Genomic DNA, 57,671 nt, shown 5'->3' with positions numbered 1-57,671 from the left:
TCCGACAACGGGGACAACAACGAACCCCACAACGGGCACATTGCCGACACAGGTTCCGGGTACGAGTCCGAGTCCGACTGCGGGCGCGACAACTCCGAGTCCGAGTCCTTCCATAGTTCCGACTCCCACTGCGGCGCCCCCTCCGCCTTTGGGCGGGGGGCCGAGTCCGCCGAGTTTTACATCTCCGACTCCTAACCAGCCGCCGCTGGTGGAAGCGGGCAAGACGGTGACTGGTTTGCAGAATTTGCCTCTGTCTCTGAGCATTTCGGCGCCCAGCGACCCGGAGGGCCAGCCGCTGTCGATCGCGGTAGTCGGACTTCCCAATCCTACTTTTGGTCAGGTAATTACGGGTACGAACCCGGTCGCCGTGAACCAAAAGTTAACCGTTCAGGATTTACTCGGGCTGAAATTCCAACCTGGAACAAACGCGATCGGGCAAGCCGGTTCTTTCAGCTACAGCGTAGCTGACGACCAAGGCGGCACCGCAGCAGCGTCAGTGGCCATTAACATCAATTCTTTCGATACCTCCGTAACTGTTCCAACTCTCCTGCCGCCGATTGCTGTCAATGACGGCATCGTATTTACCAATACGAATAATTTGCTGCCCACTTTCATCGACGTGCTGGCCAACGATTCCAGCCCGCAAAAAGGGACGCTCAGCATTATCAATGTCAGCACACCACAACTGGGGGTAGCTGTAAATCTTGTCTCTCAAGTGCAATTCATCCCCGGCAACGTAGCGGGTACAACTGCTTTCACCTACAGCGTCAGCGACGGATTCGGGACAATTCCGGGCGTAGGTACTGTCACCGTTCAAATCTTGCCGGCTGATAGCGGGCCTAACAATTTGGTTGGGGGTTCTTTGCCGGACAATTTGGACGGTTTGGCGGGCAGCGATACTATTGATGGTCAAGGCGGCAACGATACGATTAATGGCGGTGTGGATAACGACGTGATCGTAGGAGGCCTCGGCGCAGATACCATGACGGGGGGCGGCGGCAGCAATCAATACCGCTATACCAGCCCTGCACAAGGTGGGCCTGGCTTTGATGCGGCTTCTTCGGCGGCGATCGAGGCTGCGATCGCGGCGGGCGGATACGATGCGATTACTGATTTTAGCGGTCTCGGTGTGCCGATCGCCGATCAGTTTAATTTTGCCCCCGGATTTGCGAATCTGGGCGGTAACAGCCAAGTTCTGCTGAATGTGCAGACAACTGTTTCTGCAAATATTCTGGGAGGAAGTGCTTTCTTGTTTGCCTACGATTCCGGGGGCAATACTTACATCATTTATGACGGCAATGGCAATAACCTCACCGGCAGCGATTCTCGCATTTTGGCGAAGTTAAATGGTGTAACTGGGGTTTCTTCTCTTTCGGAATTTGATTTCACTTTTATCTAGGAAGATAAGAGATTTGAAACCGCAGATAAACGCAGATAAACGCCGATTTTGTTGGCAGTTTATCTGCGTTTATTTGCGTTCATCTGCGGTGAAAAATTAAATCTGATTATCTTCAGAAAAAAGTCCCAACAAAGGGCCGAGAATAGCGCCGAAAACAAAGCCACCGGCGTGGGCCCAGTAGGCAACTCCCCCGGATTCCATGCCGACACTTGCCGGGGCATTCAAGGAAGCTAGGCCGCTCAATGCTTGCTGTGCAAACCAAAATCCTAGAAAGAAGAAAGCGGGGACTCTGACGGTGGTAATAAAGATTCCCAAGGGTAGCAGTGTCAGAACTTTGGCTTGGGGATATCTGAGAATGTAAGCTCCCATCACGCCTGCGATCGCGCCGCTAGCACCTAGGGACGGAATGGCAGATGCTGAGGAAAAAAACCACTGAGTTAGTGATGCTAAAACGCCGCAAGTAAGGTAAAATATTATAAATTTGACGTGTCCTAAACGCTCTTCTACGTTGTTGCCAAAAATCCACAAAAATAACATATTTCCGGCAATGTGAAGAAAGCCTGCGTGCAGGAATTGGGAGCTAATTAGTGTTGTCCATTCGGGAAATGGCGAAACTGGCAGAGCAACCCGACACATATTGCTTAACTGGCAAGGAATTACTGCCCAAGAGTAGAAGAATTGGGTTAATTCTCGATCGCCCAAACTGAGTTCGTACAAAAATACTAATATGTTTGCGGCAACCAGCCCGTAGGTGACATAGGGAGTGATAGTAATGGGATTTTCATCGCGTAAGGGAACCACGGCCTTTTTTCCTCATCAAAATATTGGCAACACAGTAGCGCATTTATAGCCCAGGTGTCTCCTGTCTAAAGGAAGAGGGAACAAGCCAATCGATTTTAGATTTTAGATTTTAGATTTTAGATTTAAAGAATTGAAGGATTGAAGAATTGAAGAAAGCGACCTCATATCATTTCCGGTCGAGGGATCGCGATTGTTGTAGGGGCGGGTTCACCAACAATACCTGCCAATAATTGACAATCTCAAAAACCCGCCCCGACCGGGATATTATGGTTAATCCATCGGACATGATATTACGGATATATCCGAGGGCTGGTTAATCGATTTGAGATTTGAGATTTGAGATTTGAGATTTGAGATTTGAAGCATTGAAGAAAGCGACTTTACGGATATATCCGGGCGCTGGTTATCGGATACTATATTTTTTATTTCTGCACGGATGAATCCGGGGGCTTGTAACGCCCCCGGATTCCGCAAGCTTCCTTCAAACCCCCCGTGTCCCGGTGAAACAAAAATAAAACCCATTAAATAAAACCCTCCACCTTGCAGTTAGTTGAATATCTGCTTTTTAGTGTTGGGTTTTATTTTACCGCAAAGGCGTATATTGTAGGATTGCAGAGCAAGTTTGTAGTTGCGATATTGGTGGGGCTTTAACAAGTCAACACAACTACAAACTTATTTATCGCCTTGCTGATTACATTTTTACAGCGGGGCTAGTTGAAGGTTTAGGCGACTTAATTTCCTGGGAAGCTGCACGGGCGCGGAAGAGTTTAGCAACGACTTGCTCACACTTGGACAAATCCGATTCTATCTCTGTCAAAATGGCAGTTGATACGGGATCTGTGAACTTCACCCGCAGGTTGTTGACATCGACAACACCGGTTTGCAACTCACCTAGAGTGATCCGCAGCAAAAACGTTTCATCCGTTCCTTGCATCGAAGCTTTTAATTTAGCGTATTTGTCAGCAATTTGGGCAGGAATTGAGGGTTTTTCACCAAAATCGTTGAGGCGACTTTCGAGAGCGATGATGTGGTGCTGTTTGTTTTGAATCATTTCTTTCAAGAGCGATCGCAAATCGCTGTCTTGGGTTTTTTCCGCATAATTTTGAAACGCTTCGCAAGCATAGCGTTCCCCTGCGAGGGCGGTATTCAAACCTTTAACAATGTCGCCTTGTGTCGAACCTCCCCAACCATTAGCTAATTTCCACCATTCTGCATTTGTGTCAGTTTCTTCTGGCAAACCGACTTCTTTTCCGCCGTAACCGAGGCGAGCCAGAATTGCGGTGGTAAATATTGCTAAATCTCCCGGTTGGCGGGAAGTAATCAAGTTGCCGTCAACGACTAAAGCTTCGTTAATGTAGTTAGCTCCGGCATTGATCATGTCTTTTTTAATTGCCAAGAAACCTGTGGCATTTTTGCCTTTGAGCAAGTCGGCTTCAATCAAAACTTGCGGGCCGTGGCAAACAGCAGCGACAATTTTTCCTTGCTCAAATGCTTCTTGTACAAAACGTACTGTATTGGGATTAGTCCGCATCATATCAGGAGCCATCCCGCCGGGAATTATCACTGCATCGAATTCTGCGGGCAATGCTTCTGTGGTAGTTCCGTCAGCCTGCTGGGCAACTTTTCCTTGTTTCCCCGCATACTTTTCGTTTGTCCGCGAACCGAGGACAACTACTTCAAATCCTGCTTGTTTTAAGGCGTTGTAAGGAACTAGAAATTCGGAATCTTCAACTCCATTTTCAATGAGTATGGCAACTCGTTTGGTGTTGGTGCCGTTATTTGTTGTCATAATCAACTTTCCTCAGACTATCTTTTCATCTAACGCTAAGTGATTGAGGGAGTTTTTAGCGTCTTGCTAAAGTGATAAATTAGTTGGTTTTAAAAGGTGTCAGCGTGAGCCTTGAGAGGTATTTTAGAGTAATTGTCTCAATGCACGTAAGAGGCTCCATTAATGTCGATCGTAGTCCCGGTAGCGTGCGTAGCCAAACCGGATGCTAAAAACGCGATAACATTAGCAACATCTTGAGGAGGAGCGATTTTGCCGATCGGGATATCGCGAATAATATCAGCTTCACCGAACTCCTGAATAAACTGATTAGACATTTCTGTACTGACAAATCCCGGCGCAACTGTAAAAGCCAAAATATTATCAGTCGCAAACCCTCTAGCAATGCTGCGAGTTAAAGCAACAATAGCACCTTTAGAAGCCGCGTAGTGCAGATAATTCGGGTCATCGCCGCGAAAAGCAGCGCGACTTGCTATATTAATAATTGTACCGACCCTGCGAGTTTTAAAATGCAGAATAGATTCCCGGCACAAATCGGCAACGGCCACTAAATTAACTTGTAGAGTTTGCTGCCAAGCTGACGACCAAATATCGAACTCGTCCTCTATACCCGCTGACTGCATAATCCCCGCATTATTAACTAAAATATCAATATGGCCCCGCCATTTTAAAGCATCTCGCCACAAAGTCGAGGCCGCGTTTTCCACCCTCAAATCTGCTGCCAATAAATAACAGCGATCGCGCGCAACACTTGCTGCTACCGCTTCCGCTTCTTTCTGACTGCGAAAGTAATGCAAAATCACCTCGGCCCCAGCATTAACCAGAGTCCGCACCGTCACTGCACCAATCCCTTTCGAGCCACCAGTTACTAAAATTACCTTTCCGGTTAAATCAATCATTTATGTCTCTCTTTTCTCTTTCTCTGTGACCTCTGCGCCCTCTGCGGTTAATAAAAAAAATAAATCCCCTTCACACACGAAATAGAATTGCTATATGATACAGCACATTCCATCCAATGTATATGCCATTTCCTCATGCTGATGGATATCTGCAATAGACATTTCCCATAAAAATCAAATCCTTTCCCAAGTTGATTTTTATGGGAAATATAGCCACTGCTTACAGCACTATGGATCGCGAATTAAATAACTTACAATTTTAATTGTTATTGTGGGATGGGCGTCCCGCCCGTCATGAGTGGACGGGCGGGACGCCCATCCCACAATCTTGTGGAAGTTATTTAATTCTCATTCCTATGATTCTTTGTCCTTAAACTCGATAACTACAGCGGCTTCGGCAGCAAAGGTCGAATCAGCTCCATAATTCGATCCGAATTAAAATTATTGATATAATCGGTTAGTGCTTGGGACAAACTTGCTTTGGATTCGGGAATTTGTACGAGTAATTCGTTCATGACTTCGGTATCGAGATAGTAAGCGGCTTGATACATTTGTTCTAACCACTGAGGGGGCATCATGGATATATCTTCTACAGACACCGTTTCAACTAATTGTTTTTGTGGAGTTTGTTCTACGACTTCGTAGATATATTGTACTCCCAAATATTTAGCGAGTTTGTCAAAAAGTTCTCTCTGCTGAAATGGCTTGCTCATAAAGTCGTTACAGCCAGCCATAAGAACTTTCTCTCGCTCTTCTTCCAGAACACTGGCAGTTAAAGCAATAATGACGGTTTCTTGGCTTTGAGGGCGTTCTCTAATATATTTAGTAGCTGTGTAGCCATCCACGATCGGCATTCGCAGATCCATCAGAATCAGGTGCGGCCGCCAACTCTCCCACAGTGAGACTGCCTCCACTCCCTGTTTGGCTTCTCTCACCTCAAAACCAACCGAGGTAAGGATCTCGACTAACAAGCGGCGATTTTCTTCTAAATCTTCAACAATAAGAATGCGGTAAGTCGGTTGTCCGGGAGCTAAACCAATTACTCTTTGATTAATTGATTCTGGGGGTAAGGACTCTGCTTGAGGTAACTGTACACCAATCTCAAAGGAAAAAGTGCTACCTCGGTGCAAAGTGCTTTTAACCCGAATCATACCGCCCATAAGTTTGACGAGTTTTTGACTAATTGCTAAACCAAGCCCCGTACCTTGACTCAAATTATTCCCAGCTTGGGCTTGCACGAATACCTTAAATAATTTATCAATTTCTGTGGGCGCAATTCCCACGCCTGTATCCTCAACTTCAAAATATAGGTGACAGGATGTTTTGTCTCTTTGTGCTGCTCTTGCCCGTAGGGTGACGCTTCCTTGGTTGGTAAACTTAATCGCATTACCGAGGAGATTGACCAAAACTTGATATAGTTTTTTCTCGTCGCTATGCACAAATTGAGGAAGGTCTGGCTCTAGCTCGAAAATGAGTTGCAATTCTTTAGATTGGACTTTAACTTGGAACATTTCTTCAATAGAAGTCAGCAAACTGGTCAAATCAAACTCAGAAGGATTGAGGGTCATCCGTCCGCTCTCTATTTTGGATAAATCTAAAATATCGTTAATCAAGTCCAATAAATGTCTACCGCTACGATTGACAATCTGTAAACGTTCTTGGAGAGAAGGAGTCAGATTTCTATCATAGCTCATCAATTGCGTGAATCCCAAAATTGAGTTGAGGGGGGTGCGGAGTTCGTGGCTCATATTGGCGAGGAAGACAGTCTTGGCTTGGTTTGCTTCATTTGCCTGATGAAATTCCAACTCAGCTTGTTTGCGATCGCTAATGTCAATTAAATATCCCAAAATTTCTACTGGTGTACCTGAATTATCTCGAATTAGCCTAAGTTGACCGAGCATCCAGCGATAAACCCCATCCGATCGACGCAAACGGTATTCGTGGAAATAAAAATCATTAGCGAATACATTTGCTAAGCCATTAAGCACTGGTTCTACATCATCTGGGTGTAAGTGATTCACCCAAAATTTAGAATCTTCTAAAAACTCGCGGCTTTCGTAGCCCAATATATCTTGGATATTTTCGCTCATGAACGTTGCTCCATAATCGCCAGCAGGTTTACTGCTAAAAATGAGTGCGGGGCTGTAGTTTAGAAGAAAGTGGAGGCGATTTGTGGTAGCTTGTAAGGCTTGCTCAGCCAGTTTTAGCTCTGTTGCGTCTTCCTGAACGGCAACATAGACAGTTCCGTATTCAGGATGCTCAAACCTGGATGTATGAACTCTGCACCAAAAGAGAGTTCCATCTTTCTTTCTATTGTGGACTTCATACTTCGCTTCTCCAGTCTGTTCAATTTGAGTTACGATATCTAGAACGGTTACATCTGGTGTAAAATTTGTATCGACATAATTCAAGACACCAAGGGCTTGACCTGCGAGTTCGCCCTCTTTGTAGCCAAACATAGCGTCAAAGGTAGGATTGGTGTAGACGAGCAGGAGGTCTGAGGCTTTGATCAGACACACTCCTCCTGCCATGTTATTCATGATAACGCTTTGAATCTCTAGCGTTTTTTGAGCTTCTTTTCGAGCAGTAATTTCTTGGATTTGAGAGATAAAATGCAGTGGATTTCCCTGTTCATCTTGTACTAGCGACCCATTAAGAATAATCCAAATAATATGTCCTTGTTTATGGAAATACCGTTTTTCTAGTTGGTATGTTGAAATAGTTCCTCCTAATAGTTGATTTGCATAACTAAGATCCCGGTCTAAATCGTCAGGATGGGTAAGGTCTTGGAAAGTTAACGCTAACAACTCTTCTGAGGAGTAGCCAAGAATCTGACATAAGGCAGGATTGACTTTAATCCAGTGCCCATCAAGTGAAACGATCGCCATCCCGATAGAGGCATCTTCAAACGCATGGCGAAACTGCTCTTCACTGTTTCGTAAAGCCATCTCAATTTGTTTGCGATCGCTAATATCGCGCAGAATAACAGTAAATACCGTTTCGTCTCTCATTTCCAGCTTAGAAATAGAGGCTTCAGCCGAAAACTGCGTTCCATCTTGACGACGACCCAAAATCTCGCCTCGTTCTCCCATCCTTCGCGCTCTGGTAGAAGACTGTGCAAATTGTTTGATATGCTGCGGATGTGCATCTCTAAACTGTTCTGGCAGCAGTAAATTCAGTGGCTTCCCTAAAATATCCTCAATTTTATAGCCAAACATCTTTTCGGCCCCTTTATTAAACAGGGTAATGCGTTGAGTGCGATCGACTGAAATAATTGCATCATTGGCGATTTCTAGAATTCCCGCAAAACGAGCCTGCGATTTTTGTAAAGCATCTGTTCGTTCAGCCACAAGAATTTCTAAACTTTCGTTAAATTTTTTAATTTCTTTTTCCGCTTGTTGGCGCTTGTAATCTATCTGGTTTAAAAAGCGAGCCGTCGCCAAGATGAGAATTGAGAACGTGACAACCAGAACAGTTGAACGCAATGTATAGGCAAAATTAACGTTATACCAGCCTAACTTTTGTCCCTGAAGAGTGAACCAGTTCACTGTCACTGGAAAGATAGTCCCCCAAGGCAGCAACCACCGAACCATTACTCCGCCAACTAGGGGACTGGTTACTACTTGCATTAATCCTTCCTTGGGGCGGAGGCATAAAATTCCTCCATAGAGGATGAAAAAGGTGGCGATCGTGTTTAGGGGTTGAGTCGTCGTAATTGTGGCCAAACGTTCAAGAATATCGACATTGAATAGGTGTGCAAATAAAGCTAGTAGAGAAATTAAAGCTGCAAGACTACTAAAAATCTGAGCCCACCAAGTAATTCGTTGGGAATTCTGCCCTAACAGTAACAGTGCTAGTCCCATCAGCACAAAATTTAGGGCGGTATTTACTCCCATTCTTCCCGGATAAGGAGTCGCTGAAGACACAAAATCTGGGAAAAGCCACTGATCAATACCCAGCTTCCAACCAAAAATATACTGGCTCAGCGTCAGCAGACCGATGATGATTATCAATCCTGCCATCCCTTGAGCGATGCGATTGTGCAGTCGGGTTCTTTGGTACTGCAACAATCTCAAAGACACTCCAGCCAGCAAAAAGCAAATTGCTGTGTTTGCTTTCATGGTCGAAGTCATACCGGGAAAACCACTTTTGAGTAGGGAGATGTCAAATTGCCAACCCAGCAGGACTAGACATCCAATTGCAATGACGAGTAGACTTGCCATGTGAGAAATGCGCTTGTTCATAAATCGCCTGCTTGGGTTAAAACCATGTTCTTCTGATGTTACGCGAAGCGAAGAAGGGCAACCGCGAGGGGACTGCCCCTAGCCGAACAATGCAGATTTTGTAGGGCTGCGCCCCGTTGCCAGCGCCCTATCTCGGCTCGCAGAACTTCTTTCTGCCTAAAGTGACCTTTATAACCTAATAATTCAACTATACTATTGGTGCATAGGCTTATATTCCTCTAGCAGGAAACTAGGGAAATCAGTATGATTGTCGATATAACGAGCGATAGGGTGAGCGATCGAGCTACAAACTACCGAGGCAATATTTTAATTGTTGACGATCTGCCTGATAACCTGCGTCTGCTCAGGGATACTTTGAGGGCAGAGGGTTATAAAGTTCGCAGTGCTATCACAGGGGCAATGGCGCTCAGAGCCGCCCAATCGCCATCGACGGAGTTAATCTTACTAGACATTAAATTGCCTGATATTGATGGTTATGAAGTTTGCCGAAAATTAAAATCTGACGAGCGCACAGCCGACATTCCAATAATTTTTTTGAGTGCGCTAAATGAAACTTTTAATAAGGTGCAAGGGCTGGCTGCGGGAGGGGTAGATTATATTGCTAAGCCATTTCAAGTCGAAGAAGTATTAGCTCGTGTCGAAACCCACCTAACGATCCGAAGGCTGCAACAAAGCCTCCAAAAGCAGAATTTACGTCTCTTGAGAGAAATTGAAGAACGGCAACGTCTCGAAGAGTCTCTCTTTGCCGAAAAGGAATTGGCTCAAGTGACACTGCAATCCATTGGCGATGCCGTCATTACTACTGATGCCCAAGGTAATGTGAGATATTTCAATCCGATAGCGGAGCGACTGACAGGCTGGAAAACTCATGAGGTTCAAGGAGTTCCTTTCTCTACAGTCTTCCTAATTGTCGATCAAGTAACGCGAGAGCCCGTAGAGAATCCTATAAACAAGGCTCTATTAGAGGAGCGAATTGTGACCTTAGCTCACAATACTATTCTGATTGGCCCTGATGGAACCGAGTATCCCATTGCTGACTCGGCAGCACCGATTCGAGACCGCCAAGGTCAAATTATCGGGGCAGTCATGGTCTTTCATGATGTTACGGAATCGCGCTATCTCACCCATAAACTCTCTTGGGAAGCCAATCACGACGCCCTGACGGGGTTAATCAACCGTCGCAGATTTGAGCAGCAGTTAGTTGATGCGATCGCCTCTGTTAAAGATAGCAATCAGCAGCACGCTCTCTGTTATTTAGATTTAGATCAGTTCAAAGTCGTTAACGATACCGTAGGTCATATTGCTGGCGATGAGCTCCTTCGCCAAATCACCGCACTTATTCAAAATGGAGTCCGTGCTAATGATATGCTGGCTCGCTTGGGAGGTGATGAATTTGGTGTTTTGCTCACTCAATGTTCGCTCTCTCAAGCAACTCAGATTGCGGAAAACCTCAAAGACCTAGTGCATAAGTTTCGGTTTATTTGGAATGGCCAAACCTTTATCATCGGAGTCAGCATTGGAGTTGTTGCTATTGACCAAACCAGCCAAGATTTGAGGGAGCTTTTGGGAGCGGCTGATGCAGCTTGTTATGCCGCCAAAGCCAGAGGCCGCAACTGTGTTCATATTTATAGTCTAGATGATGGCGAACTAATTAAACAACGTGGTGAGAGGCAGTTGATTTCCAAAATCAGCCGAGCGCTGGAAACCAATCATTTTTGTCTCTACTCCCAAAAGATTGTCTCTATTACCTCTAAACCATTAGTAGAGCATTATGAGATTTTGCTCAGAATGCTGGACGAAAATGGAAAAATAGTATCTCCCGCTCAGTTTATTCCCGCCGCCGAGCGTTACGGCTTGATAACAGAAATCGATTGTTGGGTCATCGAAAAATTTTTTTCTAACTATCACAAAATACCGGAGAAAGATGTTGTTAGTCAAGGCTTGTATACGCTCAATCTTTCTGGGGCTAGCATTAGTAACAATCAGTTTATGAGATTTTTAATCGACCAATTTTATCGCTACAAAATCCCCCCACAAACCATTGGTTTTGAAATCACGGAAACGGCAGCGATCGCGAATTTTGAGCAAGCCAGATATTTCATGACCGAACTCAAAAAGATTGGCTGTTGCTTTGCTTTAGATGATTTTGGCAGTGGATTGAGTTCCTTTGCTTATCTGATGAATTTACCAGTTGATTATCTAAAAATAGATGGTGCTTTTGTCAAGAACATTAGTCATAATTTGATTTCTCAAGCGCTCGTTGAAGGGTTTAATCGTATTGCCCATGCGATGAATCTTGAAACTATAGCTGAGTTTGTCGAAGACGAGACTATCTTAGAAAAATTGCGGGAGATTGGAGTAGATTATGCTCAGGGTTATGGGATCGCCCGCCCTGTTCCTATTAACTTTAATCCCTAGTCGATCGCACGCTCGCCAGCGGGCCCATTGCCTCACGCCTGCCCCCTGTCAATCGATTTTAGATTTTAGATTTTAGATTTTAGATTGAAGCATTGACCCCACGGATAAATTCGGGGGGCAAGTTTCTCGGATACAGGTTTTTTATTTCTGGGTCCTGAGTCTGCGAAGGAATGAATCCGGGGGCTTGTATCCTGGATGCTTTCGGTCAGGAGGCCTCCAAGAGTCGATCGCCCGCTGCTACAAGGCTAGCTCAATTTGCTGTGTCACATTTAGATCGAATGTGCTGTAATTGTAAAGGATTGAGTGTTCTATTGGAAATAAACCGGAAAATTTGCCATGAAAGCAGTTGCGTTCGATCGCTACGGTTCCGCCGAGGAATTGCAGTACCGAGAATTGTCCAAGCCGATCGCCAAATCCAACGAATTGTTAGTGCGAGTTCGCGCTAGCAGCGTCAATCCCGTAGACTGGAAAATCCGGCAAGGACACCTGCAACTATTAACAGGATATAACTTTCCTCGAATAGTCGGTTCTGACATCTCTGGAGTTGTCGTGGAAGTCGGCCGGGAAGTCACCAAATTTCAACCCGGAGATGAAGTTTATACTTTCTTAAATCCCCTAACTGGCGGTGCTTGTGCCGAATACGCCACCGTGCCAGAATCGAGTGCCGCAATTAAACCTAAAAACATCACTCATGCAGAAGCAGCAGGAGTACCGATCGCAGGTTTAACTGCTTTGCAATCGCTCAGGGATTTGGGTCAAATCCAAGCAGGAAACAAAGTATTAATTAACGGCGCTTCCGGCGGAGTCGGCACTTTTGCCGTGCAAGTTGCGAAAGCAATGAACACGGAAGTAACGGGAGTTTGCAGTGCTAAAAATAGAGAATTTGTCAAGAGTTTGGGAGCCGATTTTGTTCTGGATTACGCAGAAATTGACTTTACTCAACAGCCAGAAAAATATGATATAATCTTGGATGCTGTCGGGACAAGAACATTTGCTGAATGCGAAAAAGTGCTGCAACCAGAGGGAGTTTATATCTCGACTTTGCCGAGTTTAGACAACCTCGCACCGATGTTAACAAGCTGGTTTATATCGGGTAAAAACGCTAAATTCATTCTAGCCAATGCCAACCCCAGCGATTTAGGGGCTTTGCGGGAGTTAATAGAATCCGATAAAGTTGAGCCGATCGTCGATCGCACTTACAGCTTACAAGAAGTAGCAGCAGCCCACGCTTACAGCGAAACGGGCCGCGCGATCGGCAAAATTGCGATCGTGATTGATGGCTAAAAAAAATTATGGCTAACCAATGGGCTTAAAGTAAAAAGAGCGATCGCCCTTAATCCAGAAACTGATTTCTGCTACCACCTGCACCCAAGACTAATAAACGTAAAACCTAAATAAAATCAACAATACCTATGACTGTGCCCTCAGACTTGGAGACATCCGAACAAGGTTCCGACAACAACCTAGAACAAGTTAGCCGGGAAAATAGCATTGAACCCATCGCCGATGATTTAGTGGATGTCAGTAACTTAGAAGACGAAGAAGTTAGCGATGGAAATAGCATTGCACCCATCGCCGATGATTTAGAGGCTGTCAGTAACTTAGAAGACGAAGCAGTTAGCGAGGAAAATAGCATTGCACCCATCGCCGATGATTTAGTGGATGTCAGTAACTTAGAAGACGAAGCAGTTAGCGAGGAAAATAGCATTGCACCAATCGCCGATGATTTAGTGGATGTCAGTAACTTAGAAGACGAAGCAGTTAGCGAGGAAAATAGCATTGCACCAATCGCCGATGATTTAGTGGATGTCAGTAACTTAGAAGACGAAGCAGTTAGCGAGGAAAATAGCATTGCCCCAATCGCCGAGGATTTAGAGGCTGTCAGTAACTTAGAAGATAAAAAAGTTAGAGCTAAAAATAGCATTGCATCCATCGCCGATGATTTCGAGGGTGTCAGTAACTTAGAAGACAAAGCAGTTATCCCGGAAAATAACATTGCACTAATCGCCGACAGTTTTCTGGGTTCCCGCAACTTAGAAAACGAATTTCTAGACGAACTTCCCGACGAAGTTGAAATGTCTTTATTCGACCATTTAGAAGAATTGCGGCAGCGACTTTTCTACTCGCTAATTGCAGTAGTAATCGCTGTAATCGGTTGCTTTTTAACAGTAAAACCCATCGTGCAACTGCTAGAAGTACCGGCCGGGCCCGTCAAATTTCTGCAACTAGCTCCCGGCGAGTATTTCTTTGTTTCTATCGAAGTAGCCGGATACAGCGGTTTGCTCATCGCCACTCCGTTTATTTTTTACCAGATAGCGCTGTTTGTTCTCCCCGGTTTGACTCGCAAAGAACGCAGGTTGCTCGGGCCGGTGTTTTTCGGATCGAGTTTCCTATTTTTGGGCGGGTTAGTCTTTGCTTACATCGCTCTGATTCCGGCGGCGCTCAACTTCTTTGTTAGCTATGGGGCGGATGTTGTAGAGCAGTTGTGGTCGATCGACAAATACTTTAAATTTGTGCTGCTGTTAATGTTCAGCACCGGCTTAGCTTTTCAAATCCCGATCGTCCAAGTATTGCTCGGTGTTTTGGGCATAGTTTCTTCTAACAAAATGCTCTCCGGCTGGCGGTATGTAGTCTTGGGAGCGGCAGTTTTGGGAGCGGTTTTAACGCCTTCTACTGACCCTTTAACGCAAAGTCTTTTAGGAGGTGCGGTGCTAAGCTTGTATTTTGGCGGGGTTGGTTTGGTAAAGCTTTTAGGGCGATGAGAATTAAGAATAGCAGACAATGTAAAAGTTACCGAACATCTGAATTTGCTAACATTGTCTGCTATTTTTAGCCGAGATTGGGATTGTTGTCCACTTATCTTAAAAATATTGCTTCAGCTATTTTGAGGGCGAATTCCCTATTTACTTAAGTAAGCTTATAAACATTGTGTAAAGCTAAGCTTCTCAGCTAGTTGAGTAAGTTTATTGTTTTATCTGATAATCTTTGCTGATTTAATGGCTGTTTGATAAGTATTTAAAATAAAATATAAAATTCACATTAGCAAAGTTTAGTGTTAGGTGTCTGAAGTCAAGGTTTTGAGCCTTAATTCACACTATTTTTTAGGCGATCGGGCTGGCAATCATAAGTTATTTTAATAAGTGGGTTTTTAAGGTTTTCATGAAGATTTGACACGAGCTGATCCTTAGTATTCGAGTTAGAGATAACATACCGACACAGTGAAATTACTGAACAAGAACGTAAAAATTCAGCAAGAGAGTCAACCTGGCTCACTGAAGTCTAGCTATATCTTTTGAGTTTCCGGGCTGCCTAAGATAGGAGACTTGTTGGTTTTTTGGGTGGATTTTTTACTAAATTCACTTGAAAAATCCACACTGTAGATTTTTACCTTTTTGACGGTTTCAGTTTATTAATATCCATAGGAAATTAAATATATGGCAACTGGCACTTCGGGCTCTGACTACTTATACGGCTCTGCTATGGATGACACTATCTATGGCCTGGCTGGTAATGACACTTTATTGGGCGTGACCGGCAATGATCGGCTCTATGGCGAAGATGGCAATGACTTTCTCTATGGCGAGGTTGACAAGGAGTTTCTCTATGGCGAGGTTGACAATGACTCTCTCTATGGCGGGGTTGGCGTTGACTATCTCATTGGCGGGGATGACAATGACTATCTCTATGGCGGGGTTGACCTTGACAATCTCTTTGGCGAGGAGGGCAATGACTATCTCTATGGCGAGGCTGGCAATGACTTGCTCGATGGCGACGCTGGCAATGACTTGCTCGATGGCGGGGTTGATGATGACTATCTCTATGGCGGGGATGACAATGACTTGCTCAATGGCGGGGTTGATGATGACTATCTTAATGGTGCCAGTGGCATCGACACAGTATTGTACACGAGTGCGGCAACGGGCGTCTATCTCCAGTTGGAGACAGTCGGCGGGTCTGGGTTAGGTCGGGCTTCCGACGGGCTAGGTGACATAGACACGCTCTCCAGCATCGAAGTAGCGATAGGTTCTTACTTCGACGACACCTTAGTTGGCGGGAGCCCCAATGAAACGCTATTGGGCGAGCGCGGTAATGACTCTTTGTCGGGTCTTGCTGGCAATGACTTGCTCAATGGTGGGGATGGCATCGACACAGTATATTACTGGAATGCGAGAACAGGTATCAATCTTCAGTTAGGCGAAGTCGGCGACCGTTCTGGGTTAGGCAGGACTACCGATGGGTTGGGCGGTGTAGACTCGCTTTCGGGCTTTGAAGTCGTTATCGGTTCTGACTTCAACGACACCTTAGTTGGCGGCGGGAGCCAGAATGAAACGCTCTGGGGCGGACGCGGTAATGACTCTTTGTGGGGTGGTGCTGGCAATGGCTCGCTCAATGGCGGGGCTGGCAATGACTTGCTCAATGGCTGGGCTGGCAATGACTTGCTCAACGGAGGAAATGGCATCGACACAGTATCTTACAGTTTTGGAAGAACGGGCGTCTATCTCAACTTGGGGTCACTCGGCGACCAGTCTCGTTTAGGTCGGGCTTCCGACGGGCTAGGTGGCATAGACTCGCTCTCGGGCATCGAAGTAGCTTATGGTTCTCTGTTTTTTAACGATACTCTCCTTGGCGGAGACGGCAGCGAAACGTTGATTGGCGGGGGGGGCGACGACTTATTGTTTGGCTTCAGCGGTGATGACTATCTGGTTGGTGGCAGGGGAGCTGACAAGTTTAGGCTTTGGAGGAGTTATGGAATAGATACTATTGCTGACTTCAAACAAGGGGAAGATAAACTTTTGGTACGTTCTCGCCCTCCGTATCCCGCTCCGTTGGAACAAATTCCGTTTGCAGACATAATTTTTGAGTCTGTGATTAATGGTTCAGATACCGAGATTCGTCAGAGTGGCCAAATCATCGGAATTCTGAAGGGAGTTCAGATCCAACAACTCACTGCCAGTGATTTGAGTACTGTGTGATTGTATTATCTGCGTTGATCTGCGTTAATCTGCGGTTAAGAATTCCAAATTATTCTGCCTCCTGCTTCGGCAAAATATACCGCAGATAAACAAAGCACAAAAATATATCGACTCACAGCCCAAAAAATATAGAGACGCGATCGCCCGCGCCTCTATAATTACTAAAAGTTAAAATTCCACACCAAAGTTTTGTCAAAACTTTGACTACATTCGGAACTGTTCTACTTCGGGAGTATAGCCGATCGGCAAAACGTAATCCAGATTCTCGTGGGGACGAGCAATTATGTGATACGATAGCAACTTTCCGCCATCGACCTTTTTAACTGATTCAATTCCAGCAGCAACGGCTGCTTGCACTTCAGAAACATCTCCTCGCACTATAATTGTCCAGTAGGCGCGGGTTATTTTCTCATAGCGAACTAAAGTAACACGGGCTGCTTTCACCATTGAGTCCGCAACTTCTACTGCAGCGGGAAATCCTAAGACTTCAACCATTCCCAGTGCAACACCCATTACAACATTCTCCTAAGTTTCACAAGATATCTGACCTTCATTGTATGTGAAATTGTTGACAGAAATTGGTTCCGATGATTTTGGTAAGAATGAAGGACGATCGCCCAAAATTAAAAAAGCCCCTAAAAAAGCCCCAGAAACTGTTGCGGCATTTAAATCCCACAGCAGGGCGCGCGCAGCAAAGCCCGCCACACAAGACTTTGAATCAAAACACCCGTGCAAATTAGATGCGCCACAGCTTAGTTTCTCACCAGCGGCAAGTCGTATGACAAGCTCGCCGATCGATTTTCGGGACTTTGGGCTCAACTAATCCAGCCGCGGCGCGACACAAAACTTTAGGGAACTCCCCCAGATCCCGGCTGTGGAGTCAATCGATTTTAGATTTTAGATTTTAGATTTTAGATTGAAGCATTGACTTGCGCGAGATAAATACGTTCGGCAAGTTTCATCGGATACAGGTTTTTTATTTCTCGGTCCTGAGTTTGCGCGTTGGAATGAATCACGTGGCGGGTATCCTGGATGATGAAGGTCAATCTAAAATCTAAAATCTAAAATCTAAAATCGACTGAGTGAATCAAAACTCGTCTAGCAACCACTCCGAGGCTCTTTCACCCAAATCTAGGGGAACGCTGACAGCTTTACCCAAGCGCGGGCGATCGCGAGTAGTTACGATGTATTCTCTCACCTGTTCTGTGCTCCCCCAGCCGTTGAGGTAATTGGCCACCGCATCCAAATGCTCGAAATAATCAGCCTCCGTCATCGGAAAAGATGCCTGTTCTAGATATTTCCACATAACTTGCACAAAAATCTTGCCCCGCGTCCGCCGCAATCTGATATCGTAAGACTTTCCCCATTTTTCTAGCAGTAGCTGGTGTAAATCCTTGCCCGTCATGGTTGCTCCTGAGTTAATCCATTAAACAATAAAAGACAAAGTTCAAAAAATGTAATAATACTCTAATAAAGGCTGGAAGGCGCATTCTTAAAAGGAATTTTCGCGGCCTAAAATTTGTGCGAGCAGATTAACGGCAATTATCCCAGTTGTCTGCACGTACAGGTTCGCTAACAGCTAACAAACAAACGTAACTTAAAACCGTAAAGGCAGGTCATGGCTCAATCTTCTGCTGGAAATCCCGATGTTCCCGATATGGGGCGTCGCCAATTTATGAATTTGCTGACGTTCGGTACAGTCACAGGTGTGGCACTGGGCGCACTCTATCCCGTTGTCCAATATTTTGTTCCTCCGGCGAGTGGGGCAGTTGGCGGCGGAGTGACAGCGAAAGATGCTTTGGGTAACGACATCATCGTTAGCGAATATTTGACTTCGCACCCTGCGGGCGATCGCACCTTAGCCCAAGGTCTCAAAGGCGACCCCACCTATGTTGTGGTGAAAGAAGACTTATCTATCGCCGACTACGGTATCAACGCAGTCTGCACTCACTTGGGTTGCGTCGTGCCTTGGAATGTTAGCGAAAACAAGTTTATCTGTCCTTGCCACGGTTCTCAATACAACAATGAGGGCAAAGTGGTGCGCGGCCCCGCGCCTTTGTCTCTGGCCCTGGCCCACGCCACTGTCGCAGATGACAAGATCGCTTTTACAACTTGGAAAGAAACTGATTTCCGCACCGGCGAAGCACCTTGGTGGTCTTAAACTATTTTGGATTTTAGATTTGAGATTTTAGATAGGGGGTGAATGGTGAAAACCACAGATAATTGCATCCCTAAACCAGTCTAATAATCCAAAATCCAAAATCCAAAATCCAAAATCCAAAATCCAAAATCCAAAATCCAAAATTGTCTGACCTTTGAGATTGAATACTCTAATGCCACAAACTAATTTATCTGCGATATTTCGCCGCAGTGCCAGGACGATCGCGAAAACAGCCTTAATTGCGATCGCAGCCGCAGGATTTTTCCTCACCAGCGATATCGCACTTCCCCAAGCAGCATTTGCTTACCCTTTCTGGGCACAGCAAACAGCACCCGCTACTCCCCGCGAAGCAACAGGCCGCATTGTTTGCGCTAACTGTCACCTCGGTGCAAAACCGACTGAAGTTGAAGTACCGCAATCTGTTTTGCCTGACACAGTGTTTGAAGCTATTGTCAAAGTTCCCTACGATACTAGCGTGCAACAAGTTGTCGGCGACGGCAGCAAAGGTGGCTTGAATGTCGGCGCAGTTGTGATGTTGCCCGAAGGTTTCAAGATTGCTCCCGCTGACAGAATTCCCGAAGAAATGAAGGAAAAAGTCGGCGATCTTTACTTCCAACCTTACAGCGAAACCCAAGAAAATATTGTTTTAGTGGGCCCCGTACCGGGAGAACAGTACAAAGAATTGGTATTCCCAGTTTTGTCGCCGAATCCAGAAACTGACAAGTCGGTTCACTACGGCAAATACCAAATTTATGTCGGAGGCAACCGCGGTCGCGGTCAGGTTTATCCTACTGGCGAAAAGAGCAATAATAGTGTTTACAATGCTTCGGTAGCTGGCAGCATTTCTAAGATTGCTCAACCGGAAGGTGGCGGTTATGAAGTGACAATTCAACCTGCAGAAGGTGCAGCCGTTGTTGATACGATTCCCGCAGGCCCGGAACTGATTGTTACCGAAGGACAAACAGTTGCAGCAGGCGAACTTTTGACGAACAATCCTAATGTGGGCGGCTTCGGTCAAAAAGACGTGGAGATTGTGCTGCAAAGTGCCGATCGCGTTAAAGGATTGATGGCTTTCGTGGCTTTGACCATGCTGGCTCAAATTCTGCTGGTTCTCAAGAAGAAACAGGTCGAAAAAGTTCAAGCTGCTGAAATGAATTTCTAAGTGCGGCTGTATTTAGTTGGGGGAGGTGCTCTGTGCACACCCAACTATTAGGTAAGTAGGGCGGGGAATACCCGCCTTATTGTTTGATAAATAACCAGTAAAATAATGTCAATTGATGAGAAAATAGTTGAAGTAGGCCCGCTGCAATGGTTTTATCGGGAAACAAATCCGGTTAACGAAACTGGTAAACCGCCCGTACTGCTGCTGCACGGTTTGCCATCCCAGAGTTTTACCTGGACTGTAATGATGCCGGATTTGGCGGCAAGCGGATTTAGATCGATCGCCCCCGATTGGGTGGGTTACGGGCGATCGACAAAACCCGACAAGCGCGACTTTGCCTACACACCCGATGCTTTTGTTGACGCCCTCGCTGGCTTTATTCAAGCTATAGAATTAGACAGATTTTACCTCGTTGTCCAAGGATTTTTAGCTTCAGCCGGCATTCAATACGCTTTACGCAATCCCGATAAAATTGAGCGTCTAGCCGTCATCAATACACCAGTTTCAGCAGATATAAAATTGCCTTGGAAAATGCAGCAGTTGGGGCTGCCTTTTATTGGCGACATGATGACGCAAGACCCGCTTTTGGTTGACAGAACTCTCGAAGGTGGCAGCGGCCAGACAATATCAGACAAAGATTTAGATGTTTACCGCCGCCCGTTTTTGAAGAGTTCGGATGCAGGGCGATCGCTGATGAATACAGTCCGCAATATTCAATTGCCGCAATCAATGGCCGAAATTGAATCCGGCTTGAAAGGATGGACTCGACCAACTTTATTTGTGTGGGGTTTGACAGATCCTTGGCTGAGTGTTGAACCTGCTAAAAAGCTAGTCGGTTCCCTGCAAAATGCAGAGTTAGTCACACTGGAACAAGCGGGACATTATCCTCAAGAACATTGGTCAGAAAAAGTTGGCGATGCGGTGATAACTTTTCTGCGCCGCCAGGAGGTAAAATAATATTTTGTACATAACTCTCGGTGCTAGGTCAGTGAAGCAGAGCCAAAGCATCTGCGTTTCCAGGCAGAGCCTTGGAACGAACACGAGCAACCCCGTACCCGCCCTGTGCCCGCTCGCAACGAGCAATCTAAAATCTAAAATCTAAAATCTAAAATCGACATGACTCGTACCCGTTCAATTTTTGCCTTGATGATGGCGTTTTTGATGGCATTTCTGGTTAGTTGCAGCAGTGTCGAAGCAAAAGTTCCAACCACTTACACAGCAGCCCAGATCCAGCAAATTCAGCGTTATGTTCCTACTCTGACCGATTTCCGATCGCGCATGGACAACCTGGGAACCCTAATTCAAAAACGGAATTGGATTGATACCAGAACTTACATTCACGGGCCTCTAGGCGACTTGCGGAACACCATGAAAACCGTCTCTGCGAGTTTGTTGCCTAGTTCTCAACAACAAGCTGTTGATTTGACCAAGAGTTTGTTTGCCGATTTGGTTAACATCGATCTTGCTGCTAAAGACCTTGACTATGCAAAAGTCACGGCCAGCTATCAAAAAGCTGTCAATGATTTCGATGCCTTCTTGCAGCTAATTCCTAAAGCTTAATTAGCTTTAACTCACATCTGGCATCCAGAACAGGCTTTCCGGCCTGTTCCACAAAGAAAGAATTAGTTTTCTTGTGGGGCGTATCATTGTCAAGAACAGGCTTTCCGGCCTGTTCCACAAAGAAAGAATCAGTTTTCTTGTGGGGCGTATCATTGTCAAGAACAGGCTTTCCGGCCTGTTCCACAAAGAAAGAATTAGTTTTCTTGTGGGGCGGGCATCTTGCCCGCCCAAAAAAGGTTTATATGGACAAAACCTAGGAAGCAGTTAATCTAAAATCTAAAATCTAAAATCTAAAATTGAATGGTTCGTGTTGCAATTATTGGTTGCGGTATTGTTGGGGCTTCGATCGCCTTTGAACTAAGTCAATTTCCCGAACTGAAAGTTACGGTGTTCGACAAACAGCCGCCGGCACAAGGTTCGACGGGCGCTGCACTCGGTGTTTTGATGGGAGTTATCAGCCACAAAACTAAGGGCAGAAATTGGCAGTTGAGGGAAACCAGCCTTCAGCGCTACGAGACTTTGATTCCTGAATTGGAAGCAGTTACGGGGCGAAAAATTCCTTTTAACAAACAAGGAATTTTAATGCTGTGTTCGGAGGGAGAGGATTTAAGTAAGTGGGAAAAGTTGATAGCCACTCGCGAGTCTCAAGGTTGGCAATTGGAACTTTGGGATGTGGAACGAGTGCGCGATCGCTGCCCTCATCTCTATTTAAATGATAAGATTATTGCTGCGATTTATTCCCCTCAAGACCGGCAAGTCGATCCGACGGCGCTAACTTTGGCTTTGGTTGATGCTGCTAAACTCAAAGGAGTTAATTTTGAGTTTGGAGTGGAAGTTCAAGGCATTACTGAGTTGGATTCTCAGGTGTCTGAGATTCAACTCCCATCTTCCATTACTGTGAATAAGTCTTGTGGAACAGGCATCTTGCCTGTTGCTGAAAATTTCGATCGACTAATTGTGTGCGCTGGTTTGGGTTCTGCTGCTGTGACTGCATCGTTAAATCAGTTGGTTGACATTCGCCCGGTGTTGGGACAAGCGCTGCATTTGCGATCGGCCAATCCTTTAGGAAACCCAGATTTTAGCCCGGTAATTACTTGCGATGACGTTCACATTGTGCCTTTGGGAAATCAGGAATTTTGGGTGGGGGCGACGGTGGAGTTTTCAGAAAATGGCGGGGAAATTCAGGCGAATGCTGATATGTTGGCGCAAGTGATGGCGAGGGCGATCGTCCTTTGTCCGGCCTTAGCATTCGCCTCAATCATCAGGAAATGGTCAGGATTGCGCCCGCGGCCGGAAGGGCGACCGGCCCCAATTATCGAGATGCTTCCCGGTAACGATCGCGTTCTCATCGCCAGCGGCCACTATCGCAACGGTGTTCTGCTGGCCCCTGCAACAGCGCGATCGATTCGAGAAATGATTTTGCAATAATTAACAAATGTTAATATAATCAAGATAGCAATTCATATCTTACATCTAAATATGTCCGACAAACCTTTAGGTAAACCCCGCTCTTTGTGGCGAGTAATTTTGCTGTCGGCAGTCAGCTTGCTGCTATATTACGGATGGTACAAATGGATTATTCAAGAAGAATTGCGTCGCTATAACGGCAGCGGTTGGTCGGGAACCCTTTGCTTGCTTCCTTTTGTTTTAGGAGTAGCCGTCCCCCAAGCTTTGCGGATATTCGACCCTGACGTTCCCGGATGGTTTGGTTGGTTTTCCCTCCTCGGTATTGCTTGGATTTACATCGTGCAGTTCAAACTTTACAACACAGTTAACGAATTGTACCGCCAAGAAGGAATCAAAGAACCGCTAACAGTTTGGTGGATTTTTGTACCCGGTTTAAATTTAGTTGTCGGCTTGCGGCAAATTCACTTTTTGAGCCAGTTTTGGGCGAGAAAACAGGGAATTGAAGTTAAGGATAACTTAGCCGAAAGCATTCCTTTCCTCTCAGTTAACGCTTAATCTGTATTAAGGCATCTGGACTTTTTGCTGCAATTTCCCTTGAATTTGCAGCGATCGCCAGTCTATGGATTTATCGCCCCTTTGCCAAGTCAGCGTAGACGATGATTTCCCAACCCAATATCAGCAGGAGGAGTAGCTCAACCCCGCCCAAAATATGGATAGCTAAAGGCGCACCAGGTACTAATACCCAGAAGGAAATCAGGGCAATGATTCCTGATATAACGAAGGTAATTTCATCAACAATAAGTTGTTCGATCTTGCGGCGCGATCGGCGGGAATCGCTGCGGTGGGCAATTTCCCAACCAAATAGAGATTCTACGTCTGCGTGTCCGGTCTTTTCTTTGACCTTTTCGACCAAGGTAAGCCGAATGTAGCGCCCGATCGCACTGATCTTTTCATCGTTTACTAGGTAAGTCCAGCCGAGAATCAAGGAAGCCCAGGGGAGGATTAGAAAGGCGTGGTAGTTGGCGGAGTTGGAAGCTGCAAAGGACACGATTGTACCGAACAAACCCAAGGTGACGTAGAGGAGGTTGTCTCGGAAACCAATCCGCTGGGTTTGCTCAGCTTTGAGTTTGTCGTATTCTAGCAGCCAGACTTTCAGGATAGCGTCTTCTGTCATTTTGTCTTTGGTTAAGGTCAATGATTCGTGCTTTGACGGAAACCGGGCTAGGCAACAATTTGTTGCTGGTGGAGTTGTTCCATCCAGGTTTTAGTGCCGTAAATGCCTCGGAGGAGAGATGGGACAGTTAAATCGACATCGAGGGTTTCCCAATGTAAGCCTATACCGGACGGGGTTACTTCTACGGCGGCGAGGTCATCTGGGGTGGCGTTGGCTAGCCCTTGTCCCAGGTGATGGGGGAACATGAAGGTGGAACCATCTTTGAGATGAATGACGATATTGCCGGAGGTGCGATCGTAGCAGGCCCAACGGGCGCGGGGTTCGGTGGCATTGGCAAGGATGGCGGCAACTTCGGCGCGATCGAGTTGTTCTTTAAGTGCTGCTTCTGTGAATTCAAGTTTCTCCATGAATTTGTCTCCATGCTTCTAATAGCTCGTTTTGATGAGCAGTCACCAGTTCTAGTGCTTTGACAGCATCGCCTCGCTTACCGTTGAATTGAATAATTTGCGCGGGATTTGCTGAACTGCCTAGATCGATTTTAACTTCACTGTCGGCATTCATGACATGAACGTGAGCTGGAAGATGGTCGTCAAAGTAAATCACGACTCTGAAGCCATTTTTTCTAAGGATGGTGGGCATTCGTTATCGGAAATGCGGGTTTCCAGACATTATGGCTGAAAGGGGAGAACTTTGATTGGCTTGGAGAATTTCGATTGTTGGTGAATGAAACCGGATTTTATATAACTTTTTCAAATAGGATGAGATAGATTAAGCTCCAATCGCTTGGCGCTGGGAGTAAATTTCTTCTATTAGCAAGTCACGCAGTTCATCGGCTATTTCAGCGGGAGGGTTTCCGGCGAGAGCACGTCCAATTAGCCGTTCTGCTTCCCGAAGTTGGCAACACTCAATGGCAAGTACGGCGGCGCTCCGATGTAGTACAGAACGAGTCGGCTCAAAATCCCATTCGTTGGCGACTAAATCCGCTGCGGCGCGTTCTTTGGCAAAAGCGGCTCTGGTGAGTGCAGTCACTTGGTCGATATCGCCACGCTGACGGGCGAGAAGGGCTCGATCGACCAGTTCCATTGCTTCGTGATGAAGGGCTTCTACTGTCTGCATTTTTTGACGATCCGTGCTTTGGGAGTGCCGAACTCAACGACAGATACATAGCCAGGAGCTACGTCATCGGAAGGGCGGATTTGTTCTAATTTTATGTTAACTCTGGTTTGGATCAGGCTGTCAGAACCTTGACGAATCCCGGAGACTTCTAAACGGGCTTTGCGCTGAAATAGCGTGCCTGGATCTTCGAGGGCTCCCAGCCAAAAGTCGAAACCCAAGCCTTTGCCTTTGACAGAGCGTTCGATGATGGTGAGTCCAGTGAGGTAAGGCATAATGAGCGCCGCGATCCCGTAGGCTCCATATTCAGTGGCAACTTCTCGATCGGCGTTGAATCGACGGATGGTATCGTCGATCGCATCCCATTGAATTTGGATTTCACAGGGTTGAATCCCGTCGATTGTCAGCGTCACAGGGCTAGAGTGTCCTCCATCGTCGAGGCAAACGGCGGCTGCATCTGCACAGATGGCTCCGAAGGTGAGTGACCAACCTGGACGTTCCGGCTTGTCCGTGCGAAGGTCGTTGAGGGAGAGGGTTTTAATCGGGTTAATCTGGGTCATCAGAGGAGATGGCTCCGGGCGATCGCATCCCCAGAATCTTACAGTATATAGTCTTCAGTGATTTTGTTCTCCGACCATAAAAAATTGCCAAAAGTCAGAAATTTAGATTAAGAAACTCGAAATAACATTTGTATGAACTCCTTTAATTATCCTCACTACTCTGCGTGTGAAGTAACCTTTGGTGTGCAGTCACCTTGTGTATCTTCAAAGCAAGAGGCATCGTTCATGGAAAATATTTAGGGGAATCCCGAAACCTGGAAGAATCGCCAGTAAAGAAATATATGTGAGGAGAACTTTTATCAAATGCCAAAGGATATGAGCCAGGACAATGTAGCTGATGTCGTAATTGTGACGGCACTTGAAAAGGAGCGTGATGCTGTTCTCCGTTATCTTGACTCGCCTGAAAAAGTATCAAGCAAGAATCGCACAGTTCATAAAGCTTATCTTCAGCACGAAAACTCTGAAACTGGATATCAGGTTGTTGTCCTTTGTTTGGGGGCGATGGGAAATGTTCAATCCGCAATTGCTGTAACACAAGCAATTGATATCTGGAATCCTGCTGCGATCGTCCTTACCGGAATCATGGGAGGTGTTGAACATTCAGAGCGATCTTTAGGGGATTTAATTGTTGCCGAACAAATTGTGAGTTATGAATCTGGAAAAGTTAAAGACACTGGTACCGAAACTCGTTTTCAGGTTCAGCTACCTACATATAAGATGATTGAGAAAGCTCGTCACTTTCCAGATGAAAAATGGGTACGCGATCGTCGAACGATTCCTCGGCCGGATGGACAAAGTGGACGAGGGATTCCTCAAGTACATTTCGAGGTTGTGGCATCTGGAGAAAAAGTGATTGCAGATACAATCACCGTGCCAAAGTTGCAAAGTTATTGGAATAAGTTAGCAGGTGTGGAAATGGAAGGTTTTGGAACTGCGTTGGCGGTTTATCAAGCCGACTCTGCTCCTGCGATGCTTATGGTGAAGGGAATATGTGATTGGGCAAATCCCAATAAAAATAATGAGTGGCAAGTTTACGCCGCAGATGTTGCTGCCGCTTACGTTGTCAATTTCCTTAAGTCGAAGCCTATAGAGTGTTTAGGAAAAAGTCGAGTTCAACCTAAAGTAATTCCAACTAAAGTGGTTTCAAATTTGTCAGGGCCAGTTAAATTTCAGCTTTGTCAGCGCTTGGGCGATAGTTGGTCGGATTTAGCAGACTATTTGGAGATTCCAGAGTATCATCGCCGTCGGTTTACCAAAGGGCGTGAGTGTCAGGATGTTTTGGAATGGCTGCGCGAGCGCGATCGACTTCATACTCTGACAGGTGCATTGGAATTTATAAACCGTCCGGATCTTATCAATATATTAGAAGGTTAAAAAACTATGTCTGAAGTAGGTAAGATTAAGTTAAACTTTTGCCAAAAACTTGGTGACAGTCATAAGGATTTAGCGCTCTACTTAGAGATTCCCATTAACGAACGTCGATCCTGGGAGGCAGGCAGGGAATCTGAAGAGATTTTACACTGGCTACAAAGTAGAGAGAAACTTCAAGAGCTTGAGCAAGCCTTGAAGGAAATAAGACGTGAAGATTTAATTAATTTAGCTCAATCCTTATGCAAAATCAACAAGAGAAATGCTAGTCGATTTGTTCCTTGTGAGATTCTGCCAAAGCTGAAAGAAAATGGGTTAAGTAATGGAGATTGCAGTCGTCCGACTCAAAATCAGCCTATTTCTCCCAACTTTTTTGCTTACGATGAGGCCTGGGTTGGTCGGGAAAGTCTGATTCGAGAGTTAAGCGATCGCATTCGTAGCAACTGTCGCTTACTGATCCTGGTTGGTATCGCAGGGATTGGCAAAACGTCTCTTGGTGAACGGCTAGCAGTAGAAGTTGCCGACTGGTTGGAAAATAACTGGTCACACTATCACCAGGAAAACTTTGATGACGAAGAGCAAACCTCCGATTTTGCCAGTGTTGCTGCCCGTTGGCTGGAAAAATGGGGAGAACTGATCACTCCCGAAGATCGCAAAGATCCAAAGCGGCTTCTTAGTCGGCTAATCAGACATTTGCGTGAAAATCGCTATCTGGTACAAATGGACTCTCTGGAAAACATTTTGCATGGTAATGAAGAGGAAGGGTGGAGCGACTTTAAAGATCCGTTGTGGCTCAAGTTCTTTGAGAGCTACCTGAAAGTAGATTCCTGTGAAAGCTATTTTATCCTGACTTCTCAAGATTTACCTGGGAAAATTGAAGAAGTGGGTACGCGATCAAAAAACTTCTGGCACTGCCAGCCTTTGAGCGGTCTTGAGGAACCTGAACAAATTGCTTTGTTTGAAAAAACGGAGCTGGACGTAAGCCCTAACTCCATTAGTAGAAAGTATTTAGAACAGATTGGTAGTGCTTACGAGGGGCATCCCTTGGCACTAAGAGTCATTGCAGGAGAAATCAAAAATAAACCATTTGAAGGAAATGTGCTGGCGTACTGGAACAAGTATGGCAATGAAGTGAAAGAGGTGGAGAAGGCGATTGCTGAAGCTCAAGAAGGGAATACTGTTGGGGCAGATGATAAATGGCAATTAGATCGGTTTACAAACACGTTGAGAAAGAATGTGCGATCGCGTTTGAATAAAACCTTTGCTCGACTAGAAAAAGATGCAAAATGGGCTTACATCATGCTGTGTGAAACCTCGATTTATCGGTGCGCTGTCCCTGAAGATTTCTGGTTAAGCCACTTGGAATATTGCAATCGGGATGAAGAAGAGCAGAGATCCGCATTGGATGCGTTACGAGATCGTTACTTAGTTGAAGTGGTACTAGATGATAGTAACTATCAGTATTTGCTGAGACAACATAATCTAATTCGTAGCGTATCTTTATCACAGCTAAAAATACTTGACCAGTGTTCTGAAAATGAATAAAATTCAACTAAATAGCAGTCAACTTATCAAAAAGTTGGGACTGGATGATAAAATTCTATACTCTGTAAAGCAGGGAGCAAAACGCAGACAATACATAGCTGCATTCAACTGGTTGAAGCGCACTCAAAATTTAAAACTAATCGTGAAAAATAAATCTTCAGATTTCAGTCAGGCGCAAGGGTTTTTGGAAGCTATTTATCACCTTTGTGAAGCTCAAGATTATGCTGCTAGTATTCAGGTTCTGGAAGCCGAGATTGAAAGCTCAATCTCTAATGTTCCAGATATGCCACTCTATTCTTACCTTCTCTACAATGGACAAGGGAACCAACTCTTAAAAACAGTAAATATGATCCTTGACGGACTTCAGGATGAAGAGAGTGGTAAATATTTTCTCAAAATGCTCAAGGCTAAAGCAGCCGAAAGTTTAGGTGATCGACGTTTAGCAATTCAAATTTATGAAAATATTTGTAAAAGAGAACCACCACAGAGTAGAGAGTATATAGAAGCTTTCGCTCGTCTCGCTGGTTGTCAAGTTCAAATGGGTCAATATCAAGTTGGGGTTCCAAACCTAGAAAACGCTCTAAGCTCTATTGAAAATGCGGGACAAGACACCTTTACTGAACTTAAGACTGACCTTCTAGAAGGGCTAGCATTCTATACTATGACTACTGGCTCATTCAGTAAGGCATTCGATCTATTTGGCGATGTCTTTCGTCTTCGACAACAGAATGGAATGATGACAGGACTAATAGTACCATTAGCACATCAGGGAATTGTACTTCGTAAAAGTTCTGTTCCTAGACAACATCTCGTTAAGATTTTACTGGTTAACATATTACGTTTATTTGGGTTGCGTTGGTTTTCTAATGTTTTGTACAAGAGGTTATGTCAGCCGTTAAACTCTACCATTAATCAGAATTATGAAAGAGCTGAGAATCTGCTTCGACAGGCATATAGCCTATGCGAAGAAATAGAAAATGAGAATGCGAAGTCTTGGATTACACATCACCTAGCTTGGGTTATAATCAATCGAGGACAAGCGACTTTGGCTGAAGAACCAGCGTTAAACGCATTACAACGATATGAAGCTATTGAGGATCAAAAAGGCATTTCTGATTGTTATGAACAATTGGGCAGGATTTACCTGACGAAAGACAGATTACGCCTCAATGAGGCTGAAGCTTGCTTAAATCAATCGTTCAACATTAGGCAAAATATTAATAACTTGCACGGAACTGCTAGCTCAATACTGAGCTTATCATTCCTATATTGGCACAAAGGAAACTATCTCAAGTCTCTTCAGTTTCTGATCAAAGCAACTCACTCGTACTACGGGATTGGAATGTTAAGTATGAAGCGAATTCTCGGAATCCTAACTCTTTTCTCTGTATGGACTGTCGGCGATCGTGATTGGACAGCTTGAAATTTTGCATCATTATCAATTTTTATTGATACTTGGGGATAAACATATCGCTACATCTGATGCGACGAATTAGAAGCCCGACTTCTTAAAAAGATCGGGCTTCTGGGTATTGTTCACCAGAATCTCTGTGGCAAATCCGCAAAAATGAGTTTGAGTTCCGGTTCGTTAACCCGCTTAATTGCTTTAGGAATACTTACCCACTGCCGCTTTCTCTTGCTAGCTTCGGGCCAAATTTCCAGAACTGCTTGCACTTCCATTAAAAATACTCCTACCAGCCAAGTACAGCCGGACTTTTGATACTCGTAAGTTCCTAGCAAATCCGGGAACACTTTACCCAACAAACCTGCTTCTTCCCAAGCTTCCTTGGCGGCGGAATCTTGGGGAGTCATGTCAGGTTCAATTAATCCTTTGGGAATAACCCAGCGCTTGCTAGCCGAAGAAGTAATCAGCATTACTTCAATTTGTCCCTCTTGAATGCGATAGGGAATTACCCCCGATTGCTCTATCAATACAGCGGTTCTTATACTCATAATTTGGGCAATATTTCTGGGTGAAAAAGCTACTGCAACTTCATCAACAGTTGACAACTCAAAAATAAAAATTGCATCCACCTTCTAGATAATTCCCCAGTTGAGAAAACAAAGTGGAGAAGAGAGATATTTTGGTTTTCCCTTCTGTGGAAAATAGGAAATTTCCATGCACTCCCACTGAACAATAATATTATTATAATAACCAGGCGCCATCCTCTACCGACAAGCAGATAAAAGCCGATCGCCAATATCTACCTTTATCTGCGCCGGTATGGGGTTTTACACCTAATCTTTCTTCGCCTTAGCCTCCAAATTTTCCATCCGACTCCTCAAATCTTGATTCTCCTTTTTCACCTGGTCTAATTCCTCGCGCAACTGCTTTACCGCTGCATCAGAACCAGCATTTTTCTGCACTCTTTGCACAGCTTCATCAGCCATGCGGCGGACGCGACCATCGGGAGTTTGGTCAGCTAAAGAACGCAAAATGCGAATAGCTTTGCGAGTTTGCATTTGTCCCAATCCCGCTACTACAGAGACTTGAGTCAAGAAAAACGTCTCTTTAGATAATTCTGCCAATCGCTGCAAAATCCGTTCTAAATTGACCTTCGTTTGACCAGTCGAAATTGTGCCCAAAGCTCGAATTGCAGCCAAGCGCAAAGCTTGCGGAGTACCGGCGGCTGTGTATTTCAATATTAAATTCAGCGCATCTTCAGAAGTTTTCATCTGCGCCAAACCGGAGATCGCACCCGATCGCACTACCTCATTCCACCCCTGACGTTCTTTCAGCACCAATTTTAACTCTTTCAGTACCTGTTCATCCGTCGGTTTTTCGTCGGGGTTAGCCGCTGCAATTGAGCCCATAGCACTCGCTGCTGCGGCTTCTACATAATAGCTGTCGTCGCCTTTTTCGACGATCGATCTCAGCGCTTTATAAGTTTCGTGAGTTGGGATTTTACCCAGCGCATTCACCACAGCGCGACGAACACGAGCATCTTTATCTTTTAAACCACTGACTAAACCTTCAAAAACTTGGTCGAGTTTAATTTCAACTAACTGACCAGCAACTTCTGCCCGTACTGCCCAGAACGGCTCTTTCTTGAGAACTTCTGACAGCGTTTTCACCGCTTCCAGCCCTCCCTTCTTCGCCAAAGCTTGGGCAGCGTAAATCCGCGAAACCGGGTCTGGATCGAATTGCAACTGAGCTTTTAGTTCCGCAATTCCATACTCTAACACAACAGTTTTTAAGTATTTATTGCCGACATCAAAACTGATAAATGCAGGCTTCTCTTCGAGAGGGAAATAGAAGCTTTGCTCGCGCTCATGCACTCGGACTGTGAAAGTTTTTAGGTTCGGGGTTGAACGGGCCCAACTGTCATCGTCTGCTTCTTTTTCCGGCTTGTAACCGAAGCCGATCGGAATTTTCAGATCGAATACATCTTTGCTGTTGCCGTTGCCATTTTTGCTGTCTTTTACCTGAGTTTGAGTGACAGTAACTTTTGCTAATTTGCTGTCACCATCCCAGGAATAACCAACCTTATAATCTGGATGACCGCCGCGATAAACGTACTGGTCAAACAAAAACATGAGATTGCGACCACTAGCCTTTTCTATCGCCCTGAGCAAATCGATAGTTTCTACAGTTTGGTGAGCGTTATCCCGCACAAAAGTGTGAATTGCTTTGTAAAATAATTCGTCCCCTAACTCGGCGCGAATCATGTGATAGACACAAGCACCTTTTTCGTACAAATGGCGATCGTACAATTCAATGGCTTCGCGGTAAACGTGAGTAACCATCGGGCGGCGGTAGCGGGAACTATCTTCAGCTAAATAACTGCGGGCTTCATTTAACATATAGTAAGCCGCGTCTTCTTTGCCATATTCTTTATCAGTCCACAGCACCTCGGAATAAGAAGCCATACCTTCTTTCAGCCAAGCGTGAGACCAATGTTTAATTACTACTAAATCGCCGAACCATTGGTGAGCTAATTCGTGGGCGACTAAGCTTTCAGTACCTCGATTGTCGAGGGCGGCGCGTTCGTCTAGCAAGCACCTATCTGTTAGCAAAGTTGTGGAAGTGTTTTCCATACCGCCGAAGATGAAATCATCGACGCAGACTTGAGCGTATTTGGGAAAAGGGTAAGGATAGCCAAATGCTTTCGAGAAGAATTCAATCATTTGAGGCGTTTTGCCCATGCTGCGCTTAGCGTCTGCTTCGCGGCTTCTTTCCACGTAATAATTAACTGGTTTGCCGTTCCATTCGTCTTTAATTTCGGCAAAATCTCCGACTGCTAAGGTCATTAAGTACGTCGGGTGTACCTGGGTTTGCGACCAGTGATAAATTTTCTCGTCTCCGTCGTTTTTTGTGCTAATTAATTCACCGTTGGATATGGCAAAAAGTTGCCTGGGAACTCGCACTCGAATTTCGGAAGTTGCCAACTGTCCGGGATAGTCGAAACAGGGAAACCAGAAGCGGGAATCTTCGTCTTCGCCTTGAGTCCAAACTTGTGTTGGTTTGTCTGGATAGTTTTTGTCCGGGCCGACGAAATAAAGGCCGCGTTGGGGTTTTTCGACCGAGTATTCGATCGCAATAGTAATTGGTTGGTAAGCTTCTGTTGGTTCGTGCAGTTGAATTTGCAGCACTTCGCCGTCGCTGTCGAAATTTTGCTCGGTTTCGCCAACTTTTACCGATTCAATGTTGAGGTTTACCGCATCTAAGGTTAATTTGTCAATACCGCTGCGGACTGGATTGATGCGGATGCTGCAAGTGCCCCGAAAGCTTTGTTTGGGAATATTCAGCACTAAGTCGAGGAAAATGTGCTCTACTTGACCGGGGCGATCCGGGTTGTAATGCGGCCGAGCACCGGGCATCTCGAAGGATTTGTGATTGTTTTCAGAATCGAAGTAAGTATTTGACATTGTGATGGCAAAGTTGTGAGTCGAGCGGCGATCGCTGGCAGCGCCGATCCGGCTGAACTGCCAGCTTATTATAGAGTAGCGCGTCCTAGCTGCTGTTGTCGCTAACTTGGTGAAAACTGGGTCTATCGTTGAGGGGATGGAAAATATGATTTTTTCGCTACAATATCAGCAAGGCTAATGTCTGCAATCATCGGAAAATTGGGTAGAAACCCCGTGCTTTTAGCACGGCTTTACAAAAGTTGTGGGTATCAACAGAAATTTTGCTGTAAAATAGATTCTGTAGCGAAACTGAATGTATGTACTTAACTCAGAAAAACCAATTACGATATATGCCCTATGCCCTATGAGCACCTCATGTTACTGAGAAAGGCTATACAGACACAGTATATAATTTTAAAATGCCCCACAGCGTTGTTTTAAACCTGCTGCCAGTTGCACCAATTCCATCTCAGTTTTTAACGGGACGGCATCTCCACGCTTTATTTTTGAACCTTGTGAGTGCTGTAGACAGCGATTTGAGCGCGTACCTGCACGACCAATCTCATGAAAAAGCTTTCACTTTAAGCCCTTTTCAAGTAAGTAAAAAAGAGGCTTACAAAAGCAGTACGCCGCAGCCACAAAAGAGAGTTTTGCCTCCGGCTTCCCGCACAATATCTCCGGCTGTACAGTGGGAACACAAGCAAGCAATTCAGGAAAATACGCCGATTTGGTGGCGGATTTCTCTGCTGGATGACGGTTTGTTCGATCGCCTAACGCAACTTTGGCAGCAACTTAATTTCGCTCGCCCTTGGCATCTCGGCCCGACAAATATATACATTACTAATATTTTGAGCGAACCGCAATCAAACCAGCCTTGGGTAAACTTTTGTACTTACGCCGAATTGTTCGATAGAGCTTCGGAAACTGAGCGCCAAATTGCTTTTAGTTTTTGCACTCCTACTAATTTTAGGCAAGGTGTATACGATAGTGCTATGCCCACTCGTGAGAGTATTTTTGGCAGTTTAGCTAATCGCTGGAACAAGTACAGCCGGATTGCGATCGAACCTACTTTCACAGAAGCTATTTTTCCCAGTTTCTTCGATATCAGAACAGAAGTTAGTACGGATTCTCGCAGTAAATTTATTGGCTGCGTCGGCGATATTAGTTACCGAATTATGGGAGATATAGCTCCTGCTACTATCAAGCAAATTAACACTTTAGCAGATTTTGCGCTTTACAGCGGAGTCGGGCGAAAGACGCCGATGGGAATGGGAATGACGCGCCGGTTGCATGATTTTTAATTATTCACCTTTGGGCTGAATTTCACTGACTATTTCATAAACATCAGTGTCTGGTATTTTCGCAAACAAAGGCGCCATCTGCTTCAATATTTCCTGATAAGCTTCGCTTTGATTGGCTGCCATATCTTCTACGCTTTCCCAAAAAATGATGGCAATACCTTTGTCTGTATTGGGCAATTGCAGCAGGTATGCTCCCTTAAAACCTGTGGCATAAGTTGCAACGGCTTTTTCAAAAAGTTGTTCTGCAGCTTCAAATTTTCCTGGTTTAAATTCGCCAATGGCAACGTAGGCAAACTGATGTCGGAGAAAGTCGAGAAATTCTGACATATCTTTTTCCTCACTTAATAGCGATACACTAAGTTATATTTTACCCGATCGCCCGAAATTTGTGAATATCGCTGTTTATAAGTAGATCGACCTAAAAAAACCTCACAGCGATCGCTCTGTCCCTTATTCTGCTCTATCCAACCAAACCATTAAATCGGATAAACTAGAAAATCCGACTACCTCCTCTACCAAACTCTCTAATTGCTCAACCGATAATTCCCCAATTCGCGAAACTACATCGGGATTAACAGCTCCTATACGTCGCTCCAGAAGGCGCAAAATTAACGCTCTTTGACCTGCTTTGATACCTTCTTGAATGCCTTCTTGACGACCTTCTTGACGGCCTGCTTGCATCCCTTCTCGCATCAATTGAACCCTAGCTCGTTCCAAACCTTCTTCTATCCCTCTAGAAACTATTCCCTGCTGTTCTTGGATTGCTCTCTCTTCGGCTTCCATATCCTGCAACTCTTTCAAGCTTAAGTTAGCCTCATTGGCAATTTGAAAAGCTTTTTCTAGTTCTGGAACTGTTTCCATTGTGGCTGGGATTGTTTCTAAATCTGGAGTGTGCTTCATAAAATAAATCCATTTATCAGTCAACGTTGTGAGTTCATCTAACTCTTTTTTGAACTTCGGCAACTCGACAAAAAACATTTCAACTTCGAGATCGGGATAATCAAATAGTTTCTCTTTTTCCTTGAAAATAAAATGAGAAATAACATCAGGTTGTTCTTGGAACATTTCAAAATCGGTAATCGTCAAAGCAATTACTGGTTTTAATCTCGGATAACTATCTCTAATTTTGAGTTGGTTGGCGTAGGTTTTGGCTAGGTTGTAGATGACTCGTTTTTCAAAAGCAGCTACATTCAAAACTTGCATTTCAATAATTACCGTTTTGTCGCCGGTAATTCGAGCTTTGACATCCAAATAACTATCTTTGAGCCCGCTAACGGTAGCAGCCGAGTAAGGGTCAATAATTTGTAAGTCTTGGATGATTGGCTGACCATCGTAAATTAGAGCATTTAAGAAGCTGATAAGGATATCTTGGCTGTCGGTGGAACCAAAGATTTTTTTGAAGGCAAAGTCTGTTTTAGGGTTGATAAATCTCATGATATTTTTCCTAATCTGTTTGATTGATTTATGAAAGATTTTGATGAAGTGCGATCGCTTCGGGGCTGCGAAAACTGGGTCGCTGCAATAGCCCACTTGAATTTATGAAAATACGGGTGGTATAAATTTAACATACAAGTAAAAATAAAACCAACATAAAAGTAACAACAATGACCAAAATATTAGTAATTGAAGACAATAACTTAATTCGAGAAACGGTATTAGAAGTTCTGGCATCGCGCGGTTTTGAAGCTGTCGGCGCTGAAAATGGAAAAGTTGGTATCCAGTTAGCTGCCCAAATTCCCGATTTAATTTTGTCTGATGTCATGATGCCGGAACTAAACGGTTTTGAAGTATTCGCCGCCGTGCGATCGCACCCTGCAACCGCCAGCATTCCGTTTATTTTTATGACAGCCTCGGAGATGGAAAAAGTCCTGGAACTCAAAGCAGACGGATATCTCCAGAAACCTTGCAGTGTCACAGAAATCCTCGGGGCGATCGCCACTCAACTAGAAAAACCGGCAGTTACCAACCCACAACATCAAAAAGTACAGGACAATTCTGCGCCATCAAATCATAGCTTGCGCGCCAGCAATCAAAAATCTCGGTTTGAGATTGCCTCGGTTGGCTCGCAATGACACGCACAGTAACGTTATGGATACAGAAGTTGAGGGAATTGCAAATTGGTTCCTCCCAGGGGTGGCTTAGACTGGGTATGTTGAATTTGGTTAAATATTTATGAACGCACAACCCAAAGGCCGCCTTGTTTGGAACCACTCTACCCACCTTCCCGGTTTGATACCAATTTTAGAGCGCCTCACCCTAAAAATCGGCATTCAAACAGTCACGCCTGGGGTCATCAACAAAGTTAAAGGACACATCCCCCGCATGACATTAAGAGTGTCAGTACCCATCCGCGGGGGATTTAAAATCATCGCCCGACAGGGCAAAACCGTACAAGAAGTCTTTATATTAACGACTCTCACTCAAGGGGACTTGGAAGAGACGATCGCCCAAACCCTAGCCAAGTGACAATATTTTCTTAGCAAGCAAAGCCCGAGCCTTAACTGAAGTAGTTTCATCGCTTTGGGTGATTTCCTCAAGTCTGGCCGAAACTTCCGCTAACCAATCCGGTTTAACAGTCGCAGCACTCGCCAAAGCTTGCAAACCCCCCACTGCTGCGTAGCGAACCACCCATTCTGGGTCTCGGGACGCTTGCAGCAGCGTTTTCACAGCGCGAAGTTGAGCATCTGCAATTTGTTCTGCAGGCATCAATTCCCAGCAAATCGTCCCCAAACCCCTAACCGCGGCCCGCCGCACGCTCAAAGCAAAGTCATTCGCCGCTGCATCGAGCAAAATCTCCAAACCCCTGGGGTCGCCAATTCCCGCCAAAGCCCGAACAGCCCAAGCTCTCGCCCCGTAATTGTAGCCGTCAAGCTGTTCTAGAAGCGGCAGCACCGCAGCTTCTCCGAGTTGAATCAGCCCGTCAACGGCGGCAACAGCGGCGCCTGGGTTGTTGTAACCGAGCACTGTAATTAAGGTAGGAATTGCTTGTGTTGAGGGAGTCGCCGCCAGTGCTTTGACTGCGTTTAACAAGCCTTCGGAAGAATCTGCTTGTTCGACAGCCTGAATTAGTTCTAATGCCATTTATTTGTAAGCTTTACCGTGACTATTGTAATTGTAGGTTGGGTCGATCGCGCGATCGAACTTTTTGCAGCGTGGGTGAGGCGCGGCGATTAACTTAAAAAGCTTACCCTGCTCGAAGTAGGACAGTCTTGGTTAAAGAGTCGAATCGGCAAAAAACTCGACTCCATACCCGCGCTAGGAATTCTTGCGCTGTGCATCCTCACCGCCTTGGCGCTTCCTATAAGACTTAGCCCAAGCATACCGCTGCGGATTTTTTTTCAGCAGATATTCCACAACTTCCCGACGCTTCTCATCCTTAGCATTTTTGACAACCTGCTTGAGTTCAGAATCTATATCTTCTGATTCAGCACCGCGTTTAATTGCCTCGTTAAACCAACGCTCACCCTCTGAAAATTGACTCCGCTCAAAACAAATAGCTCCCATCAAAGTGTAAGGATGATGACTCTGAGGCTGATACTCAATAGCTTTGAGCGCGCACTTTTGTGCATCATCTAATTTATCAATATCTCGAAAAGCACCGCCCCTAGTTGTTAGCAAAGCTGACTTGAGCTTATTTTCTTTTATTTTGTCGAAGTCCAGATTTTCTGTCACCTGCAATGCACTTTTCGGTTCATCTGCCTTGCGCCAATGACTGCTGGCGTTGGGCAAGTTCCATTTATTTCCAGTGCGCTCATATTCCCGATCGTAGAAACGCGCTTCAAGTCTGTGGTAAGCCATAGCAATCCTTCCATGACTAGCTAAAAGTCCCTGTTGTATTAACTGAACAACTAACACAGGATCTAGACGCTCTTCTTTCTCCAATTTGACCATGATTGCGTAAAACGGATCGAAAGGGAAATCACGATCTATAATCCGATACTTGACCTTCAGAGCAGCAAATTCCTTTTCTTGGGCAAAAGTAATTACATCCTCACGTCCATTCTGTTTCACCCAATCAATATCAGCCTCACTCAACAGCTCTCCCGATTGAATCTTAGACTTCAGACTAGCAACATATTTGTCAAGCGCAAGAGTAATTGTCTCAGTCAGTTTACGCTTTTTCAGAAAGTTAATATCCTGCTCACCTAGCTGATTGTCTAAATCAATTTTTTTGAGAACTTTATAAAGATGGCTAGAGAGGGATGAATCCTCATAGGTAGTAGCTTTATACTTAGCTTTCAGTTCAGCAAAGTGCCGTGTTTGTTCAATCTCCAAAACAATGCTAAGCGTTTCGCTCAGTTGATGCTCTTCCAGCCAGTTAAGTTCTGACTCGCTCAACTGTATATCTGCATCCAGGTTTTTCAGGATTTGATAGAGCGGACTACAGACAGATGTTTCTGGGTATTCACTAGCTTTGTACTTATCCTTGAGTTGGGCAAACTCAGCTTCCCGTCCAGCTTTTTGTTGCCAAAAAATTTCTAGAGTATCAATCAGTTGGTTGTTGAACAGCCAGTTAGCCTCTACATCACTTAATATTTGTCGTGCATCCAGTTGCTTGAGGATTTGATACAAGGGGCTATCAAGCGAACAATTTGGATCTTCAGTTGCTTGGTACTTAGCCTTTAGTGCAGCAAATCGCGCCATCTCTTCAACGATAGCAACTGTTTCAGTAAGCCCCCGTTGTTTCAGGTATTTAACTTCTAAGTCAGTTAGCTGATTTTCAGAGTCAAGCTTCCAAAGGATAGGATACAAACAACTGGATAGCCGTAAATCGGGATCTCTGGTTACTTTGAACTTAGACTTGAGTTGAAAAAATTTAGCATCTAGTTTTCTTCGTTGTTCATCCTTATGTAGTGGCTCTTTCTCGATAGCTTCTATTGTTTCCAAAAGCCCTTGGTTTACTAACCAATCCCACTCGAAGTCGGTAATTGCATATTCTAAATCAGCTTTTTGCAGAATGAGATACAGAAGACTAGAAGGAGATGAATTTTCATATTTTGTTGCTTGATACTTGGACTTAAGCGCTGCAAAATGTTGCACCTGGACTTCAAAAGGATCGTTGTTCATGATGAATCCCCCGATTTATACTTCTAGCTGCTACACAACCATCTCCCAGCATTCCGCGATCGCCCGCCGTCAAAACCCAAACTTTTTTAACTGAAAACTCATCCAGATGGTAATATTATTTTAACAGTTCGGTTTCACCAACTACAGCTACAAACCTCAGTATTTTCACTGAAATTTATAAAAATTAGTACCTAAAGCCTCGTTTCTTATTCCATCAAATCATCAGCCATCGGTTCACCCGGATAAAAGCGAGAAAATAGCAGTTCTCAACTCCATGAAATACAGATATGCGGTAGGGAAACAGCACGGCGCTGTGTCCTGAAATGTGCTGTCTCCTGAATTTACGGCCGACAATTGAGAATCGCTACAGCAATCCTATTTCATTTGTAAACTAATTTTTTTCACAGTAAACTATCCATTAAATCCATAACGCGGATAGCCTCATCTGACAAAGATAGAGATTCTTGTTGATTGAGGTGATGCTCCAAAACTCCTTTGAGCGCAATCAATTTCAGGCTATTTTCTGCTAAAGTTTCAGAAATAGCTTGCGCTCCCGGCAAATAGCCGATCGCCCCCAAGTCCATCAAAGCCGATCGCCTCAACTGCAAATTATCCCCATTCAAAGCACTTACCAACCGCTCTCCATAAACCCGCTCACCAGTTAACTGATACATCGCCCGCGCCGCAGCGTACTGCACCCGCTCCACAGAATGTTCTAAAAAAGGTGAAATTAGCGGTATTGCTTCTGTCGCTTGCAGGGTTCCCAAAGCTTCAATTACCGAGTCGTAAGGTTGCACGAGGTGCGATTTTCCTGGCACTCGCACAGCCACAGCTACGCCCCCATCCAATAGCTTCATTAGCGGCTCAATAGAATCGCGATAGCCCAGCATTTCTAGAGCTTGAGCCGCCGCTTCCCGCACGTAATAATCGGCGCATTCCAAACAGCGAATCAGGGCCGGTAAGGCTTGTTTGTCGCCCAATTTACCCAGAGCCCGCGCCGCATTTCGTAATAGGGAATAGTCGCCAATTTTTGTTTGTTCTGATTCTTCTTCTAATGCGGCAATTAAAGCTGCAATAGCTGCCGGTTCCTTGACTCGAAATCTGCCCACCCACCAAGCAGCATAATACCGGAGACTGTAATCTTGGGAGTGCAAATTTGCGATCGCCTGTTCAACAGTTAAAGACTCGCCCTCAGCTACACCCGCCGGCGCTGAGTCGGATTCGTAATAATCCATAGTGATTAGTTGTTAGTTATTAGTTATTAGTTATTCGGCGATTGGAAGAGACTGTTGGCGAATTTAAAAAGGGTAATACCCCTCATAGGTAAAATGTAGATAGTGTAGGTTGGGTAGAGCGCGAGCGAAACCCAACTCTTCGCTTGGCCCAACTCTTTTAAAATAATGTGTTGGGCCAAGCGTTGCGTAGGGTTCGTTGACGCTCTACCCAACCTACTACATCTATGTGAGAAACACCGCGAGTGCTGGTTTCAGAGGTGAGGGGTGAAACCCTATGTGAATTCGCCAACAGTCTCTTGAAATCGCTGCTACACAGAAAAAACCTGCAAGGGTTAGGGAAACTCGCCGATTAAAATCGCTACTAAACAGACAAAACCCGCCTGGGCGGGTTACATTAACTCTTAGTCCGCTTGGAGTGGACTTTGTTTGTCTAGCAGCGATTTTCATCGCCCCTTCTAGCTTGTGTCGGAGCGATTTTCATCGCCCCTGCAACCAAACTATTGGTGATCGTGCGATGATTCATGGGATGATTCATGGGATGACTCATGGGATGATTCTGCACCCGCGTTTAAAGGATGAATGCTGACAATTTTCCCGCCCATGCGAGTAATCCGCTGCATTTCTTGATTCATCCGATTGTAAGGCACGTTGATAAATGTACTCGCGCTCGATCGAATCGAATAATCCACATTATCTGTTTCATCGCTTTGGCGCAAGCCGACAACTTCATACCGAAAGCAGCGACCAGCCGAAGCTGTATTGCCACTTTTTCCACCTACAATTTGACCCAACATAAGCTTCTTGGTAATTGGTAATTCTGACTGTTGACTGTTGACTGTTGACTGTTGACTGTTGACTGTTGACTGTTGACTGTTGACTGTTGACTGTTGACTGTTGACTAAAAGCCAATACGGTTCAGTTAAGCCCGATCCCCCCTAGCCCCCCTTAAGAAGGGGAGTAGGGGGTGGGACAAGAAGTTACTCAAAGTCCCCCAACAATCAGGGGGATTTAGGGGGATCTCCGAGGAATAAACACTTTTAACTGAACCGTATTGGACTAAAAGCTAGTAACTGCCAACTGCCAACTGCCAACTGACTAAATTGGAGTAATGCTGGCGATTTTCGCGCCCATGCGTTGAAATTTCTGCATTTGCGAGGACAACTCCTCAACAGGTACGATGAAAGCCTTGCTGCTGCGGCGCACGCTGGGATAGCCGCCCGTGCGAATGCCCGAAACTTCCACGCGCACCAGCCGTCCTTCTTTGCCGTAAGCTGCCGCGCCGCCGAAAGTGCTGGCGGGAGTTACGTTTCTGGCAGAAGGCCGATATGCCCAACCTTCGTTACCGCCAGAGGGCCCAACTACAGCCGTAGCGGTGTTAGTGCCGAGTTCGACAGCTAAGCGAGAGTTATTGCCTTCTAGTTGAGATGTATCGCTGTTTGCATAGCCGCGATACAACCGGAACATCCGGGTAAAACCGACGGTTTTTTGACCGCGCTGGGTGTTAAAGCCGCGGTAGTAAGGGACGATACTTTCGCCAAAGTTTTCTTGATACTCTACTGAATCGATGTAAGAATCAATATCAGCGTCGTAGCCTTGTGTTTGGTACAAATCTAAGTGCTCAACTACTTCAGATTCGTCGTAGGGAGCGCGACCGAGCAAGTGTTTGTAGTTTAGTTCGATCGTCCGAGTTTGGAAGCTGTTGTAGAAAAACTTGGTTTTGTACAGTTCTGACTTAGCTACAGCCCGTACAAATTCTCGTACAGTCAAACTTCCGTCCCGCAGCAAAGACTCGGAACTTATAAGTCGCTCGGATTTCATTAAATAGTCGTTGCCTAGCACCTGACGGTAAACCGCACGAATCACAGTTTCAACGTCGTCTTTGGTGTAGTTTGGGCGCAGTTCTACCTTCGGCGCATCGCTCAATGCGGATGTTCCTAGTCTGGACGCTGCTGTTGTAATCGCCACCAGATTTTCTCCTAAATTATTAATGACAAAAGTTTAATGCTTGGTTGCACTTGAAATTTTTAGGACTAAAGATAATATGCCTCAAAGTAGGGTGTACACTGCACACCTTACATATCCACATAAAATTGAAGAATTTTTTAGCCTTAGTCCTAATTTGCTAAAGACGTTTCAAAAAAACGTCGATACACAAACTTTAAGCTGTGGTAATACTTACCACTTTGCCGCCACGTTTGTTGATTTGCTGCAAGCGGCTCGAAAGTTGCTCGTAAGGCACGAGATATTCCGTAGTAGTCCGGCGCACTTGAGGGGAAAACTTAGCCGAACCTTGCATTGCGGTGACTCGGTAGAGTTGGCCGCGAGAACCGCCGGAGGTGCCACCAAGGGCTTTTCCGGTGGAGGCGGTGGAGATGGGCGAAGCCGTATTTCTGGCAACTTCCCAGGTTAGCCGCGCTTGCTTTTGGTTTTGGGCGCGATCGCTAGAAGCAAAACCCCGGTACAATTGAAACATCCGGTTAAAACCGACGGTTTTTTGACCTCTTTGAGTCGCGAAACCGCGATAGTAAGGCACTACACTTTCGCCAAAATTTTCTTGATACTCAACTGAGTCAATGTAAGAATTGATTTCAGCTTCGTAGCCTTCTGCATTGTACAAATCAACGTGGAAAGCAATTTCCGACTCGTCGTAAGGAGCGCGGCCCAACAAATGCTTGTAATTAAGCTCAATTAACCGCGTTTGCGAGTTCGGATAAAAAAACTTTTTCCGATAAGTTTCGGAATGTGCAATTGACCGCACAAAATCTTTCACTGAAATCTGCCCTTGCAGCAGCAGAGATTCAGCACTGGTAAGTCGTTCGCTCGACATTAAATACTCATTGCCGAAAACTTGGCTGTAAGCAGCGCGAATTACTGCTTTCGCATCGTCTTGCGTCCAGTGGGGGCGCAGTTCTACCCGTCCCGCTTCTTCAAATGCTTTTATTCCCAACCGTTCTGCCGCACCTAATCCCGCCATCTTTGCTTCTCCCTTTTTTGCTTTAAAAACTGAAAACTGCTTAAAAAAGTATTTGCAAAACTAGGCTTAGATCGCAGATGCCCGGAATTCTAAACAACCGCTAACACTTAAGCTAACAGCAGCTTACAATTCCGGGCATCACGCAAATCTAGCTCAGAGCGTTGATTGCGTAGTCGATGTAGGAATTCGCTTCAGTTGCAGCGTCGCCACTCAGACCGTGGTTGCCTTTGATGTACTTGAGAGCTTCAACGTACCAGCTAGGAGACAATTCAAATGTCCGGTTGATTTCGTCAACACCTGCAATCAGGTACTCGTCCATCGGACCGGTGCCGCCTGCAACTAAGCAGTAGGTTACCATGCGGAGGTAGTAGCCGATGTCGCGAGAGCACTTGGCTTTACCGGTTGGGGTAGAAGCGTAGTTAGGGCCTTGCATTTGTTGTGTGTACGGGAATTTGTTGTACACAGCTTGAGCTGCACCGTCGATCAAGCGCTGAGAGTTTGCGGTCAAAGCCTTGGCTGCTTCCAAACCGGCTGCTGCTTGGCGGAAACGACCGAAAGCGACTTGGAGTTCAGTGCTGCTCAGGAAACGGCCTTGAGAATCGGCTGCGGTTACTGCTTCAGTCAAAGGGGTTTTCATTGTTCTGGTTTCTCCCTAATGTTGTGTTGTTTTTGTACAAAAATGATTGTTTGCAAAAATGCGATGCTCGCTTCTTTACAAGAAAGGTTCGCTGGGCTATTTTTAGCCGACTGCATTGGCAGCGCGGTCGAAGTAGCTGCCGATTTCAGACATCAGCGAGCTGCAATCACCACGGGTAACACCGTTGGGGTCGTTAGCGATCGCGATTGCTGCTTCCTTCATTTTTTGCACGCCGGCTGCAACTGAGCCACCGGGAACTCCCAGAGCTTGGTATGTTTCACGCAGACCGTTCAAGCAGCGGTCGTCCAAAACGCTGGCGTCGCCTGCAAATGTTGCATAGGTGACGTAGCGCAAAATGATTTCCATATCGCGCAAGCAAGCTGCCATGCGGCGGTTGGTGTAAGCATTACCACCAGGAGCGATCAGTTGAGGCTGTTCAGCGAACAGGGTGCGAGCTGCATTGGCTACGATGCTGGATGCGTTGCCGGTGATGCGGTTTACTGCGTCAATCCGCTTGTTGGCGTCGGAAACCATGCTGCTGAGAGCATCTAGTTGACCCTGAGCTAGAAATTCGCCCCGAGCGTCAGATTGGGAAACCACTTTTGTAAATGCGTCAAACATGAAAGAACTCTCCTATTTGAGTTAATTGAGTTTGGTTGCGGTATAAAACCGTTAAGTTAAATTTGTTCAGGCTACGAGTGCCTGCAAGGGTTGAAATTTGATGCCAGCTAATCTGCTGGTCCCATCGATCTCTCCCTTTCCGCTACCTGCACTATTGTTACATTGCAACGGAGGTTTAAGAAACCTTAGAAAATTTTACATCTTTTATGAGATGCGACAAACCTTGTCAATCAGGGTTTTTGTTAACTTTGGCCTGTCGTTTTCAACCCTCTGATAACTTTATACAATGCTCGCCTGCGTTTGTTTATTACAAATTATTACAGAAACTTATCTCTCTAAGAAGGTAAATATTGGGGGTGCAAGTGCGGGCAAATCTCATTCCTAGGATAGATGCGCGAGGGTACTCATAAACGAAGAGTTTGCTTCGCTCGCCCTGCTGTGGCCGTAGAACCCCCCCGAACCGTCCCGTGGGCCGATCGCCTTTGTTAGCTTTCTGTGGAAAAGCGGGATTGTTAAGAAGTGTTAAGTAAATTAAAGTTTTGGTAATAGAAGGCTGGGGGAATAGGGAAACAAGCAAAAATTCTGCCCCATGTCAGGATGGCGGCAGAATTGCGTGTGGGAAAAATCCCAAAGATTGTCAACCCGATCGCCACAGCCTCAGCTTTTGCCGGAAATATCAGCATTTAGTGACAAAACTCAGCCGTTGGAAGTTGAAAGACCCGGCCCGGTCTTTCATAACGCGGGGATGCTTGGTCTGGGGAGTCATTGGATTTGACCCCAGAGGAAGCATCTACTGTTTGTCCTGCAGCGGTTGCAAAAAAACTTTCTTCATCTATATATTGACATCCTCCCCGGCCGTACCGCGGGATTCCAAGAATCACTGCTTGGCCTTCCGTCAAGCGAAGGACGGGGCTTTAAACCCATTATTTTTGGTAAGGTGGATAGGTGCTATCAGATACATTTAACCCGGTAAATCCAGGATTGCGCCTCGATCTACTGTGTATGGCAGATCAGGCATCGCTTTTAGCGAACCCTGATCGGGAGGTATCTCTCAAAGCTTTCAACAAAATATTGAAAGCGCTATTCAATGCGTTACGCTTTTGGGAGCTGAGCCGTTACGCTTACTAGGAAACTTTTTCGCTTAGTCCCATGCTTCGGCGCTGGTTTCAAACGGTAGCCTATCCTATTACATACTACCACTGTCTACCGCTATCTTCTTTGAGTTTACAAGAATTCGTTTACTATACGAAAACAGCCGTAGGTCTACAAACGGCGCGATCGAGCCACCAGACGCAGTGAAGTTGAAAGCTTTTTGCTTCCCCGGCATCGAACCGCCCAAAACCAGTCCTAATGTGAACAGTTTTTTATTCAGAACTCAAAACTGAAAAGTCTCTCACTGTAATCAGCCAGATGGATCGGCTGTAGCTGTCCGGCCTCATTCGCCTAATTTCCCCACGATCGCTCGTAATTTATGTCTTCAAATTCTCCCTCTTCTTGGCACACCGTAGCAATTGACCAAACTCTCCAGCAGCTAAGCAGCAACAAAGACGCTGGCTTGAGCAGCAAACAGGTGTCAGAACGCTTGCAGCAATACGGCCCCAACGAACTCGAAGAAACAGGAGGCCGCAGTCCGTGGTCGATTTTTGTCGATCAGTTCACCAACATCATGTTGTTGATGCTGATGGGTGTGGCCGTGATTTCGGCTTTTTTGGACATCAGGTCGAATACTTTTCCCAAAGATGCGATCGCCATTTTTTCGATCGTCATACTCAACGGCATTCTCGGCTATTTCCAAGAGCAAAGTGCTGAAAAAGCCCTCGCAGCCCTCAAAAACCTCGCTTCCCCCCTAGTCAGAGTCGTGCGGGACGGCAAAACTTCGGAAATAGCAGCCAAGGAACTCGTACCTGGAGACGTGATGCTGTTAGAGGCTGGGGTAAAAATAGCAGCAGACGCACGCTTGATCGAAACATCAAATCTGCAAGTCAGAGAATCTGCTTTGACAGGAGAAGCTCTAGCAGTTACCAAGCAAGCAGAGCTAGAACTTCCAGAAGATGCTTCCTTGGGCGATCGACTCAACCTGATTTTTCAGGGCACAGAAGTTGTTCAGGGACGAGCAAAGGCGATCGTCACCAACACCGGAATGAAAACTGAACTCGGCAAAATTGCCACCATGCTTCAGTCAGTAGAAACCGAACCGACTCCCCTGCAACAGCGGATGAGCCAGTTGGGAAATGTTCTAGTCTCCGGTGCCCTAGCCTTAGTCGCAATAGTCGTCATCGGCGGCATGATTACCTTCCAAAACGGCGGCATCGGCTTCGATACCAGCAGGTTTGAAGAGTTGTTAGAAGTTTCTCTAAGCATGGCTGTGGCTGTGGTTCCCGAAGGACTCGCAGCAGTCGTGACAGTCACTCTGGCACTCGGAACTAGGCGGATGGTGAAACGAAACGCCCTGATTCGCAAACTGCCTGCAGTAGAAACTTTGGGATCGGTAACTACCATTTGTTCTGACAAAACAGGTACTCTGACTCAAAATAAAATGGTAGTTCAGCTAGTGTCTACGGGCGACTGCACAGTCGCCGTAGCAGGATCCGGCTATGCCCCGATCGGAGATTTTACCGATCGCCTGACATCGACCAAAATTAATAATTTAGAGGAATATCCAGAACTCGAATCTTTATTAATTGCCTGTGCAGTTTGCAACGACGCAGTATTGCAACAAGAAAAGCAAGAATGGCAGATTTTAGGCGACCCCACAGAAGGAGCTCTGCTTTGTGTAGCGGGAAAAGCAGGCATTTATAAGGAAAAACAGTCTCAATTGCTGCCGCGGACGGCGGAATTTCCTTTTTCTTCCGAACGCAAGCGGATGAGCGTGATTTGCGAAGTGCCCGGCAGATCGGGACATTCCGGATTTCCAGCAGTGGAAGGACAGCAGCCGAATTATTTGATGCTGACCAAAGGTTCTCCAGAGTTGACTTTGGAACGCTGCAAAGGCATTATAGTCGGCGATCGAGTACAACCTTTAACCCAGGAAATGCGCGATCGCATCCTCGTCGAAAACAACAACATGGCAAGCGGCGGTTTGCGAGTCCTCGGGTTTGGGTACAAACTCTGGGAAAACCTGCCTCCCGAAGGTTCTGAGGAAACCAGCGAACAAGACATGATTTGGCTGGGACTCGTCAGTATGCTGGACGCCCCGCGGCCGGAAGTGCGGGAAGCTGTGGTGAAGTGCCGCAATGCTGGCATTCGGGTGGTGATGATTACAGGAGACCACCAGTTGACAGCAAAAGCCATCGCCTACGATTTAGGTATTGCAACAGAGGGCGATCGAGTTCTCACCGGTCAAGAATTAGAAAAGCTCAGCCAAGAAGAACTCAAACAGCAAGTCGAACAGGTTAGCGTTTACGCCCGCGTCTCCCCAGAACACAAATTGCGGATTGTCCAAGCTTTGCAAAGTTGGGGCAAATTTGTCGCAATGACCGGCGACGGCGTTAACGACGCCCCCGCCTTGAAACAAGCCGATATCGGCATCGCAATGGGGATTACCGGCACCGATGTCAGCAAAGAAGCTAGCGATATGGTGCTCCTCGACGACAACTTCGCAACTATTGTCGCCGCCGCTGAAGAAGGGCGAGTGGTTTATAGCAATATTCGCCGCTTTATTAAGTACATTTTGGGCAGCAACATCGGCGAAGTTTTGACAATTGCGGCCGCACCTTTAATGGGTTTGGGAGGAGTGCCGCTGACGCCGCTGCAAATTTTGTGGATGAACTTAGTAACAGACGGCGTTCCCGCTTTGGCTTTGGCCGTGGAACCGGGGGAACCGAACGTGATGAAAAGGCCTCCTTTCAGTCCGCGAGAAAGTATTTTTGCGCGGGGTTTGGGTTCTTACATGATTCGGGTCGGGATTATTTTTGCAATTTTGACGATCGCAATGATGTCCTGGGCTTACGGATATACCACCAACCCTAACCATGTTGGAGATCCCGAAGCTTGGAAAACAATGGTGTTTACAACTCTTTGTTTGGCACAAATGGGTCACGCGATCGCAATTCGGTCTAACACTCAGCTAACTATCGAGTTAAATCCCTTCACTAATGTTTTTGTGTGGGGGGCTGTAATTGTGACTACTATGCTGCAATTAATGCTGATTTACGTTCCGCCGCTGAGAGCCTTTTTCGGCACTCATTATTTAACGGGGTTTGAGTTGCTAGTTTGCTTCGGTTTCAGCGCTCTGATGTTTGTCTGGATTGAAATGGAAAAACTGTTTGTGCGCTTTTACAACAAATCTAGGAAATAGTGTTAACGGCTGACGGATAGTGAGCGATGTTTCATTATTCGTTAGATGGCTCTCATTCCGCGCTCTTCTCAACATCCGCAAGATATCCCGCAGGGGTTTTTAACCCCTGCCTCAAAGCAAAAGTCCTCGCTATGAGGACTGAAAAAACTATGTTTTAAAAATACAAATAAAAACAAAGATTTTTCAGGCAGGGTGATTATCAATAACCCACGTGAACAGTCAACAGTCAACAGTCAACAGTCATTATATTATGTATTTAAAAACGCTGCACCTACGGCAGTTTCGGAACTACTTCGATCAAAAGGTAGCGTTTGACGCTCCCAAAACTATTTTAGTAGGAAATAACGCTCAAGGAAAATCTAACTTGTTAGAAGCGGTAGAGTTGCTTTCTACATTAAAAAGCCACAGGGTAGGGCGCGATCGCGATTTAATACTCGACTCAAAGCCGATCGGGCAAATTGATGCTACACTCGAACGTCAAACCGGAGCGATCGACTTAGCTTTAACTCTTCGCTCTGGGGCGCGTCGGACACTGAAGCTCAACGGTGAACCGCTGCGCCGCCATTTAGACTTTTTGAGCGTCTTAAATGTAGTGCAATTTTCTTGTTTGGATTTGGACTTAGTGCGCGGCGGGCCCGAAGGAAGGCGCAATTGGATCGATCGCCTAGTCATCCAGTTAGAACCGATTTACGCTCACATTTTGCAGCAGTACAACCAAATTTTGCGCCAGCGAAACGCTCTGTTGAAACGTTCTAAAGAAATCAGGAAAGCGGAATTTTCCGAAGGTTTTGACAAAATGCGATTTATTGCACCCGAAAGTCCCGAACCGGAGAATACAGAAGACTTACCCATCCCCCATTCCCAATTCCCAATTCCCCATTCCCAATTCCCAATTCCCAGTTCGGAATTAGCTTTGTGGGACGCGCAGTTGGCGACAGCGGGCGCTCGCGTCATCCGCAGGCGCGATCGAATTTTGGAGCGTTTGATGCCTTTAGCTCGAAATTGGCACCGTTCAATTAGCGGTTCAGCAGAAGTTTTAGATGTAAAATACGATGCTAATATTGAAGTAAGTTCAGAATTTATCGCTAAAGACAATCTCGAAGGAGTGCGGCAAGCATTTTTAGAGAAAATTCAAAAAAGGGCGATCGCCGAACAGTTTCAAGGAACCACTTTAGTCGGCCCCCACCGCGACGACATTACATTTACCATTAACAATACCCCAGCTCGTCAATACGCATCCCAAGGTCAGCAGCGAACTCTGGTATTAGCATTAAAATTAGCCGAATTGCAGCTTATTGAAGAAGTCGTCGGCGAAGCGCCTTTACTCTTGCTCGACGACGTACTTGCAGAACTCGATCTGAGCCGCCAAAATCAACTTTTAGAAACAATTCAAGAACGATTTCAAACTCTGATTACTACAACTCACCTAGGCGCTTTTGATGCTCAGTGGCTGCGACAAACCCAAATTCTCTCCGTCGTTGCTGGACAAATCAATCGATTTTAGATTTTAGATTTTAGATTTTAGATTGACAAATTTTCTGTTTCATGGTATTTAGACCCAAAAATTGTAGAAAGTGGCATTATTAGCTCAATTCGAGATAGGATAAAGGTTAATTTTGATTACCGCTTTCGCTTCCATTTTTCTACACCTTATGAAGCATTACATTTCCCGTCTGTTAGCCCTGGTATTAGTTGTTGTCATCGGCGTAGCGGGCTGTACCAATGTTCCCGCCACTCTGAGTGGAGATTATGGCCAAGACACATTAGCATTAGTGAAGAGCTTGAGAACAGCGCTCACTTTGCCAGAGGGCACGCCGGAAAAAGCAGCCGCTCAAGCCCAGGCTCGCACAAGTATCAACGATTTTTTTGCTGAATACCGCCGCGATCCCGCTCTTACCAAGCTGGCCTCTTTCACGACAATGCGGACGGCATTAAACTCTTTGGCAGGACATTACAGTTCCTATCCAAACCGTCCCGTTCCTGAAAAATTGAAAAAGCGTCTTGAGTCAGAATTTCAGCAGATTGAAGCTGCTCTTAACAGAGGAGCTTAATCTCAAAATTTAGGATCGAGGATAAATTTTAATAATTCATCTTGCATCCTTGATATTTGAGTGTTAACAATTTTTAGTAGAAATATCAACTGCTTTTAGCGCCCACTGTATCCAGGCGCTTTTTTATGCAGCATTTAGGGAAAAAATACTGCAAAACCGTTTAATCGCGGAGTCTTATCTTACCCGATCGCCCTTATTGAATTTAAATAGCCTCCAGATAGAATTTGCATTGTGCGATCGACTTGTGCCATAACTAGGTCAACAGAAAAAAGTAGAAAATTTGTAGCTGCTTGTTGAGCGCGATCGCAAAAATGCGATCGCCACCCAATTTAAACCAGAAAACCCCCTCCAACTCTCCCATGAAAATTGCACCAACTCGCATCGCGAATTTTCAACACCAGCGACGCTTTTTAAGTGCGGTAACTGCTGTTTTAACCAGTAGCTTCATCAGCCAGCTTGTTTGGCCGTTTATCGGAAATCAACCAGCTTTTGCCCAAACATCAGCCTATTGCCAATTATCCCAAGAACAGGTCAATCAAAAAGAAGACTTGCGCCGCGCCGCGCTGTCGGGAAAACGGGAATCTCAGCAAGCATATTTTGCTGTTTTGAACAAACACGCGCGGGAAATAGCAGAATGCCGCAAAAAAACTTGGCCCGAAACCCAAGCAGTTTGGCTGCGTTTGTATCCCTGCGATGTCAGACCCGGAGAACTCGATCGAGTATTAGACAAAGTTGTGAATAAAGGCTACAACCAAGTCTATGTCGAAGTGTTTTACGATGGTCAAGTGCTGCTCCCAGCCGCCGACAATCCTACGGCTTGGCCTTCTGTTGTGAGAAATCGCGGTTACGAGAAATACGACTTGTTAGAAAAGGCGATCGCCAAAGGCAAACAGCGAGGTTTAAAAGTATACGCCTGGTTATTTACCATGAACTTTGGCTATAGCTATTCTCAGCGTCCAGACAGACAGCAAACCCTCGCTATCAACGGTAAAAATCAGACAAGTTTAACAGTAAGCGAAGAGGCAGCAATTAACGAGGACTTCGGAGAAGTTCCGGGCAATCAAGCCTTTATCGATCCGTACAACCCACAAGCACGGCAAGACTATACTTTGTTAGTAAATCAAATAGTCAAGCGCAAGCCGCAAGGAATGTTATTCGACTACATTCGCTATCTACGGGGCATCGGACCAGCTTCAGTTGCTACCAAAGTTCAAGACTTGTGGATTTACGGCCCAGCATCGCAGCAAGTTCTTTTACAGCGGGCTAGCAACCAGCAAGGGCGAGATTTAATTCAGCGGTATTTGGCTAAAGGATTTATCAATCCTAATGACGTTCAAGCAGTAGTCAAACAGTATCCAACTGAGCGAGAACCTCTTTGGCAGGGCCGAATTCCGCAGCCAATATCAGTAGCAACTCCACCTTCTAGAAGCCAGAATGCCGCATTAAGATCGGCCTCAACAACTTCCGCCACTAACAAGCCCAACCCTGCAACTCCCACACCAAAACCGACACCGCCGCTTCCCGATACCGGCACTCTGCAAAAAGACCTGTGGAAACTGAGCGTTGCTCACGCAGTCCAAGGGATTTTAGATTTTTTGGGAATAGCAATTCAACCAGCTCAAAGGATGGGAATTCCTGTAGGAGCAGTGTTTTTTCCCACTGCAAATCAAGCGATAAATCAAGGGGGATATGATTCGAGATTGCAGCCTTGGGACACCTTTCCGGCTGCAATGGAATTCCACGCCATGTCTTACGGAAATTGCGGGGATGTAAGCTGCATTGTGCCGCAGGTGCAGCGAACAGTGAGTTTAGCGCCTGCGGGAGCAAAAATTATTCCTGCCATTGCTGGAGATTGGGGAAAACCTCTCAAAAATCGGCCGTCTTTGGAGATTCAAATGCAGGCAATTCGCTCTGCGACGCCGCAAATTAATGCGGTGAGTCATTTTGCTTTTGGGTGGCAAGAACCGGAGGATGAAAGGGCACGGCAAACTTGCAGATTGTAGATATATTTCTGGCCGCAGAGGGTGTCATCATCTAGTTTTATGGTTGGGGAGACTAAAAGCGTAGATTTTGGATCAATAAACCGGGTTTTTCTATCGGAATCGGCGGCGAACCACGATTGATTTGCCTAAAAAAACCCGGTTTTTGCCTAAGTCTTGCTTGAGTGCGATCGACCTTTGGCAAAAAAAATTAATTTACCAAATTTTCAACGTAGCTGAACAATCAGGCATAATGAGATTGTTCAAAATAAATCCTCTATTTGATGAGTCCCAAAATTAATAAAACATGGGTAATTAAAACCGTTCTACTTATCGGATTGAGCCTCACAATTTCCCTGTTGTGGGAAAACCGAAAAACCGCTAATTCAAATCCGCTAATACCGATCGCACCCGTTGAAAATCCGCCTCCAAACCTCCTGAAACCCCCAAAACTCAAAACACCCCCTTCTCCCCCCGCAAATCCCTCTCCCAAACCTTCCCAACAACCTTTAGTCTTCGCACCGCCCGCGCAATTTCGCAGCCAAATTGTTTATAAAGCCAGTATTAACAACTCAAAAGTTATCGCCCTGACATTTGACGATGGCCCTTCGCCTGAAACTTTGAAAATATTAGAAGTTTTGCACAAACATCAAGTTGTGGGTACATTTTTCTGTTTGGGTGCAAATTTGCGGGAGTATCCAGAAATTGCGAAAAGAGTTGTGCAAGCGGGAAATGCGATCGGCAATCATACTTGGCATCACTATTCTCACAATGTTACCGAAAAAACAGCATCGGATGAAATAGATAATACTGGTGTTCATATTTATCGATCGACTGGGGCAAAAAGTTTCTTGTTTCACCCTCCCGGCGGCCGCTTAAATAACGGTTTGGCAAACTACGCTAAAAAGAAAAATTATGTAGTGGTGATGTGGTCGATCGACCCTAAAGACTTTCTGCAACCTCCGGCCCCTGCGATCGCCCGTAGCGTGCTATCCCAAGCTTCAACGGGGGCGATCGTGTTGTTGCACGACGGCGGCGGCAATCGCCAGCAAACAGTCGAGGCGCTATCTGCAATTATTCCCAAACTCAAACAGCAGGGATATCGTTTTGTAACCGTGCCGCAATTGTTGCAAATGCAAGCTGGACAAAAACAGCGAATTGCTGACCTGGAACCTAAATAAATTGCACGGTATACAATTTATAAAATGTGAAAACTTACCTGTAAAAATATCAAAATGCAGAAAAATCGCAGTATAATAGGACTATCGTTATATAAAAATAAAACCATGACACAAATACTCGCAGCCAAAGATATAAACATCCGTTACTTAATAGACAACTTCGGTCTTCAGCTAGCGGAAGACGAGCAATTTCTTCGAGAATTTCAAGATAATTTGCCCGAAATCACCGAGTTAGAAAAACAATTGCTAGACAGGCTGAAAGCCGGATTTATCAATTTACTTACATATCCACCCTTACTAGAAAATGTAGTTAAGCTGTCAGTAGTAGGACCGCTGTTGTTTATTGCCGGCTTTTACCTATCTCCTTTTCAGGTAAAAGCTGAAAAATCCATTCAAATTCAAGAGGAAGACGATGGCGTCATCCTCGAAGGCAGACTTGATATATTACTCTTAAAAGACCAGTTTTGGGTAATGGTAATTGAATCCAAAAAAGCAGCTTTTTCGATTGAGGAAGGGATGGGACAACTCCTAGCTTATATGTGGGCTAGTCCTCATCCAGAAAAGCCTACGTTTGGCATGATTACTACTGGTGGTAACTTTATTTTTGTCAAGTTAGTCAGAGGAGAAACTCCACGTTATGCTTTGTCGGAGCAATTTTCAATTCGCAGACGCGATAACGAACTGTACAGCGTTTTGCAGATATTCAAACGCCTGAGTCAACTAGCTTAAAATAGTCAATTATGGTGCAAATTATGCTGCAAAAACTACAAGCAAGAGACATCAACCTCCGCTATCTAATCGATAACTTTGGCTTGCAGCGAGTTCGTAACAGCGAATTTTTCCGAGAATGGCAAGAAAACTTACCCGAAGTAACAGACTCAGAAAAACAATTGCTCGATCGCGTCCAAGACATATACTTCAACTTGGTAGACTCTCCGCCGGTATTGGAAAATGCCGTCAAGCTAACAATTATCAGCCCCATTTTGTTTATTGCCGGTCTGTATGAGTCTCATTTTCAAGTCAAAGCCGAAAAGTCGATCGCCATTCAAGAGGAAGACGAAGGCAGAATCATCGAAGGCAGAATAGATATCCTAATTATGAAAGCAAACTTGTGGGTGACAGTAATTGAATCCAAACAACTTTCGTTTTCAACTGACGAAGCACTCGCACAACTCCTGACATATATGCTGGCAGATCGCAACCCAGAAAATCCTACTTTTGGGATGATTGCCACAGGTGCTAACTTCTCTTTTGTGAAGTTAGTCAGAGGGGAAAATCCCCAGTATGCCCGATCGGCAGAATTTGTTATTTCCAATCCCGGCAATGAATTGTACCGCGTTTTGCAGATTTTAAAACGCCTGAGTCAACTTCCAGACTAGCAATAAAAGCCATTTTGAGTTATCTTTCAAAACAGACAATCTCTAATATCTCAAATTTCAAACTAATGTGAGCATGGTAAATTACTGGATAGTCGGCGCTGTGGCAATAGCTTCTGTCTGCTGGGCAGAAATAATACGAGACTTTTATCACGTCGTCTCCCATTATTGGGCACCCCTGCAAAAGCTGCACACTTGGCATCACCGCGTTTTCCGCCCGAATTTGACCCCCGTCAGCGAGACAATTTACAAGCAAGCACACTGGCGTCACGACGTGCCCGAAGGTGCGGCGATGATGGTTTTGGGCTTGTTGCTGTGGGTTGTAGCTTATTTTGGGCTACCGGAATATCACTGGGGCGCAGCAGCGGGTTGTATTTATACTTTAGGCTTTTTGTTGAGCGCGATCGCCCGCGGGTGCGGCATCAAAGGTGCAGACGAATTAACCGACATCACCCACCAACCGGGAGACTTCCTGACTCCCCCTGGCAAGTGGTTAGTTAATAAACCTTATCACTGGCGGCATCACTTCGACAATCAAAATGCTTACTATTGCGGTACTTTCACCTTAATAGATAAACTTATGGGTACAGCACTTTCTCTCAAAGGCAAAACTGTAGCCGTCACCGGTGCATCGGGAACTTTAGGGCGTTTGCTACTCAAACACCTGCACAAAGCTGGTGCAAAAGTAATCGCCCTCTCCTCTGGAAATGAGGAAATTACTTTGGATGTAGACGGCGAAAATTTACCTGTAAAAACCGTAACTTGGCAAGCTGGCCAAGAGGCAGACTTAGCCCTATTGTTAGAAAAAATCGATATTCTCGTCATCAATCACGGGATTAACGTACAGCGAGAAAGAACAGGAGAGGCGATCGCAAACTCATACGAAATTAACACTTTTTCCGCGTGGCGGCTGATGGAACTCTTTTTCTTAACAGTCCGCACTAACGAAAACATCGCTTGCAAAGAAGTCTGGATCAACACTTCCGAGGCAGAAGTAATTCCCGCTGTCAGTCCCCTCTACGAACTCAGCAAGCGCGCCCTGGGAGATTTAGTCACCCTGCGGCGGCTAGACGCACCCTGCATCGTTCGCAAACTGATTTTAGGGCCGTTTAAAAGCAATTTAAACCCGATCGGCATCATGTCTCCTGACTGGGTAGCGCAGCAAGTTGTCAAACAAGCTAAAGCGGATGCCCGCAATATCATCGTGACAATTAATCCTTTGACTTTTATCATTTTTCCAGTCAAAGAGTTTTTTGTTTCTCTTTACTTCCAAATTTTCAGCCGGAAAGCGATTTCAGAGATTAAAGCAGTGGCGACATCGGAAAAATCTAGCGTTGAATCTAAGATTAATTAATCCACCAAAACCGGGTTTCCGCAGGGGCGGCGGCTGTGACTGTCCGCCCTGCTGCTAAATTCTACAAAACTAAAGCGTTTCTCGCATCGTCACGACTAAGGATCGCGAATTAAATAACTTACACTTTTAATTGTTATTGTGGGATGGGCGTCCCGCCCGTCCAAAAAGGACGGGCGGGAC

At 45.5% G+C, this 57,671-nt stretch carries 50 protein-coding genes (1 of these 50 running past the window's edge); 25 read left to right on the top strand and 25 right to left on the bottom strand.

From position 1 onward, the window contains the following. Positions 1–1,399, top strand: part of the annotated coding region (locus tag QUB16_RS16020) for an Ig-like domain-containing protein (protein ID WP_333317505.1) (this coding region is incomplete at its 5' end). The annotated region extends 1,484 nt beyond the left edge of the window; 1,399 of its 2,883 annotated nt are in view. A 96-nt stretch (positions 1,400–1,495) separates the two neighbouring features. On the opposite strand, the gene QUB16_RS16015 is transcribed toward QUB16_RS16020, so the two are convergent. From QUB16_RS16015 to QUB16_RS16000, 4 genes are all read right to left on the bottom strand, one after another. After that, entirely contained in the window at positions 1,496–2,200 is a 705-nt protein-coding gene (locus QUB16_RS16015) for a rhomboid family intramembrane serine protease (RefSeq protein ID WP_333317503.1), read from the bottom strand. Positions 2,201–2,891: 691 nt separating this feature from the next. Next, the gene (locus QUB16_RS16010) at positions 2,892–3,989 is read right to left on the bottom strand and encodes a DJ-1/PfpI/YhbO family deglycase/protease (protein ID WP_333317501.1); all 1,098 of its coding nucleotides are present in this window, start codon (positions 3,987–3,989) and stop codon (positions 2,892–2,894) included. A 137-nt stretch (positions 3,990–4,126) separates the two neighbouring features. After that, entirely contained in the window at positions 4,127–4,885 is a 759-nt protein-coding gene (locus QUB16_RS16005; protein ID WP_333317499.1) for an SDR family oxidoreductase, read from the bottom strand. 383 nt (positions 4,886–5,268) lie between these two features. Next, positions 5,269–9,129: a PAS domain S-box protein gene (locus QUB16_RS16000; RefSeq protein WP_333317496.1), complete on the bottom strand. Its 3,861-nt coding sequence runs from the start codon at positions 9,127–9,129 to the stop codon at positions 5,269–5,271. A 243-nt stretch (positions 9,130–9,372) separates the two neighbouring features. Between QUB16_RS16000 and QUB16_RS15995 the strand changes: the two genes are divergently transcribed. The 4 genes from QUB16_RS15995 (at position 9,373) to QUB16_RS15980 (ending at position 16,520) form a co-directional block, all read left to right on the top strand. Beyond that, positions 9,373–11,547 carry an EAL domain-containing protein gene (locus tag QUB16_RS15995; RefSeq protein ID WP_333317494.1) on the top strand — a complete coding sequence of 725 codons (2,175 nt, stop codon included), beginning with the start codon at positions 9,373–9,375 and terminating at the stop codon, positions 11,545–11,547. Between the two features lie 336 nt (positions 11,548–11,883). Then, the gene (locus tag QUB16_RS15990; protein ID WP_333317492.1) at positions 11,884–12,831 is read left to right on the top strand and encodes an NAD(P)-dependent alcohol dehydrogenase; all 948 of its coding nucleotides are present in this window, start codon (positions 11,884–11,886) and stop codon (positions 12,829–12,831) included. Positions 12,832–13,541: 710 nt separating this feature from the next. Continuing rightward, a complete protein-coding gene (tatC, locus tag QUB16_RS15985; protein WP_333317519.1) occupies positions 13,542–14,309 on the top strand; it encodes a twin-arginine translocase subunit TatC in 768 nt (255 codons plus the stop codon). Positions 14,310–14,981: 672 nt separating this feature from the next. Next, positions 14,982–16,520 (top strand): calcium-binding protein, encoded by a 1,539-nt coding sequence (locus QUB16_RS15980; RefSeq protein ID WP_333317490.1) that lies wholly within the window; start codon positions 14,982–14,984, stop codon positions 16,518–16,520. Between the two features lie 204 nt (positions 16,521–16,724). On the opposite strand, the gene QUB16_RS15975 is transcribed toward QUB16_RS15980, so the two are convergent. After that, complete coding sequence (locus tag QUB16_RS15975; protein WP_006631236.1) at positions 16,725–17,033, bottom strand: carbon dioxide-concentrating mechanism protein CcmK; 309 nt, start codon at positions 17,031–17,033, stop codon at positions 16,725–16,727. A 574-nt stretch (positions 17,034–17,607) separates the two neighbouring features. Beyond that, the gene (locus QUB16_RS15970) at positions 17,608–17,925 is read right to left on the bottom strand and encodes a DUF3067 family protein (RefSeq protein WP_190661639.1); all 318 of its coding nucleotides are present in this window, start codon (positions 17,923–17,925) and stop codon (positions 17,608–17,610) included. A 213-nt stretch (positions 17,926–18,138) separates the two neighbouring features. Here QUB16_RS15970 and petC point away from each other — a divergent pair, with 213 nt between their 5' ends. The 4 genes from petC to psbQ all read left to right on the top strand — a co-directional run bounded on the left by petC (position 18,139) and on the right by psbQ (position 21,403). Then, on the top strand, positions 18,139–18,681 hold the full coding sequence (petC, locus tag QUB16_RS15965; protein WP_333317488.1) for a cytochrome b6-f complex iron-sulfur subunit: 543 nt from the start codon (positions 18,139–18,141) through the stop codon (positions 18,679–18,681). 172 nt (positions 18,682–18,853) lie between these two features. After that, positions 18,854–19,843 carry a cytochrome f gene (gene petA / locus QUB16_RS15960; RefSeq protein WP_333317486.1) on the top strand — a complete coding sequence of 330 codons (990 nt, stop codon included), beginning with the start codon at positions 18,854–18,856 and terminating at the stop codon, positions 19,841–19,843. A gap of 105 nt (positions 19,844–19,948) precedes the next feature. Beyond that, a complete protein-coding gene (locus QUB16_RS15955) occupies positions 19,949–20,800 on the top strand; it encodes an alpha/beta fold hydrolase (protein ID WP_333317484.1) in 852 nt (283 codons plus the stop codon). A 159-nt stretch (positions 20,801–20,959) separates the two neighbouring features. Beyond that, complete coding sequence (psbQ, locus tag QUB16_RS15950) at positions 20,960–21,403, top strand: photosystem II protein PsbQ (RefSeq protein WP_333317482.1); 444 nt, start codon at positions 20,960–20,962, stop codon at positions 21,401–21,403. Here psbQ and QUB16_RS15945 read toward each other — a convergent pair. Beyond that, positions 21,393–21,587 (bottom strand): hypothetical protein, encoded by a 195-nt coding sequence (locus tag QUB16_RS15945; protein WP_333317480.1) that lies wholly within the window; start codon positions 21,585–21,587, stop codon positions 21,393–21,395. The genes psbQ and QUB16_RS15945 overlap by 11 nt on opposite strands. A gap of 116 nt (positions 21,588–21,703) precedes the next feature. Here QUB16_RS15945 and QUB16_RS15940 point away from each other — a divergent pair, with 116 nt between their 5' ends. Further along, the gene (locus tag QUB16_RS15940) at positions 21,704–22,831 is read left to right on the top strand and encodes an FAD-dependent oxidoreductase (RefSeq protein WP_333317478.1); all 1,128 of its coding nucleotides are present in this window, start codon (positions 21,704–21,706) and stop codon (positions 22,829–22,831) included. Between the two features lie 51 nt (positions 22,832–22,882). Then, a complete protein-coding gene (locus QUB16_RS15935) occupies positions 22,883–23,365 on the top strand; it encodes a hypothetical protein (protein ID WP_333317477.1) in 483 nt (160 codons plus the stop codon). 70 nt (positions 23,366–23,435) lie between these two features. Here the strand turns inward: QUB16_RS15935 and QUB16_RS15930 are convergent, their stop codons facing one another. The 5 genes from QUB16_RS15930 to QUB16_RS15910 form a co-directional block, all read right to left on the bottom strand. After that, complete coding sequence (locus QUB16_RS15930) at positions 23,436–23,984, bottom strand: hypothetical protein (protein ID WP_333317475.1); 549 nt, start codon at positions 23,982–23,984, stop codon at positions 23,436–23,438. 47 nt (positions 23,985–24,031) lie between these two features. Next, positions 24,032–24,391: a DUF2442 domain-containing protein gene (locus tag QUB16_RS15925; RefSeq protein ID WP_333317472.1), complete on the bottom strand. Its 360-nt coding sequence runs from the start codon at positions 24,389–24,391 to the stop codon at positions 24,032–24,034. Beyond that, positions 24,378–24,623 carry a DUF4160 domain-containing protein gene (locus tag QUB16_RS15920; RefSeq protein WP_333317470.1) on the bottom strand — a complete coding sequence of 82 codons (246 nt, stop codon included), beginning with the start codon at positions 24,621–24,623 and terminating at the stop codon, positions 24,378–24,380. The genes QUB16_RS15925 and QUB16_RS15920 overlap by 14 nt, the downstream gene beginning before the upstream one ends. Before the next feature lie 129 nt (positions 24,624–24,752). Next, positions 24,753–25,100, bottom strand: coding sequence for a hypothetical protein (locus QUB16_RS15915; RefSeq protein WP_333317468.1), 348 nt, complete (start codon positions 25,098–25,100; stop codon positions 24,753–24,755). Next, positions 25,088–25,657 carry a hypothetical protein gene (locus QUB16_RS15910; protein ID WP_333317466.1) on the bottom strand — a complete coding sequence of 190 codons (570 nt, stop codon included), beginning with the start codon at positions 25,655–25,657 and terminating at the stop codon, positions 25,088–25,090. Before QUB16_RS15910 ends, QUB16_RS15915 begins: the two co-directional genes overlap by 13 nt. Positions 25,658–25,960: 303 nt before the next feature. Between QUB16_RS15910 and QUB16_RS15905 the strand changes: the two genes are divergently transcribed. Genes QUB16_RS15905 through QUB16_RS15895 form a run of 3 tightly spaced genes read left to right on the top strand, consistent with a single transcriptional unit; the run spans position 25,961 to position 29,993 of the window. Further along, positions 25,961–27,031 carry a phosphorylase family protein gene (locus QUB16_RS15905; protein WP_333317464.1) on the top strand — a complete coding sequence of 357 codons (1,071 nt, stop codon included), beginning with the start codon at positions 25,961–25,963 and terminating at the stop codon, positions 27,029–27,031. A 6-nt stretch (positions 27,032–27,037) separates the two neighbouring features. Next, positions 27,038–28,570: an ATP-binding protein gene (locus QUB16_RS15900; RefSeq protein WP_333317462.1), complete on the top strand. Its 1,533-nt coding sequence runs from the start codon at positions 27,038–27,040 to the stop codon at positions 28,568–28,570. Beyond that, positions 28,563–29,993 carry a hypothetical protein gene (locus QUB16_RS15895; RefSeq protein WP_333317460.1) on the top strand — a complete coding sequence of 477 codons (1,431 nt, stop codon included), beginning with the start codon at positions 28,563–28,565 and terminating at the stop codon, positions 29,991–29,993. Before QUB16_RS15900 ends, QUB16_RS15895 begins: the two co-directional genes overlap by 8 nt. Before the next feature lie 113 nt (positions 29,994–30,106). On the opposite strand, the gene QUB16_RS15890 is transcribed toward QUB16_RS15895, so the two are convergent. Continuing rightward, the gene (locus QUB16_RS15890; RefSeq protein WP_333317458.1) at positions 30,107–30,604 is read right to left on the bottom strand and encodes an NUDIX hydrolase; all 498 of its coding nucleotides are present in this window, start codon (positions 30,602–30,604) and stop codon (positions 30,107–30,109) included. Between the two features lie 204 nt (positions 30,605–30,808). Continuing rightward, positions 30,809–33,439 (bottom strand): M1 family metallopeptidase, encoded by a 2,631-nt coding sequence (locus tag QUB16_RS15885; RefSeq protein WP_333317456.1) that lies wholly within the window; start codon positions 33,437–33,439, stop codon positions 30,809–30,811. A gap of 398 nt (positions 33,440–33,837) precedes the next feature. Here QUB16_RS15885 and cas6 point away from each other — a divergent pair, with 398 nt between their 5' ends. Continuing rightward, complete coding sequence (cas6, locus tag QUB16_RS15880; RefSeq protein ID WP_333317455.1) at positions 33,838–34,719, top strand: CRISPR-associated endoribonuclease Cas6; 882 nt, start codon at positions 33,838–33,840, stop codon at positions 34,717–34,719. On the opposite strand, the gene QUB16_RS15875 is transcribed toward cas6, so the two are convergent. Together QUB16_RS15875 and QUB16_RS15870 are read right to left on the bottom strand one after the other, a co-directional pair. Further along, the gene (locus QUB16_RS15875) at positions 34,720–35,046 is read right to left on the bottom strand and encodes an antibiotic biosynthesis monooxygenase (RefSeq protein WP_333107428.1); all 327 of its coding nucleotides are present in this window, start codon (positions 35,044–35,046) and stop codon (positions 34,720–34,722) included. Between the two features lie 123 nt (positions 35,047–35,169). Next, positions 35,170–36,153, bottom strand: coding sequence for an Rpn family recombination-promoting nuclease/putative transposase (locus QUB16_RS15870; protein ID WP_333317453.1), 984 nt, complete (start codon positions 36,151–36,153; stop codon positions 35,170–35,172). Positions 36,154–36,323: 170 nt separating this feature from the next. Here QUB16_RS15870 and QUB16_RS15865 point away from each other — a divergent pair, with 170 nt between their 5' ends. After that, the gene (locus tag QUB16_RS15865; protein ID WP_333317451.1) at positions 36,324–36,791 is read left to right on the top strand and encodes a response regulator; all 468 of its coding nucleotides are present in this window, start codon (positions 36,324–36,326) and stop codon (positions 36,789–36,791) included. Between the two features lie 100 nt (positions 36,792–36,891). Continuing rightward, positions 36,892–37,185, top strand: coding sequence for a DUF2103 domain-containing protein (locus QUB16_RS15860; RefSeq protein ID WP_333107423.1), 294 nt, complete (start codon positions 36,892–36,894; stop codon positions 37,183–37,185). On the opposite strand, the gene QUB16_RS15855 is transcribed toward QUB16_RS15860, so the two are convergent. The 9 genes from QUB16_RS15855 to QUB16_RS15815 form a co-directional block, all read right to left on the bottom strand. Then, complete coding sequence (locus QUB16_RS15855) at positions 37,174–37,800, bottom strand: HEAT repeat domain-containing protein (RefSeq protein WP_333317449.1); 627 nt, start codon at positions 37,798–37,800, stop codon at positions 37,174–37,176. The genes QUB16_RS15860 and QUB16_RS15855 overlap by 12 nt on opposite strands. A gap of 174 nt (positions 37,801–37,974) precedes the next feature. Next, a complete protein-coding gene (locus QUB16_RS15850) occupies positions 37,975–39,786 on the bottom strand; it encodes a hypothetical protein (RefSeq protein ID WP_333317447.1) in 1,812 nt (603 codons plus the stop codon). A gap of 401 nt (positions 39,787–40,187) precedes the next feature. Next, a complete protein-coding gene (locus QUB16_RS15845; protein ID WP_333283217.1) occupies positions 40,188–41,021 on the bottom strand; it encodes a HEAT repeat domain-containing protein in 834 nt (277 codons plus the stop codon). A gap of 497 nt (positions 41,022–41,518) precedes the next feature. Continuing rightward, the gene (locus QUB16_RS15840) at positions 41,519–41,815 is read right to left on the bottom strand and encodes a phycobilisome linker polypeptide (RefSeq protein ID WP_333317445.1); all 297 of its coding nucleotides are present in this window, start codon (positions 41,813–41,815) and stop codon (positions 41,519–41,521) included. 301 nt (positions 41,816–42,116) lie between these two features. Continuing rightward, positions 42,117–42,986: a phycobilisome linker polypeptide gene (locus tag QUB16_RS15835; RefSeq protein WP_333317443.1), complete on the bottom strand. Its 870-nt coding sequence runs from the start codon at positions 42,984–42,986 to the stop codon at positions 42,117–42,119. A 193-nt stretch (positions 42,987–43,179) separates the two neighbouring features. Next, positions 43,180–43,995 carry a phycobilisome linker polypeptide gene (locus QUB16_RS15830; protein ID WP_333317441.1) on the bottom strand — a complete coding sequence of 272 codons (816 nt, stop codon included), beginning with the start codon at positions 43,993–43,995 and terminating at the stop codon, positions 43,180–43,182. A 148-nt stretch (positions 43,996–44,143) separates the two neighbouring features. Next, positions 44,144–44,632 carry a phycocyanin subunit alpha gene (gene cpcA, locus QUB16_RS15825; protein ID WP_006631256.1) on the bottom strand — a complete coding sequence of 163 codons (489 nt, stop codon included), beginning with the start codon at positions 44,630–44,632 and terminating at the stop codon, positions 44,144–44,146. 102 nt (positions 44,633–44,734) lie between these two features. Further along, the gene (locus tag QUB16_RS15820; RefSeq protein WP_333037001.1) at positions 44,735–45,253 is read right to left on the bottom strand and encodes a phycocyanin subunit beta; all 519 of its coding nucleotides are present in this window, start codon (positions 45,251–45,253) and stop codon (positions 44,735–44,737) included. 512 nt (positions 45,254–45,765) lie between these two features. Next, entirely contained in the window at positions 45,766–45,936 is a 171-nt protein-coding gene (locus tag QUB16_RS15815; RefSeq protein ID WP_333244972.1) for a hypothetical protein, read from the bottom strand. A 788-nt stretch (positions 45,937–46,724) separates the two neighbouring features. On the opposite strand from QUB16_RS15815, the gene QUB16_RS15810 reads away from it, so the two are divergent. The 8 genes from QUB16_RS15810 to QUB16_RS15775 all read left to right on the top strand — a co-directional run bounded on the left by QUB16_RS15810 (position 46,725) and on the right by QUB16_RS15775 (position 57,491). Then, positions 46,725–49,550: a cation-transporting P-type ATPase gene (locus QUB16_RS15810; protein ID WP_333317439.1), complete on the top strand. Its 2,826-nt coding sequence runs from the start codon at positions 46,725–46,727 to the stop codon at positions 49,548–49,550. A 250-nt stretch (positions 49,551–49,800) separates the two neighbouring features. Continuing rightward, entirely contained in the window at positions 49,801–51,054 is a 1,254-nt protein-coding gene (locus tag QUB16_RS15805) for a DNA replication/repair protein RecF (protein ID WP_333317517.1), read from the top strand. 148 nt (positions 51,055–51,202) lie between these two features. Continuing rightward, positions 51,203–51,601 (top strand): photosystem II protein Psb27, encoded by a 399-nt coding sequence (gene psb27 / locus QUB16_RS15800; RefSeq protein ID WP_333037005.1) that lies wholly within the window; start codon positions 51,203–51,205, stop codon positions 51,599–51,601. A gap of 359 nt (positions 51,602–51,960) precedes the next feature. Next, positions 51,961–53,604, top strand: coding sequence for a family 10 glycosylhydrolase (locus QUB16_RS15795; protein WP_333317437.1), 1,644 nt, complete (start codon positions 51,961–51,963; stop codon positions 53,602–53,604). A 260-nt stretch (positions 53,605–53,864) separates the two neighbouring features. Continuing rightward, positions 53,865–54,761: a polysaccharide deacetylase family protein gene (locus QUB16_RS15790; RefSeq protein ID WP_333317435.1), complete on the top strand. Its 897-nt coding sequence runs from the start codon at positions 53,865–53,867 to the stop codon at positions 54,759–54,761. Between the two features lie 105 nt (positions 54,762–54,866). After that, on the top strand, positions 54,867–55,490 hold the full coding sequence (locus tag QUB16_RS15785; RefSeq protein WP_333317433.1) for a restriction endonuclease subunit R: 624 nt from the start codon (positions 54,867–54,869) through the stop codon (positions 55,488–55,490). Positions 55,491–55,513: 23 nt separating this feature from the next. Beyond that, entirely contained in the window at positions 55,514–56,140 is a 627-nt protein-coding gene (locus tag QUB16_RS15780; RefSeq protein ID WP_333317515.1) for a restriction endonuclease subunit R, read from the top strand. A 73-nt stretch (positions 56,141–56,213) separates the two neighbouring features. Then, positions 56,214–57,491 (top strand): bifunctional sterol desaturase/short chain dehydrogenase, encoded by a 1,278-nt coding sequence (locus QUB16_RS15775; RefSeq protein ID WP_333317431.1) that lies wholly within the window; start codon positions 56,214–56,216, stop codon positions 57,489–57,491. The last annotated feature ends 180 nt before the right edge of the window (positions 57,492–57,671 follow it).

The organism is Microcoleus sp. D3_18a_C4 (assembly GCF_036702415.1).
Lineage (GTDB): Bacteria > Cyanobacteriota > Cyanobacteriia > Cyanobacteriales > Microcoleaceae > Microcoleus.
Note: the sequence above shows the minus strand (reverse complement) of the source record. Positions and strands in the feature narration are given on the sequence as shown.

Coding starts and splice junctions, on each gene's coding strand:
- QUB16_RS16010 (WP_333317501.1), bottom strand. CDS start 3,989: ATGACAACAAATAACGGCACCAACACCAAACGAGTTGCCATACTCATT.
- QUB16_RS16005 (WP_333317499.1), bottom strand. CDS start 4,885: ATGATTGATTTAACCGGAAAGGTAATTTTAGTAACTGGTGGCTCGAAA.
- QUB16_RS16000 (WP_333317496.1), bottom strand. CDS start 9,129: ATGAACAAGCGCATTTCTCACATGGCAAGTCTACTCGTCATTGCAATT.
- QUB16_RS15995 (WP_333317494.1), top strand. CDS start 9,373: ATGATTGTCGATATAACGAGCGATAGGGTGAGCGATCGAGCTACAAAC.
- QUB16_RS15990 (WP_333317492.1), top strand. CDS start 11,884: ATGAAAGCAGTTGCGTTCGATCGCTACGGTTCCGCCGAGGAATTGCAG.
- QUB16_RS15980 (WP_333317490.1), top strand. CDS start 14,982: ATGGCAACTGGCACTTCGGGCTCTGACTACTTATACGGCTCTGCTATG.
- QUB16_RS15975 (WP_006631236.1), bottom strand. CDS start 17,033: ATGGGTGTTGCACTGGGAATGGTTGAAGTCTTAGGATTTCCCGCTGCA.
- QUB16_RS15970 (WP_190661639.1), bottom strand. CDS start 17,925: ATGACGGGCAAGGATTTACACCAGCTACTGCTAGAAAAATGGGGAAAG.
- petC (WP_333317488.1), top strand. CDS start 18,139: ATGGCTCAATCTTCTGCTGGAAATCCCGATGTTCCCGATATGGGGCGT.
- petA (WP_333317486.1), top strand. CDS start 18,854: ATGCCACAAACTAATTTATCTGCGATATTTCGCCGCAGTGCCAGGACG.
- QUB16_RS15955 (WP_333317484.1), top strand. CDS start 19,949: ATGTCAATTGATGAGAAAATAGTTGAAGTAGGCCCGCTGCAATGGTTT.
- psbQ (WP_333317482.1), top strand. CDS start 20,960: ATGACTCGTACCCGTTCAATTTTTGCCTTGATGATGGCGTTTTTGATG.
- QUB16_RS15940 (WP_333317478.1), top strand. CDS start 21,704: ATGGTTCGTGTTGCAATTATTGGTTGCGGTATTGTTGGGGCTTCGATC.
- QUB16_RS15935 (WP_333317477.1), top strand. CDS start 22,883: ATGTCCGACAAACCTTTAGGTAAACCCCGCTCTTTGTGGCGAGTAATT.
- QUB16_RS15930 (WP_333317475.1), bottom strand. CDS start 23,984: ATGACAGAAGACGCTATCCTGAAAGTCTGGCTGCTAGAATACGACAAA.
- QUB16_RS15925 (WP_333317472.1), bottom strand. CDS start 24,391: ATGGAGAAACTTGAATTCACAGAAGCAGCACTTAAAGAACAACTCGAT.
- QUB16_RS15920 (WP_333317470.1), bottom strand. CDS start 24,623: ATGCCCACCATCCTTAGAAAAAATGGCTTCAGAGTCGTGATTTACTTT.
- QUB16_RS15915 (WP_333317468.1), bottom strand. CDS start 25,100: ATGCAGACAGTAGAAGCCCTTCATCACGAAGCAATGGAACTGGTCGAT.
- QUB16_RS15910 (WP_333317466.1), bottom strand. CDS start 25,657: ATGACCCAGATTAACCCGATTAAAACCCTCTCCCTCAACGACCTTCGC.
- QUB16_RS15905 (WP_333317464.1), top strand. CDS start 25,961: ATGCCAAAGGATATGAGCCAGGACAATGTAGCTGATGTCGTAATTGTG.
- QUB16_RS15900 (WP_333317462.1), top strand. CDS start 27,038: ATGTCTGAAGTAGGTAAGATTAAGTTAAACTTTTGCCAAAAACTTGGT.
- QUB16_RS15895 (WP_333317460.1), top strand. CDS start 28,563: ATGAATAAAATTCAACTAAATAGCAGTCAACTTATCAAAAAGTTGGGA.
- QUB16_RS15885 (WP_333317456.1), bottom strand. CDS start 33,439: ATGTCAAATACTTACTTCGATTCTGAAAACAATCACAAATCCTTCGAG.
- cas6 (WP_333317455.1), top strand. CDS start 33,838: ATGCCCCACAGCGTTGTTTTAAACCTGCTGCCAGTTGCACCAATTCCA.
- QUB16_RS15875 (WP_333107428.1), bottom strand. CDS start 35,046: ATGTCAGAATTTCTCGACTTTCTCCGACATCAGTTTGCCTACGTTGCC.
- QUB16_RS15870 (WP_333317453.1), bottom strand. CDS start 36,153: ATGAGATTTATCAACCCTAAAACAGACTTTGCCTTCAAAAAAATCTTT.
- QUB16_RS15865 (WP_333317451.1), top strand. CDS start 36,324: ATGACCAAAATATTAGTAATTGAAGACAATAACTTAATTCGAGAAACG.
- QUB16_RS15860 (WP_333107423.1), top strand. CDS start 36,892: ATGAACGCACAACCCAAAGGCCGCCTTGTTTGGAACCACTCTACCCAC.
- QUB16_RS15855 (WP_333317449.1), bottom strand. CDS start 37,800: ATGGCATTAGAACTAATTCAGGCTGTCGAACAAGCAGATTCTTCCGAA.
- QUB16_RS15850 (WP_333317447.1), bottom strand. CDS start 39,786: ATGAACAACGATCCTTTTGAAGTCCAGGTGCAACATTTTGCAGCGCTT.
- QUB16_RS15845 (WP_333283217.1), bottom strand. CDS start 41,021: ATGGATTATTACGAATCCGACTCAGCGCCGGCGGGTGTAGCTGAGGGC.
- QUB16_RS15840 (WP_333317445.1), bottom strand. CDS start 41,815: ATGTTGGGTCAAATTGTAGGTGGAAAAAGTGGCAATACAGCTTCGGCT.
- QUB16_RS15830 (WP_333317441.1), bottom strand. CDS start 43,995: ATGGCGGGATTAGGTGCGGCAGAACGGTTGGGAATAAAAGCATTTGAA.
- cpcA (WP_006631256.1), bottom strand. CDS start 44,632: ATGAAAACCCCTTTGACTGAAGCAGTAACCGCAGCCGATTCTCAAGGC.
- QUB16_RS15820 (WP_333037001.1), bottom strand. CDS start 45,253: ATGTTTGACGCATTTACAAAAGTGGTTTCCCAATCTGACGCTCGGGGC.
- QUB16_RS15815 (WP_333244972.1), bottom strand. CDS start 45,936: ATGCTGATATTTCCGGCAAAAGCTGAGGCTGTGGCGATCGGGTTGACA.
- QUB16_RS15810 (WP_333317439.1), top strand. CDS start 46,725: ATGTCTTCAAATTCTCCCTCTTCTTGGCACACCGTAGCAATTGACCAA.
- QUB16_RS15805 (WP_333317517.1), top strand. CDS start 49,801: ATGTATTTAAAAACGCTGCACCTACGGCAGTTTCGGAACTACTTCGAT.
- psb27 (WP_333037005.1), top strand. CDS start 51,203: ATGAAGCATTACATTTCCCGTCTGTTAGCCCTGGTATTAGTTGTTGTC.
- QUB16_RS15795 (WP_333317437.1), top strand. CDS start 51,961: ATGAAAATTGCACCAACTCGCATCGCGAATTTTCAACACCAGCGACGC.
- QUB16_RS15790 (WP_333317435.1), top strand. CDS start 53,865: ATGAGTCCCAAAATTAATAAAACATGGGTAATTAAAACCGTTCTACTT.
- QUB16_RS15785 (WP_333317433.1), top strand. CDS start 54,867: ATGACACAAATACTCGCAGCCAAAGATATAAACATCCGTTACTTAATA.
- QUB16_RS15780 (WP_333317515.1), top strand. CDS start 55,514: ATGCTGCAAAAACTACAAGCAAGAGACATCAACCTCCGCTATCTAATC.
- QUB16_RS15775 (WP_333317431.1), top strand. CDS start 56,214: ATGGTAAATTACTGGATAGTCGGCGCTGTGGCAATAGCTTCTGTCTGC.